This is a genomic window from Bifidobacterium sp. M0353 (assembly GCF_016100645.1).
Taxonomy (GTDB): Bacteria; Actinomycetota; Actinomycetes; order Actinomycetales; family Bifidobacteriaceae; genus Bombiscardovia; species Bombiscardovia choladohabitans.
Map to the genome: position 1 here is coordinate 391,534 of NZ_JACFSB010000001.1, position 57,671 is coordinate 449,204.

The window sequence follows — 57,671 nt, forward strand, 5'->3', positions numbered from 1 at the left end:
CTGGGTGGGGGGGGTTGTGTTGTTGGGGGGTGGCCGGGGTGTTGCCCATCCCCCGGCGGGCGCCGCCCCCCCCCCCCCCCCCCCGCTAAATACCGGCGTGCCCGCCGGATGGGCGGACACGACATCGACCGCGTTGGCGGACGCGACACCCAGGCCTGCCAGCAGGCCCAGCAGGACGATCACCGTCGCCGATGCGCGACGCAGACGGGTACCCAGATGCATGAAATCAATCCCCTTCACCAATGCCAAGCGGTATCAAGGCCTCCTGCCTATCAGCATTAACGTCTTTCAAAGTCGATGAACCGTCGCTACTGTGGACGTTAACCGCCCATAAAGCAAAAGCCAGCTATCTCCCAACATCCCCACTTTTCACTTTACCACCAAGCCAACAGAGAACGCACGAAATGCAGAAGCGCGACGGTAGGCCTTAAACAAGAGCTGATCCCATCTTGCCTGGCAGATAGAATGAACACACAACACGTCACGGCCGTTGATCGGCCGATAAGGAGCATGACTATATGACAGGAAACGTCACCGACACCGTCATCACCCTCAACAATGGGGTCAGCATTCCCCAGCTGGGTCTCGGGGTCTTCCAAACACCTGATGGCGAGGCCACCAGCCAGGCCGTCACCTGGGCCCTGCAGGCGGGCTATCGCCATATCGACACCGCCATGATCTACGGCAACGAGCAGTCCGTGGGGGAGGGTCTGCGCCGCTCCGGGGTTGACCGGCGGGATGTTTTCCTGACCACCAAGCTCTGGAATGACGACATCCGTGCGGGGCGGACCAAGGAGGCCTTCAAGGAGAGCCTGGACCGGCTGGGCGTGGACTACCTGGACCTCTACCTGATCCACTGGCCCGCCCAGGGCTGGCAGCAGGCCTGGGAGGACATGGAGGAGCTCTACACCCAGCGACGGGTGCGCGCCATCGGGGTCTGCAACTTCCAGAAGCACCACCTGGACGAGCTGCACACCATCAGCGGCACCAAGCCGGCGGTCGACCAGATCGAGTCCTCGCCCCAGTTCGTCAACGACGACCTGATCGACTACTGCCACGGCACCCTGCGCGTGGATGTGGAGGCCTACAGCCCCCTGGGCGGCACCGGCGGCAGCCTGCTGGCCGACCCCAGGCTCAAGGCCATGGCCGAGCGTTACGACCGCTCCCCGGCGCAGATCGTGCTGCGCTGGCACCTGCAGCGCGGGGTCATCGTCATCCCCAAGTCCACCCACAAGGAGCGGATCGAGCAGAACGCGCAGGTCTTCGACTTCGAGCTGAGCGATGAGGATATGAAGGCCATCACCGCCATGAACAGGGACGAGCGCACCGGCGCGGATCCCGACAACTTCGACTTCTAAGGGATGGTGGTACAGGAGGAGACCCGACCTTGCAGGCGGGGCCTCCTCCTGGGACCCGGCGGAAGCCCCAACCCTTCCACCTGGCCTGGTCTCTATGGTAAAGGATTTGTGACGATTCAGCTAATCGGCATTGCCGCTGATGGCTTCGTCGTCGGCCTCCTGCTCCTGGGGCGAACCTGAGATGTCGCGGTGGATGGACTGCATCTGCACCTCGATGTTCTGCAGGGAGCGGGCGCAGTCCAGCAGGGTCTGCGAATGCTCGGCCAGGCGGGCGTCGGGCAGGTCGGACTTGTAGCGCAGCTGGTGCTCCAGGGAGGCCCAGTAGTCCATGGCAATGGTGCGGAACTGCACCTCGACCGGCGTGTAGTGGGGGCCCGAGGTCAGGAAGACCGGCACGGCGTAGATGACGTGCAGGCTGCGGTAGCCGTTCATCTTGGGGTTGCGGATGTAGTCCTTGACCCTCAGCACCTGGATGTCCGACTGGTCTGAGAGGTAGCGGGAGACCGAATAGACGTCGTCCCGGTAGTTGCAGATGACGCGCACGCCGGCCACGTCGAAGATGTGATCGCGCACCGAGGGAATAGTGACGGGCAGGTTCTTGCGGTGCAGCTTGCCGATCAGGGAGTCCACGCTCTTGAGCCGGCGCTCCATGTGGTGGATGGGGTTGTGGCTGAACCGGACCTGGAATTCCGTGTCCAGCACGTCCAGCTTGGTCGAAATCTCGTACATGGCCCCCTCGTAGGTCTGCATGAGATTGACGAATTCCGTTATCTCGTCGATGTCCAGCTTGGGACGGTCCTTTTCGTCCAAGTCCGACAGTCGCTGCTTCATTTCGGATGCGCTCATGGCACTGTTACGGTCGAGTATCACATGAACCTCCCATGCCGCCGTTCGTAACCATGACTCATGGTACGCACAGGCCCCGATGGCCGCGGGACCCGACCTGCGCATACAATCAGGGCTTATGGAAGCAGGCGAGGGCATGAGCGTGACCGCTCAGCGTAAGGACAGCAGGGGCGTCTACTATGTGCGGACCCTGGGCTGCCAGATGAACGAGCACGATTCCGAGCGGATCGCCGGGGTGCTCCGGGCCCAGGGCTACCAGCAGGCCACGCCCGAGCAGGTCCGCGCGCGCGAGGTGGACGTGATGGTGCTCAACACCTGCGCCGTGCGCGACAACGCCACCCAGCGCATGTACGGGACCATCGGGCGCTGGCACAGGTTCAAGCAGCACAAGCCCGACACGCGCATCGCCGTGGGCGGCTGCATGGCCCAGAAGGACCGGGAGTGGATCGTGAAGGCGGCACCCTGGGTGGATGCGGTCTTCGGCACCAGGGACATCGGCTCGCTGCCCGGGCTTTTGGACAAGGCCCGCAAGGACGGGCGGCCCCAGGTGGGGGTTACGCAGGAGCTGCGGGATCTGCCCGGGCGGTTGCCGGCGGTCAGGGCCTCGCGCTCGCAGGCCTGGGTGTCCATATCGGTCGGCTGCAACAACACCTGCACCTTCTGCATCGTGCCCTCGGTGCGCGGGCGGGAGCGGGACCGTTCCATGGACGACATCCTGCAGGAGGTTGAGGAATGCGTGCGCTCCGGTGCCCGCCAGGTGACCCTGCTGGGGCAGAACGTCAACTCCTACGGCTGGTCCACGGGGGACCGCTACGCCTTCGCCCGGCTCCTGCGCGCCTGCGGCCGGGTGCCTGGATTGGAGCGGATCCGCTTCACCTCGCCCCACCCGGCGGCCTTCACCGACGATGTGATCGCCGCCATGGCCGAGACGCCCACGGTCATGCACCAGCTGCACATGCCCCTGCAGTCGGGCTCCGACCGGATTCTGCGGGCCATGCGGCGCTCCTACCGGTCCCAGCGCTTTTTGGACATACTTGACAAGGTTCGGGCCGCCATGCCCGATGCCCTCATTACCACCGACATCATCGTGGGCTTCCCCGGGGAGACCGAGGAGGACTTCCAGGCCACCATGGACGTGGTGCGTCGGGCGCGCTTCTCGTCGGCCTTTATCTTTGAGTATTCGCCCCGTCCGGGTACGCCGGCCGCACGCATGCCCCAGCTGCCCAAGGCCGTGGTCCAGGACCGGTTCGAGCGGCTGCAGGCCCTGCAGGAGTCCATCACCATGGAGCACATGCAGGACTTTCTGGGCAAAGAGGTGGAGGTGCTGATTGGCGACGGGCACGGTCGGCACGACGGCAGTACCCATCGGGTGACCGGGCATGAGCGCACCGGTGTACTGGTCCACGTCGGTGTGCCCCGGGGGATGCCTGCGCCTAAGCCCGGGGACCTGGTCACCTGCACCGTCACCCAGGCCGGACCCCACTATCTGATCGCTGACCCGGATCCCCGGGCGGGGCAGGTCTATGACATCCGCTGAACCCCGCATCGTTTCCATCGTGGGTCCCACAGCCTCGGGCAAAACCGCCCTGGGCGTGGCCCTGGCACAGGCGCTCCAGGCGCGCGGGCAGGAGGCTCATATCGTTAATGCCGATGCCTACCAGATGTACCGGGGGATGGACGTGGGCACGGCCAAGCCTTCGGCAGGGGAGCGGCAGGCGGTGGTCCACCACCTGATCGACATAATCGAGCCGGAGGAGGCCATGAGCGTGGCCCGCTTCCAGGCCATGGCCCGGTCCCTGATAGCCGACCTGCGGGCGCAGGGAATCCGGCCCATTCTCGTCGGCGGCTCCGGGCTCTATACCCGGGCGGTCATCGACGATCTGTCCTTCCCCGGCACCGACCCGGCGGTCAGGGCCAGGCTGGAGGAGCGGGCACAGCAGGAGGGCCCCGGGCTGCTCTTTCGCCAGCTGCAGGAGCGGGACCCGGAGGCTGCGGCCCGGATGGACCCTCGGAATGTGCGGCGGACCGTGCGGGCTCTGGAGGTCATGGAGATCACCGGACGGCCCTATTCTGCCAGTCTGCCCCGGTACCGCTACCTGCTGCCCGCCCTGCAGCTGGGGTTGGACCTGCCCCGGGAGGAGCTGGATCGCAGAATCGACCAGCGCACCCAGTCCATGCGCGACCAGGGGCTGGTCGATGAGGTGAGCGGGTTGCGCAACCGCCTGGGGACCACGGCCTCACGCGCCCTGGGCTATCAGCAGATTCTGGACTATTTGGACGGCCGCACCGACCTGGATGCCGCCTTCGAGCTGATAGCGCAGAAGACCAAGCGCCTGGCCCGCAAGCAGATGGGCTGGTTCGGCCGGGATCCGCGCATCCACTGGCTGAATGCCCTGGCCCCGGACCTGGCCCAGCAGGCCCTGGACCTGGTGGACCAGGCCGACCAAGGCTGCTTCGACCAGGCGGATGCCCAGGCCGACCAGTCGGACCAGGGGAGGGTGACCAGACACCATCTGGGCGCGCTTTGACTTCAAGTACTTGAAGTTCCTAGGCTGGACGGGTATGACCACCATCACGCAGCCCCAGTCTGAAACCCAGACCGCCCAAACCCAGCCCGACCAGGAATCAGGGCCCTGGTACACCATCCGCCAGGCCTCGCTCATGTCGGGGATGCCGGAGACCACCCTGCGCTATTACGAGACCATCGGCATCATTCCGCCCATCGCCAGGGACCCCTCGAGCGGCCACCGCTGCTACAGCCAGGAGGATCTGGACCTGCTGGAGACCATCTCCTGCCTGAGCGCCACGGGCATGTCCCTGGAGCACATGCGGGAGTATCTGGGCAACCGCGCTGGGGGAGCCCAGGCCGCCGGACGGCAGATCGAACTCCTGGACGAGCAGGGACGGCGGCTGGACCAGCGGATGGCCGACCTGCGGGCGAGGAAGCGCTATGTGCAGCTCAAAATACAATACTGGGGGCACGTCCGCGACCACGACCAGGCCGGGGCGACAGAACTGATCAACCAGAGTGCCCGGATCATCGAGGCCGCCAAACGCAGCGGCAACGAGCGGCTGGCAGGCTGAGGCTGTCGGGCTGAGGCTGTCGGCTCAGTGGGCTGGGCCCTGGTCCCAACCGGCGATCAAAAATATTCTGGTTGGGTTGACCGGGCGGACCATGCCCGCGATCAGGGCCTGCAGGTCGTCGGTGTCGCCCCGGAGCGCCCGCTGGAGGGCCCGGCGGTGGGCGGTCGGATCAGCCCGTCCCCAGTCCAGGTCCCATCCTGCATCGTGGGAGAGGCGTGAGAGGAAGATGCGCAGGGTCATGCCGTCGCAGTCGGCAAAGGGATGCAGGTAGGAGAGCTCGTCATAGTAATGGGCCAGGTGCTCCACGAAGACCGGACGGTCCAGGCTGGCCAGGTTGCGTTCGGCCGCCAGCTCCTGGCCGATGGCTGCCGCTCCCTGCTCCAGCATGGCCGCCGGGTACAGGTTGGTGTTGTCGTTTGGTTGAGGTCGGCGGAGCGCTCGCTCTTCCGGCAGGGCGGGCAGCAGCCGGCGGTGGATGGCCTGCAGCTCTGCAAGATCTCCTTCGGTCGCCCAAGGCCGCTGACAGACCAGGATGGTCCGCAGAAAGAGTGCATCCGTCAGGGTTTCCACCTTGGCCTCAAAATGTCGGCCCTGGTCGGCCAGTGCCTCGGCCTGCCTTCTGCCCGCCATAAAGTCGTTGGCTGCCTGAATACCCGAAGGACCGGGCCGACGGTCATCCAGAAGCAGGTTGCGCAGGGCGAAGGCTACGGCGCTCTGACGTTCGGCTGGTGTCATGCCAACGATGCTAGCCCTGGCGGCCCCCGTCTGAAAGAGTTGTGCACACTGACCCGTCGGGCCTGATGCAGACCGGGGTTCTGGGTAGGCTGAAAGGGTTATGACACGTAAGCAGCAAGCAGACGCACGCGGTCGCGGCCGGACCGCATCCAAGGAAAGCCAAGACCCGGAACCCTTCTGGCACAAGGCCTTGCTGGCCCTGCCCCGGAGCTTTGGATCCCTGGTGCGTGCCGTGGCCGGCAAAAACGGTGACAACTCCGCCTACCGCAAGGACGGGCTCTGCTTCGTACTGGTCATTCTGGCCGTGCTCTTCTGCGCCAGTGAATGGTTCCGCGTGAACGGCTTCCTGGGACGGGGGCTGCACGCCCTGGCTGCGGGCGTTCTGGGGCTGTGCAGCATCATCCTGCCGGTGGTCCTGCTCTTCGCGGCCTTCCGGCTGGTCTGCTACACCGGGCGTGAGGCCGGTAATCTGCCCGTGGTGGGTGGTCTTATGGTGGTGCTCTGGTCGGTCTGCTCCATTCTTGACGTGCTCATGGCCTCGGATTATCGCGGCTTCGACATGAGGGCCATCAGCGACTCAGGCGGCCTTCTGGGGTTCTTCCTGGGTTCGCCCCTGGCTTGGGGGCTATCCAAGGTCTTCGCCGTCATCATCTTCGTCCTCGTGGCCATTTTCGGTCTCTCCATCACCTTCAGATTCCATATGAGCGACCTGGTTGCCTTGCTGCGCGGCAGGAGGACCCGTGCCTCCGGCTCGGCTCCGGCACAGACCTCCCCCAACGAGGTCAGGCTGGGGGATGAAACCCTGCCTCTGGCGCCTGGCGTGCCCACCCACCAGGAGACGGATCAGGAGGATGCCAAGGACTCTGGAAGAGGCGGCGTGGCCGGCTGGTTCAGTCGCTTGCTGCATGGCCGCATCGGCAAGGACACGGACACCCATCTTGAGCGTTACGAGGCTGACGAGCCCTTCTCCCAGGCGGCCTCGCTGGAGAGGGCTAACCAAGCTGACCAGGGTGATCAGGTGCCCACGCAGAACATGCCCGCGGTGGAGGCCCCGGCCACGGCCGCCCTCCTGGATGCCAGGGAGCAGGCGCACCCCAAGGTGGATCCGGCCGCCCTGTCCGGCGTGGGGGCCTCGGATCCCTGGGCCGCTGCCGCCGCTGCGGCCGACACCGTGCAGATGGATGCCCAGCCCGCTCAGGCCTCAGGGAACCAGGCGGCCGGAGCCCAGGGTGCGGGAGCTCAGGCTGCAGAAGCGTCAGGTTCCTCCGATGACCGCCAGGTGGACGAGAGCCGGCCCTATGTGCTGCCCAGCACGGACCTGCTGGTCAAGGGCAAGCCCCACGCGGTCAGGACCTCGGCCAACGACGCGGTCATCAAGGCCCTGCAATCGACCTTCCAGCAGTTCGACGTGGATGCCAAGGTGGTCGGCTTCCTGCGCGGCCCCTCCGTCACCCAATACGAGGTGGAGCTGGGACCGGGCGTCAAGGTGGAGAAGGTCACCAACCTTCAGCGCAACATCGCCTACGCGGTGGCCAGCTCGGACGTGCGCATCCTGTCGCCCATTCCCGGCAAGTCGGCCATCGGCATCGAGATTCCCAACGTGGACCGCGAGATCGTCCACCTGGGCGACGTGCTGCGCTCCGACAAGGCCCAGCAGGACGACAACCCCATGATGACCGCCGTGGGCAAGGACGTGGAAGGCCACTATGTGACCGCCGACCTGACCAAGATGCCCCACCTGCTGGTGGCCGGCGCCACAGGTTCGGGCAAGTCCAGCTTCATCAACTCCATGCTGGTTTCGCTGATCATGCGGGCCACGCCGGAACAGGTCCGCCTGATCATGGTGGACCCCAAGCGTGTGGAGCTGAGCGCCTACGCCGGCATTCCCCACCTGCTCACGCCCATCATCACCGAACCCAAGAAGGCCGCCCAGGCCCTGGAATGGGTGGTCAAGGAGATGGACTCCCGCTACGACGACCTGCAGTTCTTCGGATTCCGGCACATCAAAGACTTCAACAAGGCTGTCCGCGAGGGCAAGGTCCACGCCCCCGCCGGCTCCAACCGCAAGGTGGCCCCGTACCCCTACCTGGTCGTGGTGGTCGACGAGATGGCCGACCTGATGATGGTGGCCAAGAACGACGTGGAGAGCTCCATTCAGCGGATCACCCAGCTGGCGCGTGCCGCCGGCGTCCACCTGGTCCTGGCCACCCAGCGACCCTCGGTGGATGTGGTCACCGGCCTGATCAAGGCCAATATTCCCTCCAGGCTGGCCTTCGCCACATCCTCCTCAACGGATTCCCGGGTCATTCTGGATGCCACCGGCGCCGAGACCCTGATCGGCCAGGGCGACGCCCTCTTCCTGCCCATGGGCCAGGCCAAACCCACCCGCGTCCAGGGCGCCTGGGTCTCCGAGTCCGAGATCCGCAAGGCGGTGGATTATGTGCGCACCCAGCGCAAGCCCCACTACCGTGAGGACATCGAGCAGATGGCCGACAAGGCCGACCACAAGAACGAGATCCAGGAGGAGATCGGCGACGACATGGACGAGCTGCTCCAGGCGGCCGAGCTGGTGGTGACCACCCAGTTCGGATCCACCTCCATGCTCCAGCGCAAGCTGCGTGTGGGCTTCGCCAGGGCAGGGAGGCTGATGGACCTGCTGGAGTCGAGGGGAATTGTGGGGCCGTCGGAGGGTTCCAAGGCCCGCGAGGTGCTCATCCAGCCGCCGCAGCTGCAGCAGGCCCTGGCCTTCATCCGAGGCGACGCCACCTCCATGGATCCCGCCCCGGATGAGCAAGCGCAGGGCTGAACATCGGCCCAAAAAGCTGGGCCTGGTCTACCGTTATGATGAAACTGCCGCCCGGCATCTCTTGTTGGACGGCCCGAGCGCACGAGTATCGCGTATAAGGAGTGGCAATGCAGGAGCATGCCGAGTCAGAGACCGGTCGTGAGAGGCGCAGACTTCTCGAAGGATGGAATTCACCCCCAAACCTGGTCACCTACACCCGTATCCTCCTGGTCCTGGTCTTCATCGCCCTGGATCTGATGGCCGGTCCCTGGGGCGAACGCAGGCCTGGCATGCGTTGGACCGCCGCCGTGCTCTTCGTCCTCGCCGCCTCGACCGATAAGCTGGACGGGTGGCTGGCCCGCCGGTACAACCAGGTGACCGAGCTGGGCAAACTCATGGACCCCATCGCCGACAAGCTGTTGATCTGTTCGGCGCTGATTGTGGCCTCCGTCTTCGGCGAGCTCTGGTGGTGGGTCACTGTGCTCTTCCTGGTGCGGGAACTTGGCATCACCCTGCTGCGGGTCCTGGTCATCAACAAGCAGGGCCGGGTCATCGCCGCCTCCCAGGCTGGCAAGTACAAGACCTTGTTTGAGTGCATCGGCCTGGGCATGCTCATGGTGCCCCTGTCGACGGTCTGGCCCTGGTACCTGGTGGCCACCCGCGTGGTCATCCTGGTGGCCCTGGCCCTCTGCCTCTACTCGGGAGCGGAATACGTGATGGGGATGCGGCGATGATCGGCAAGAGCGTGCAGGGCCGTTGCGACGACTTGGCTGGACGGATCATCGACACCTGCCGTGATTCGGGCCTGTCCCTGGCCGCCGCCGAATCGCTGACCGGGGGGCTGTTGGCCGATGCCTTCGTCAGGATCCCCGGGGCCTCAGACGTCTTTCTTGGATCGGCCGTCACCTACGACATCGCTGCCAAGGCCGCCATCCTCAAGGTGGATCAGGACCTGCTGGCCACCCAGGGCGCGGTCCATCCACGGGTCGCCCAGGAGATGGCCGAGGGCACGGCCAGGCTCTACACCAGGCCGGGGCACGAGGACACGGTCATCGGCATGGCCACTACCGGTGTGGCCGGTCCGGGCCCTGACGGGGACGATCCTGCCGGGCTGGTCTACATCGGTCTGGCCCTGCCTGTTCGTGTGCTGGGTCGACGTATAGAGACCGGCCTTCAGTCCCATGCCTACCGCACCTATGCCTATGAGCTGCATCTGGACGGCGATCGCGAACAGGTGCGCCGGGGTACGGTCATGCGGATTCTGGACCAGCTGGATCGGGCCCTGCACTCGCTCGGCTGACGGCCTGATGCGGTGAGTCGCTTCTACTAACCGCTGTCGGCCTTGCGCATACGTGACCTTGGTCACAAAGCAGGCCTTTCGGGTTCCTCCCCTGGAATAATCCAGCGGCCTGTCTGTTGGTCACTGTGTAAGAAGTTGAACACGATAATGGCGAAAGGGGCTGCTATGGCCAGCACCGAGACCGTGATGACTCGAACCAACGATACCTATGATGTCAAGCCGGCCGCACCCGGAGTGGAGCGCAACGCGCGGGTTCGTGATCTGACTCCCGCCCAGCGTCGTGCCGTCGTCTTCGCCCAGCAGCAGGTGATCCGTGCCAAGGCCGCCAAGAAGGCCAAGGAGGAGCGCCAGGCCAACCTGAACAAGATGTGGATGGAGGAGGACGGCATGGAAGCCAGCCGTCAGCGGGCAGCCTCCAACAACGACGGCCGGGCCGTCACCCATACCGTCTCCCTGCGCGAGGCCCTGGGCCACGTGCTGCGCGAGCTGAGGACCAACGATCACAAGACCCTGCGTGAGGTCAGCGAGAAGGCCGGTGTGTCCCTGGGCTACCTGTCCGAGGTGGAACGCGGCCAGAAGGAGGCCAGCTCCGAACTGCTGAGCTCCATCGCCGACGCGCTGGGCCTGGGTGTGCCGCAGACCCTGCGGATGGTGGCGGACTACCTGGAGTCCACTCAGGAGTAAGTATGTCAGGTTCCGCCGGTTGAATCGGCGGACCGTTCTTGAGGGCGTCCGGTTCTAAGGAACCAGGCGCCCTCTTCTGCTGACTGTCGGTTGCTACCGTAGAAGGGGTGTGACAGGGTGGGTCTTGGACGAAAGGTGATGTCGGGTGCGTGAACGGGAATTCTGGCAGCTGCTGGAGGAGGTCTTCGGCCGGGTCTACGGACGCAGTCTGGCCCGTGACCAGAGGCTGACCGCCCTGGATGCCATGACCGTAATAGAGGCCCTGGATGCGGGTGTGGAGCCGCGCGTGGTCTGGAATGTGCTCTGCGATCAGATGGAGATTCCCGACTCCCGGCGCTGGGGGAAGGACCACAATGCGCCGCCCCTGCCGGCAGCCTGATCGGCGGGTTTTATTCTCCGCGAATTTATTGCCCATTCCAGGTGATTTTCGAACATTTGTTCGCATAGTCGGGTATACTGATACCTATGGTCCGGTGACCATCGGCACGTTCGACCACATCGGGCGCCGAGACCGTAGACGGGTTCCGACGGCGGATAGGCTGTCAATCGTGAGGTCGTCAATCAGGATGTCGTCATCGTGAGGTCGGTTACTAAGAAGGAGAGCCATATGGCACGTCAGAGCAACAGTGGCAAGGCAAAGAAGGAAGAGGAGGGCGGGATCGACCCCCGTCGCCAGGCAGCCTTGAACACGGCCCTCGCGCAGGTGGAGAAGAGCTTCGGCAAGGGTTCGGCCATGCGTCTGGGTGACAAGCCCGCCCAGGACGTGGAGGTCATTCCCACCGGTTCCCTGGCCTTGGACATGGCCCTGGGCATCGGCGGACTGCCCCGCGGCCGCATCGTCGAGATCTACGGTCCCGAATCCTCGGGCAAGACCACCCTGGCCCTGCATGCGGTGGCCAATGCACAGGCCGGTGGTGGAGTGGCTGCCTTCATCGATGCTGAGCACGCTCTGGATCCCGAGTACGCCAAGAAACTGGGCGTGGACACGGACTCCCTGATCGTCTCCCAGCCGGACAACGGCGAGCAGGCGCTGGAGATCGCCGATATGCTGATCAGGTCGGGTGCCCTGGATGTCATCGTCATCGACTCGGTGGCCGCCCTGGTGCCCAAGGCCGAGATCGAGGGTGACATGGGCGACAGCCACGTGGGTCTGCAGGCCCGTCTGATGAGCCAGGCCCTGCGCAAGATGACCGGTGCCCTGTCCCAGGCCAACACTACGGCCATCTTCATCAACCAGCTCAGGGAGAAGATCGGCGTCTTCTTCGGCAGCCCGGAGACCACCACCGGCGGCAAGGCCCTGAAATTCTACGCCTCGGTCCGCTTGGACATCCGCCGTATCCAGACCCTGAAGAACGGCGACGAGGCGGTGGGCAATCGCACCAAGGTCAAGGTGGTCAAGAACAAGATGGCTCCGCCCTTTAAGGTGGCCGAATTCGACATTCTCTACGGGGAGGGCATCTCCAAGGAGGGTTCGGTTCTGGACATGGCTCTGCAGACCAACATCGTCAAGAAGTCGGGCTCCTGGTTCACCTACGAGGGCGATCAGCTGGGTCAGGGCAGGGAGAACGTCCGTCAGTTCCTCAAGGACAACCCCGGCCTGACCAAGGAGATCGAGGACAAGGTCAAGGTTGCCTTCGGCCTTATTCCTGCTCCCTCCGAGGACGACAAGGCCGATCAGGCTGAAGCTGGCCAAGACAGCAAGGAAGACGACTCGGCTCCTGTAGATATCGACAGCACTGTGCCCACGGCCCAGGCTGCATGACCCGATGATCTCGGCCGAGGACTTCCTCAAGGAAAATCCGGTCCGACTGGCGCAGACCGAGGATCCTGCCGACTCCATCACAGAATCGGTCGATTCCCGGTCGGACCGGTTCCAGGCAGAACCTGCTGGTGCGTCTGCTCCAGCCAACTCGAGAGGGTCAGTGAGTATTGGAACGGCTTTTGATTCCGCTACTGATTCGCGGTCTGCCTCAGACTCTCCGCATACCTTAACCTCTCTGCCAACTACGGATGTTCGCCCAGCTGCTATCCAGAAGGATGGCAGCTACAAGGAAGACAGCCGCCCGGTGCAGGCCGCTGCCCTGGGTCTGGGACATGGCGCTCGGTTCGGAGGCAGTCTGGAAGATATTGACAGTCATGCCAATGCTGATATGGGTGAGGATTCCCTGGCAGGTTGCCATTCCCATGGTCGCCGTTCTGCCCGGGGTTCCGACAGAAGGACCCGCCGCCGTGGCCGTCGTCCACGTGCTGGCGGCTTTGGCGGAGGTTCCGCGCCTGCAGCCCCTCGAGCGGATGCGGATGATGCGGATGCTTGCCGGGAGGCTGCCCTGACCTTGCTGGATGCAGCGGCCCGTTCGAGTGGAGCCCTGGCCCGTCGTCTGGTCGACAAGGGGTTTGACACGAACGTGGTCGATCAGGTGATCGATCGGTTGTCCAAGCTGGGCCTGGTAGATGACCAGGCCTATGCCCAGGATCTGCTGCGTTCCTGCCTGCATCGCACCATGGGGGAGCGCGGCGTGCTCTCAGAGATGACCCGTAAGGGACTGGATCCGGGACTGGCTGCACAGGTAGTGGCCCAAGCCTCTCGTGAGGGACTCTTTGTCGACTCCGCCTACGAGCTCGGTCGCAAGGTGGCCCGGAAGACAGCCGGACTTGATCTCAAGGTGCGCAAACGGCGATTCTGGAGTGCTGGATCCCGCAAAGGCCATAGTCCAGGCCTCCTCAACCAGGTGGCAGCAGACCTTTTCGTCTCTGACGACCCTCTCGATTGAGGTATCTCGTGGATGTATTGGTTTTCACGATGAAAAAAGCACGGCAATATGCGGCTATGGCCATGTTACCGAACTGCTCTAGCTGGAGGTACGCACTATTCGGAGCACTCCAGTCGGCATAGGCGAACCATGAATCAAGACCTTTGGTCCCGCTTTCACATAGAGCGGCTAGTCTGGATGTAACGGGCTGCCGCGGTTGTTTAAGTCTGTCAGAAGGTGGAGGTGTCGGATGCTCGATAAGAGTGAACTTCTGCAGGAGAATGCAGCACTTGTCGCCCTGCTGAGAACCGTCGACAAATCGCATGACACCTGGAGCTCCATCGCTGAAAAGGTTGTACGCCAGGGTAGCGCTATTCAAGTCTTTGAACATGAGCTTGACCCGCAGCATCATCGGCTGGATGACCCCGATGAGGATGATGAGTATGATGACCGCACTCAGATGATGTTGTTGGGAGAGGATGACGTACCGGTTACCACGCAACGTCGTGTGCAGCTCTTGCAGGCCCACGAAGAGGCTGAAACTCTGGTTCGGAACTGGGAAAAGCAGGGTTTGGATATGGTGTCGGTCCTTGACGAACGGTATCCGTTGAGTCTGCGCGAGGTTGTCGATATGCCTCCGTTCCTGTTTTCCAAGGGTCGTTTCCTCAGCCCCGATCAACAGGATATGGGTGTCAGCGTGGTGGGTTCGCGCAATGCAGGACCGGAGGCTTTGCATTTCGCTTCTGATGTGGCAACGATGCTGGTGAGCAAAGGCCTGACCGTTATCGCCGGCTTGGCTTTGGGAGTAGATGCTGAAGCCCATCATCGTGCCCTGCAGGAGCATGGCCGTACGGTAGCTTTCATCGGTACGGGCATAGGGAAGTACTACCCCGCAAAAAATCGTCATCTTCAGGAGCTCATCGAACATAACGGCCAAGTGTTTTCGCAGTTCTGGCCCTGGCAGGGGCCCACGAAGTGGACCTTTCCTGCACGTAATGCCACTATGAGCGGCTACGGTATCGCTACCGTCATCGTTGAAGCGCATGAATATTCCGGCACCCGTGTTCAGGCTCGGCAGGCCCAGCATCATGGCCGGCCGATCATAATTCGTGACGCCGTGGTTGACCATACTGAATGGGGCAAGCGTCTGGTCGACAAGCCCAACGTCTACGTCGTATCCAATGTGGATGAGGTGGCTAGCGCCATCAACTCGATACAAGAGGTCAATAGTGACCTGCAAGACGCGATAAACAGCATAGTTGCCCAAGCCAGCGCTTATGCCAATAGTGGCGGTGTGGGGTGATTAACATGGATAACCAGAAAATCAGACTTGATCAATTGCTGCGGGGGAAAGCTGGCAGCTATTTAAAGCCTGTCGTTTACCATTCAAAACATGATAACGTATGTGCAACCTGCGGTGGTTTCAAACAAAGTCAATACGATAAGTGCTGGTCCTGCAATCAGACCTTGCATGAAGCACAAAGGCGAGGATGTCAGACTCAGTTAGCCGACTGCATAGCCTGTGGTTTTTATGCTGTTGAAGAATGGGGACAGACTTACAAAGTCATCCACGATTACAAAGAGCAATTGCCCTCTGCCGAGGAGCACCGAACAATCGTCGCGTCCATACTTGCTCTGCATATCCTTGGGCACTTTTCTTGCATAGGTGAGCAGGTGAACTCGCCGGTAACAGCGTGGGCTGTGATTCCATCGACGAAGAATTCAAAACGATATGGCCAGGAGCACCCCCTCCATCAGTTGGTGGCAGGGTTGATTCCTTTCATGCCTGAAGTGACGTTGCGGGCCAACAAGGCCAAGACCCGTAGTCTGGATGGAAAAGCCTTCTCGATTGCCAGCTTTGTAGAAGCAAGCTGCTTACGCCACGTGCTTCTGATTGATGACTCATGGGTGACGGGAAGCACAGCGCAATCAGCCAGTATTTGCCTCAAAGAGGCAGGCGCTTCTCGCATATCAATCTACTGCGTGACTCGCATTGCCAAAGCATCCTTCATCAATTCGCTTGATCCTGGTTTGCTTAGAGACTTCAGTAATGGCGATCACTATACAAAGGGATGGTGTCCGTGGAAGAGATGCGTTGAGTATCGACTTTCAAGTGATGCTTGATTGAAGATACCGCCTGAATTTTAGCTTCAAAACGGAATACTCGATAGCCGCTTTCCAATGATTGCAAGCATCAAAGCAGCTGAGGGGAAGAAAATGAGACCTCTCATATACCCCGGGTTCTGTCATCGACCGGATGAAAATCCGGAAGACGGATGGCCATCCATCTCGACCTGACGTCGCCGCCAGGCTCTAGCGGCCTACCCGAAGGCGGGACGAGCAGCCCCTGAATGCCTTCTGCTTGGCCTTGCTCCCGATGAGGCTTGCCATGCGGTCGGCGTTACCGTCGACCCGGTGGTCTCTTACACCGCCGTTTCACCCTTGCCCGCCTTTACCAGGCGAGCGGTCTGTTCTCTGTTGCGCTATCTCTCAGGTCGCCCTGGGCGGACGTTATCCGCCATCGTGCTCTGTGGAGCCCGGAAGTTCCTCAGCCCTTCCCAGGAGGAGGGACCGCGGCCATCCGAGAGGTCTCGGGGATACAGCATAGCGGAACTGAACGACCGAACCAGCGGTCATGATCCCGCTCTGGCCGCAAGCTCAATCAGTGAGTCAGCCCTGCTCTTCGGATACAATCGGAAGCACAGTCGATGGTGACCAAGTCCGCCATCGCACAAGCGGTTCATCCGCTCACGAGTGCAAGGAGATTCCCATGGAGATCGTCATTACCGGTCGACATACCCAAATCAAGCAGCGGTTCCGCGACGTTGTGGACAGCAAGATGAACAGGGTGACGGCCATCGCCCCCGATGCCCAGCGCATCCAGGTCGTTCTGACACATGAAGGCAATCCCCGCCAGGCTGACAGTGCCAAGAGGGTGGAGCTCACGGTCCAGGCCGGCAAGACCGTAATCCGCGCCGAGGCTTCCAGCGCCGACGAGTTCAGTGCACTGGATATGGCCTTGGACAAGTTGACCCAGCGTCTGCGCCGGGTCCGCGACCGCCGCAAGGACCACCGCCGTGGACTGGAGCATCCGCCCCTGCCCGCCGATTTGCCCGTGGATGAGCAGGCAGGCGATGAGGGCGATCAGGGCCAGGAGTCCAACCCGGACAACAGCGCCCAGAGCGCCGTGGCTTCGGACCTGGCACCGGGTCAGTCGGTCGAAGTGCAGGTGGGAGACACCCCCATCGTCATCCGCCGCAAGCTGCACATCGCAGAGCCCATGAGCATCGACGAGGCACTCTACGAGATGGAGCTGATCGGCCACGACTTCTTCCTCTTCGTCAACAAGGAGACCCAGCGGCCGTCGGTGGTCTACCGTCGGCACGGTTGGAGCTACGGCGTCTTCGAGATCGATACGCCTGAGCATGTGGGCCAGAAGAAGTAACAGTAAAACGGATATTGAACTGCGGGGCGATTCCCCGGCGGCAGGTTGGCCTGGCCTCCGGAGGATTGCCCTCTTCAATGCCCGGTCCGGCTGCCAAGGCCGCAGCCGGGTTTGCGGAACCATCGGTTTCGAGAAAATCGGTGCATTCGCGTAAGATAATCAAGGTCTGGGCCTACGTCAGCTGAGGGCGTGCTAGGGCCATAAAAGAACGGTAGGGAGCGCAACGTGGTAGCAGTCTTGGACAAGGTCCTCCGTATGGGCGAGGGTCGTCAGATTCGCAAGCTTCAGGGGGTGGCCAAGGCGACCAACGCCTTCGAGGATCAGATCTCGGCCATGAGCGACGAGGAACTCAAGGGTCAGACGCCTAAGTTCAAGCAGCGACTTGAGAACGGCGAATCTCTCGATTCCCTGATGCCAGAGGCCTTTGCCACGGTTCGCGAGGTTTCCAAGCGCACCCTGGGCCAGCGGCACTTTGACGTCCAGCTGATGGGCGGCGCGGCCCTGCACTGGGGCAACATCGCCGAGATGAAGACCGGCGAGGGCAAGACCCTGGTGGCCACCCTGCCCAGCTATCTGAATGCCCTGGAGGGCAAGGGCGTGCATGTGGTCACGGTCAACGACTACCTGGCCTCCTACCAGAGCGAGCTCATGGGGCGCATCTTCCGCTTCCTGGGCATGAGCGTGGGCTGCATCATTACCGACCAGCGCCCCGCCGAGCGCCGCAAGCAGTACCAGGCGGACATCACCTACGGCACCAACAACGAATTCGGCTTCGACTACCTGCGCGACAACATGGCCTGGGACAAGGACGAGCTGGTCCAGCGTGGCCACCACTTCGCCATCGTGGACGAGGTGGACTCCATCCTGATCGACGAGGCACGAACTCCTCTGATCATCTCCGGACCCGCCGAGGGCGACGTGACCCGATGGTACCGGCAGTTCGCCAAGCTGGTCCCCAGGCTCACCAGGGATGAGGACTATGAGGTCGACGAGAAGAAGAAGGTCGTTGGCATCCTGGACCCCGGCATCACCAAGGTGGAGGACTACCTGGGCATCGACAACCTCTACGAGCCCGCCAACACCGCCCTGATCGGATATCTGAACAACGCCATCAAGGCCAAGGAGCTCTTCCTGCGCGACCGCGACTATGTGGTCCAGAACGGTGAGGTCCTGATCGTGGACGAGCATACCGGCCGTCTGCTCAAGGGCCGCCGCTACAACGAGGGCCTTCACCAGGCCATCGAGGCCAAGGAGGGCGTGGAGGTCAAGGCCGAGAACCAGACCTTCGCCACCATCACCCTGCAGAATTACTTCCGCATGTATGACAAGCTGGCGGGAATGACCGGAACGGCCGAGACCGAGGCCGCCGAGTTCATGAACACCTACAAGTTGGGCGTGCTGCCCATTCCCACCAACAAGCCCATGATCCGCAAGGATCAGCCGGATCTGATCTACCGCACCAAGAAGGAGAAGCTGACCGCCATCGTCCGTGATGTGGCCAAGCGGCATGCCAAGGGCCAGCCCATCCTGCTGGGCACCGCCTCGGTGGAGTCCTCCGAGGTGGTCTCCTCCCTGCTGGACGTGGCCGGCATCGACCACCAGGTCCTCAACGCCAAGCAGCATGCGCGCGAGGCAGCGGTCGTGGCCGTGGCAGGGCGCAAGGGGGCCGTGACCGTGGCCACCAACATGGCAGGGCGTGGCACCGACATCATGCTGGGCGGGAACGTGGAGTTCCTTGCCGATCAGAAGCTCAAGGAGCAGGGTTACTCCTCCGACGACACCCCTGAGGAGTATGAGAAGCGCTGGCCCGAGATGCTGGACTCAGTCAAGGAGCAGGTCAAGGACGAGCACGAGGAGGTCGTCAAGCTGGGAGGCCTGTACGTACTGGGCACCGAGCGGCACGAATCCCGCCGTATCGACAACCAGTTGCGCGGCCGTTCAGGCCGTCAGGGCGATCCCGGCGAGTCCAGGTTCTACCTGAGCCTGGAGGACGACCTGATGCGTCTGTTCAATTCTCAGCTGGTGGCTCGGATGATGTCCTCCAAGAGCATGCCGGAGGGGGAGCCCATCGAGTCCAAGACCGTCACCAAGGGCGTGCGCAACGCACAGAAGTCCGTCGAATCCCGCAACTATGAGATTCGCAAGAACGTGTTGAAGTACGACGACGTGATGAACAAGCAGCGTCAGGTCATCTACGGTGAGCGTCAGGCGGTGCTCAAGGGCGAGGACATCCACAAGGACATCCTCCGCTTCATCAGCGAGACCATCACCTCATACATCCGTGGTGCGCAGAAGGGCTCGGACAAGCCCGAGGACTGGGATGCCGACGAACTCTGGAAGGCGCTGGCCTCCGTCTACCCGGTCAGTCTCGACCAGGATGAGACCATGGACTCCCTGGAGGGCTTGAAGGGCGACAAGGCCGTCAAGGCTCTGGCGGACAAGTTGGTGGAGGATGCCGATTCCATCTACCAGCAGCGTGAGGACGAGCTGGGCGAGAAGGGCTCCAGGCAGCTGGAGCGCCAGGTGGTCCTCTCCGTCCTGGACAGCAAGTGGCGTGAGCACCTCTACGAGATGGACTACCTGAAGGACGGCATCGGCCTGCGCGGCATGGGTCAGCGTGACCCCCTGGTCGAGTACCAGCGCGAGGGCTACCAGATGTACAACTCCATGATCGACGCCATCAAGGAGCAGACCGTGCAGCTGCTCTTCAACGTGGACCTCAAGCAGATCGCGGCCAGCCAGGAGAACGAGCGGCGCGCTCGCGAGGAGCGTAAGGAGAACGAGGAGAGCCAGTCCGAGCCGGTCAACTACCAGGCGCCTGAAGAGCCTGATGCCGAGGACGAGACCACCGACATCGACGAGACTGCCGAGGAGCATGACGAGGGTGCTCCGGCTGGCAGCATCCAGGAGGATTCAGAGGAGGATGCCTCTGAGGATGCCGCTGACGAGGGTGCTCCGGCCCCGGTCGGGCCTGCCCCTATCAGCCATGCCGAGGGCAAGGTCCCTGCCAACAAGAGGCCCAAGGCCGTAGAGGATCACTCGCCTTGGTCTGATGGCCGCACCTTCCCGGGCACGCCCCGCAACGCCCCCTGCCCCTGTGGTTCCGGACGCAAGTACAAGATGTGCCACGGCCAGAACGAGAAGAAATGACAGGTTCGCATAATCACTAGCGGCTTCTGCAGATAAGGTTGCCGATACATTTAGGGTTGCCGATCTGACTGACGGCCATCGCTCACAAGGGCGGTGGCCGTTTCCATATATTGGATTGCCTACTTTCATATATTGGTAGCAAAGTGACCAGAATATGGGATTGTCTTGTGCAAGGGAGGGGCAGGGCAGTAAACCTAGAGCAAACAGCGGGGCATCCAGCCCCGCTTCTTCAAAGGAAAAGAGTCATCATGCGGCCACTTAGCTGGAAATCCGTCCTGAACTCCTTGGTGTCCGGTCGGCACCTGAGCGCGGATGAGGCCGAGTGGTGCATGAATGATTTGATGGACGGGCATGCCGACCCTGTCCAGGTGGGAGCCGCCCTGTCCATGCAGTCCGCCCTGGGACTGACCAGCCCGGAGGTCGAGGGGGCTGCCAAGGCCATGGTGGGCCATGCGGTGCCGCTGAAGGTCAGCGGCGACGTGACCGACATCGTCGGCACCGGCGGCGATGGGGCAGCGACGGTCAACCTGTCTACCATGGGTGCCATCGTGGCTGCGGCTGCGGGGGTCAGGATCGTCAAGCACGGCAACCGGGCCGCATCCAGCAAGAGCGGCACTGCCGACTGTCTGGAACAGCTGGGTCTTCCCCTGGATCTGCCGCCCAAGGAGGTGGCTGCCATGGAGGATCGCTACGGCATCACCTTCGTCTTCGCCAAGACCTTCCACCCCGCCATGCGGTTTGCAGGTCCTGTCCGCTCGTCGCTGGGCATTCCGACCGTCTTCAACCTGCTGGGACCTCTGACCAACCCGGTCAACCCGCGCTATGTGGCCATAGGATGCGCCCAGCGCCAACTGAGCCCCATGATGGCCCAGGTCTATGCCTCTCGCGGTCAGGAGGGCATGGTCTACACCTCGGTCGAAGGCCTTGACGAGATGGCCCCGACCGGCCCGGTCTCCATCTGGGAGATCCACCAGGGCAAGGTGGAGGAGCGAACCTTCGACCCGACTAGCGAACTGGGGCTCGACCCGGTCAATCCGGAAGACCTACGCGGTGGCGATCCCGCCTTCAACGCCAGCGTCGTCAGGGACTTCCTGGCCGGCAAGTCGGTTCCTTCGCGTTCCACGGCCCTGCTCAATGCGGCCTCGGCCATCGTGGCCGACGGCACACAGATCGATGCCGGTCCCGAGGCCGACCTGAGCGTGCGGTTTGCCCAGGCCTACCAACTGGCTACCCAGGTTGTGGACCAGGGGAGGGCGGCCGACCTGCTGGCAGCCTGGATCCACGGAGCCCAGGAAGCGCAGTCCCGCTGCCGGCAAGAGGAACGGACACGCCGTCCTGTCCTGGTCTAGGTTCGCGGCTGCACAACCTGTTCGGACCCCGCTGGCTGATGTTTCTGCCAGTGGGGTCCGAACGTATTGGCGGCCTGGATATGGCGGCACTCGGCATTATCGCCGGTAGTGCCGTTCGTCGTCATCGAAGAGCCCGCTTGAATCGTCGCGGAAGTTCTTCCGGTCGATGATCAGTCCTGCGATGCCTATCAGCAGGAGCAGTCCCGCCAGCAGGCCGGTCAAGCCGGACCAGCGGGGGATCAATATGGTCAGGAAGAAGCAGATCAGGCCCAGCACCGTCATGATCATGAAGGCCGCATGCCTTCTGCCCAGGTTGCTCAGATCGGGGTTGGGTGGCACAAAGTTCGACGACTGGTCCATGACCTCGTCGGTGTCCAGCCAGCTGCTGCCTTGGAAATCGCGTGGTCCGGAGCCGCCGACGAAGGAGTCGCGCTTCAGGTCCTCGGCCCTCAGCGCCGCCTTCTTCTCGGACTTTCGGGCCTTCTTTTCGAACTCCTTGGCCGTCCTGGACGATTCCAGGGAACCCAGCTCGTCAGCGTGCGAATTCAGGAAGTCCGCCCACTCCTCGTCCCCCTGTGAGGGCCCGGTTCCCGCCTCGCTGTTATACTGATTCCCGGCGTCGTTATGCTTGTGCTCGGTCATAGAACCATCGTAACCTCGGCCGCACGCATTCGCTACCAAGGAGTCTCTGTGCTGTACTGGTTCTTCGTCAAACTGCTCGGTCCGTTGGCGCGTACCTGGTTCAAACCGACCGTTGAAGGCACGGGGAACATTCCCAAGCAGGGGGCTGCCATCATCGCCTCCAACCATCTGGCCGTCATCGACGACGCCCTCCTGCCCATCACCTGCCCCAGGATGATCCACTTCATGGGCAAGGCCGAATACTTCAACGGCAAGGGGATAAAGGGCAAGTTCAAGAAGTGGTGGTTCAGCTCGGTCGGAGTCTTCCCCGTCGACAGGTCGGGCGGCTCCAAGTCGCTGGGAGCCATGGAAACGGCACGTTCCATCCTTGAACACGGGCATATCTTCGGCATCCATCCGGAGGGTACGCGCAGCCCGGACGGCAGACTTTACCGTGGACACACCGGGGCGGCGCGGCTGGCCTTCGAGACCGGAACGACAGTGGTGCCCACCGCCATCATCGGCACCCGGCAGCTTCAGGAGCCCGGCCATGTGCTTCCGCATAAGGGCAGGACCAAGGTCATCTTCGGCAAGCCCATCAACGTGCCCTACGTGCCGGTCAACAGCCTCACCCACGAGGAGATCCGCAACCTGACCGACCGCATCATGCAGGAGATTCAGGAGATGAGCGGACAGCGCTACGTGGATGTGTATGCCCAGGTCATCAAGGCGCACGAGAACAAGGAAGAACTGGGCTGACGACTTCAGACCACAGTCAGGGTCACGACGGCCGGTGAACCGTCATCATTGACCACCTTGACCTGGGTGCCGGGGTTGGGGTCCTGGATTCGCACCGTGTGGGTCAGATTGCCCAGTGGCGCGGAGATGTTGACCTTGAGCCCGTATCCCTGCAGGATCTGTGTGGCCTCATCCTGGCTCTTGCCTTTCACGTCGGGCATGCTGATGAATTGCGGCCCCTTGGAGACCACCACGTTGACCGCATCGCCCCAGTGCAGCTGTTCCTGGGCCTGGTGGGAGGCGGAGATCACCTGGTTGCGGGGCACCGTGTCTGACCAGTCCTCGCTGTAGTTGACCTTGAGCCGGAGGGCTTCCAAGGCCGCCTTGGCATCATCCCTGGCCTTGCCGATGATGTCGGGCATGGCCACCGGCATCCGCCCCTTGGACAGGACCAGACTGACCTTGGTATCATGCCGGGTCCTGGTTCCCGGGGCCGGTTCCACCGAAATCGCCGCTCCCTCGGGAATATCCATGGAGTACTGGTCCTTGGAGGAGTCATGGTCGATCTTGTCGAACCCGGCCGCCTTCAGGGCTTGCAGGGGGTCCTTGCCGTTGGAGGTGTCCGGCATGAGGATGTCCTTGGGCACCGTGGCCTGGCGAATCCCCTTGGAGACGGTCAGGTTGAGACTGCCGCCCCGCTTGCTGATATGGGCTCCGACGGTATCGGGATCCGCGGCCATGATGGCCCCTTTGGGCACCTGGTCGCTGAAGTCGTAGTCGGTGTCGACATCGATGCCTGCGACCTTGAGTGTGCTGGCGTACCTGGCGTAGTCGGCGCCGATGACCTTGCACTCCTGATTCTCGGGGCAGGAGATGTCGTCCGGCTTGGGAAGGGCGACATAGCTGCCCGGACCCAGGTAGTACCACCAGGCGCCACCGCCGCCTCCTGCCAGGGCCAGCACCAGCAGAACCACCAGCGCGATGATCAGGCCCCTATGCCGGTGCTTGGGTTTGGCCGTTTCGGCACCTTGCTGCATGGTCTGGACGGAAGCCGGAACGAGGCCTGTATCGGCGGGGGATGCTGTCGGGTCCTGAGGCTGCAGGACGGTTGTGGTTTCTGCCCGTGAGGGGGTGTCCACGTCGTTGAGCCGATAGCGCCTGGTCGCTGCGTCCGCATCATCGGTTTCGGGCGGGGCGGGCACATTCAGGACCGTGTCCGAATCCTCCGGTTCGGTTGCTGCAGCGATGGTCTGTGTGGCTGCGTCTTCGGCATCGTCGCTGGGTGCCGTGGCTGCCTGCCTTGGCGGTTCGGTCATCTCAGGGTTGGCGGACCCGGGCTGTCCGCTGGCTGCGGCTGCCGCGGTCGCTGTGGCTGTTGCAGGCAGCACGTAGTCCATGGCCTGCCGGTCCAGTCCCCTGACCACCTTCCTCAGGCTCTCCAGGGCCTTGCCTGCGTCGTCCGGGCGGTTTTCCGGTGAGCGGTCGGTCAGCCCGGTGACCAATGCGGCCACGGATGGGTCGATTCCCGGGCAGGCCTGGGCCAGGGAGGGGACGTCCTCGTGGACGTGCTTGAAGACGATGGTCACCGGGTTGTCGCTGGCGAAGGGGACCGTGCCGGTCAGCATCTCGTAGGCGATGATGCCCACGGCATAGAGGTCGCTCTGGGGTGAGGCCTCATTGTTCTCGATGGTTTCGGGGGCCAGGTAGGCGGCCGTGCCCATAAGCATGCCCGTGGAGGACAGGGTGGCCTGGGCGGCGGCGCGGGCCAGGCCGAAGTCGGTTATCTCCACATGGCCGCGGTCGTTGATGAGGATGTTTTCCGGCTTGATGTCGCGGTGGATGACGCCGGCTCGGTGGGCGGAGGCCAGGCCGTCCAGTATTTCGCCCACGATCCGCAGGGTCTCCTTCAGGGGATAGACGCCCTGCCGGGCCATGTCCCGCCGCAGGCTGATGCCGTGGACATACTCCATGACCAGGTAGTCCAGCCCCTGATCGACGCCGGTGTCGTAGACCTGGACGATGTGGGGGTTGGCGATGGCGGCCGCCGACCTGGCCTCCCGGCGGAAACGCTCCTCGAACTGGGCCCTGTGCGGGCCCTGGGCCAGCATGGTGTGCATGATCTTGACCGCCACATGCCTGGACAGCCGCAGATCCAGAGCCTCGTAGACCGTGGCCATGCCACCTTGCGCAATCTCGCGCAGAATGCGGTAGCGCCCGTCTATGATCCGGTCGCTGGTCCTCTCGTCCGCTTCACTCATGCTCGTCTTGTCCGGCCCTCTGCACCTCGGAGGCCTGACCGGCCTCGGCATCAATGGAAGATACACGTTCATGATACCCGGCGGTGGTGGCAAGCGGCAGGAAGCGTCTGCAGGCCTTGAGGAAGATGGCTCGGCCCTCTGTCGACAGCTGCAGACCATCGGCCAGGGCCTGGGCTCGGGCCTGGGCTCGGGAGGACAGACCGGCAATGCGTCGACGACTGGCTTCCACGGCCCCGCAGGAGCGCATCAGGTCACGGACCATATCCACCTGGGCATCCTTGCGGCGTTCGGTCGGGGAACCGTAGAGTCGGCGGACCTCCTTGGCCTGACTAGGGCCGGCCATGGCCAGGGTGTCGGCCAGGAGGACGGTCCGCTTGCCCTCACGGATGTCGCCTCCCACAGGTTTGCCGGTGTGGCGGTCGTCGCCTGCCACATCCAGCAGATCGTCCTCCAGCTGGAAGGCCAGACCCAGATCCAGGCCCAGGGCGCGTACCGAATCTTTGTGCCCTTCCAGGTCCGTTCCGGCAGCCAGCAGGCCCAGGGCCAGGGGGGCCATGGTGGTGTAGGAGGCGGTCTTCCAGGCCATGGTGTGCAGGGCCTGACTGCGCAGGCGTTTCGGATCGTCCAGTGGAGCCTCTTCCATACCCATGTCCAGGATCTGGCCGGTGACCACGGCCGTCTGCATGGCTTGAAAGGCTCTGCCGATGGCCGATTCCTGAGGCAGGCCGGCAGCCGCCTGGAGGGCCATGGTTGTGCTCAGTGATGCCAGCAGGTCGCCAAGGAGGATGCCCAGGCCGGTGCCACGGGCATCGGGGCCTGCGGGGAGACGGTCGCTTGGATCGTTTCCGGCGGCCGACCGGCTCAGGGCCAGATGGGCGGCAGGACGGCCCCGACGACGGGGGGAGCCGTCGATGATGTCGTCGTGGACCAGGGCGCTGGTCTGATAGACCTCCAAGGCGCAGGCAAGGTCCACTGCCGCCTGTTCACGGTCCGGATTCTGCTCGGATTCCAGAGCCCGCCAGACATCGCAGAGCAGGAGGGCGCGCAGTCGTTTGCCGCCACGGCCTGCCTCGATTGCCTGGTGGATGACCTCCTGCAAAGCCCCCTGTGAGGGGTTCTGATCCAGGGGATGGTCAGGTCCGGGCTCTGGAGCAGTCAGGTGGTCGCATTGACTCCGGAGCAGTTCCTCCATGCGTTGTTCGACCCGTGCTGCAGTCACGCTCTTCATGTCTTAGAGCCTATCCGCATATCTGCCCAGCAGGCAGGCTGCAAGGCCCCTGGTGGATGGGTGACCCCACTTGACCACATGATCGGCTGTGGCCTTCCTAACGGTTCCAGCTGGTTCAGGATGGTGCCCAGGCTCCCCGGACCACAGACCGGGAGCGGATGGGAGGCGATGACGGCATGAACGATTCATATGAACACGGCATGACAAAACTGGTGGAGAACTATCGAGAGGGTCGACGACGATGGGGCGTGGAAGATGCTGACAGGCGATGGCTCCAGCAACCCTTGACAGACTGGACTGTCGGCTTGAGGGGTCGGCAGCAGGCTCACCCGCCTCTGGACTCCGACTCGGCGGACCGTCTGGCTGTGGCCATCAAGGAAACCCTGGCCATACGCGACGGGCTGATTCTGTCAATCCTGGCGCCTGAGCCTGGTCTGCACGCTGACCGGCTGCTGGACCTGTGTGTGCGTCCCAACGATGCGTCCAATGTGACGGTGCTCTGCAACATTCTGGATGCGGTCTTCAAGGACCCTGCCACGCGGCCGGACCATCCGCGTTGCCGGGCCGGGCTGGCCATGCTTGAAGCCATAGCTGATCAGGTTCCGCCGGGGTTTCGGTCCCAGCCCCTGGCGGTCGCGGCCTACGTCGACTGGTGGAGTGGGGGATCCCGGGCATCCGGGTTCGCCGAGGAAGCTCTTTCCGACGACCGCTCATGCAGTCTGGCCGCCATCGTCCTGGCTTTGATCGGCCGCGGCATCGAACCGGCCTGGAGGCAATCGGGCTGAATCGGGAATAATCGTCCCCCTGGGGTGGTTCACTTAGTGAGTCTAAGATTTGACCTTGCCATAGCTGTGCCTTGAAAGCAGTGTCGGCGGGTGGGATGATCCAGGAGGAGAATTTGGCCACGAAGGACACCAAGTCAGCCAAGACAGCCGCAGTGGATACCGGGAAGGGCCGGACCAGTTCAACCGCCGGCAAGACCAAGACCGCCACCAGGTCCAAGACCAGCAGCAGCAAGGCGTCCCGCAAGACCGCAGCCCGCAAGACCGCCACTGCCAGCACTTCGACGGCCAAGACCAACCGTCGCCCGGCCTCCAAGACCAAGAAGAAGGTCGAAGAGGAGCCCATCCTGCAGCCGGAGGAGCAGGAGCCCGACGAGGACCTGCTCAAGGACCAGGAGGACGACGACCAGCTGGACAAGAGCGAGGATCAGCTGGAGGACGAGCCCGACGAGGATGATCAGGAGGAGGACGAGGCCCACCAGGTCGAGGATGAGGCCGAGGAGGACCGCAAGGCCGCCCATGCCCTCGCCGCCAAGGTCAAGGGCGCCTTCGTCGTCGACGATTCCGATGACGATGAGAATGTCACTCCCTCAGGCAACCCCAAGCGTCGTGTGGTCACCGCCGGCGCCACTGCCGATCCCGTCAAGGACTACCTCAAGCAGATCGGCCGCGTCAGCCTGCTGAACGCCGAACAGGAGGTGGACCTCTCAGAGCGTATCGAGGCCGGCCTCTATGCCCAGCATCTGCTGGACACCGAAGGCGAGGGCATGGACTTCAAGCGCCGCCGCGAGCTCAAGTGGGCCGCCAACGACGGGAAGAAGGCCAAGGACCATCTGCTGGAGGCCAACCTGCGACTGGTGGTCTCCCTGGCCAAGCGATACACCGGCAGAGGCATGCTCTTCCTGGACCTGATCCAGGAAGGTAACCTGGGTCTGATCCGTGCGGTGGAGAAGTTCGACTACACCAAGGGCTACAAGTTCTCCACCTACGCCACCTGGTGGATTCGTCAGGCCATCACCCGTGCCATGGCCGACCAGGCCCGCACCATCCGTGTGCCCGTTCACATGGTCGAGGTCATCAACAAGCTCTCCCGCGTCCAGCGTCAGATGCTGCAGGACCTGGGTCGCGAGCCCACCCCCGACGAGCTGGCCCGTGAGCTGGACATGCCCGTCGAGAAGGTCCAGGAGGTCCAGAAGTACGGGCGCGAGCCCATTTCCCTGCATACCCCTCTGGGCGAGGACGGTGACTCGGAGTTCGGCGATCTGATCGAGGACACCGACGCCATCGCCCCCTCGGATGCTGTGGCCTTCTCCCTGCTGCAGGAGCAGTTCCAGCAGGTGCTTGAGACCCTGAGCCCCCGCGAGGCCGGCGTCATCAAGATGCGTTACGGCCTGGAGGATGGGCAGCCCAAGACCCTGGACGACATCGGCCGCGTATACGGGGTCACCCGTGAGCGCATCCGCCAGATCGAGTCCAAGACCATGTCCAAGCTGCGGCATCCTTCGCGCTCGCAGACCCTGCGTGACTTCCTGGATCAGTGACCTCTGCGCCCGGCGGGGAGGTCCGGATGCTGTCGAGGCCTCCTTGCTAGAAATGGTCATCGGTGCGTAAGCGACCGCCCATGCGAGGACCCGTGTCCCCTGGGCGCCAAGAGGTGAACGGCGAGGAAAATGGTGGCGAAAAAGCCTGAAAAGGGAAAGTCCTATGGTGCCGGCAGTCTGACGGTCCTGGATGGCCTGGACGCAGTGCGCAAACGTCCAGGCATGTACATCGGGACCACGGACAGCCAGGGGCTCATGCACTGCCTTTGGGAGATCATCGACAACGCCGTGGACGAGGCCCTAGCCGGCCAGTGCGACCACATCAAGGTCATTCTGCACAAGGACGGCTCCATCGAGGTGGACGACAACGGCCGAGGCATCCCCGTCGATATTGAGCCTCGAACCGGGCTGACCGGCGTGGAGGTGGTCCTGACCAAGCTTCACGCGGGCGCCAAGTTCGGCAACTCCTCCTACACGGCCGTGGGCGGCCTGCACGGCGTGGGCTCTTCGGTGGTCAACGCCTTGAGCTCCCGACTGGACGTGGAGGTGGACAGGGATGGCAAGACCCACCGGATGCGCTTCCACCAGGGTCATCCCGGCACCTACCAGGACCCAGATCCGGAGCGGCCCTCGCCTGACTCGCCCTTCAAGCGCACCAGGAAAAACCGGCCTACACCCCTGGAAGTAGTGGGCAGCGTGCCCAAGTCCCGGACCGGGACCAGGGTGCGCTACTGGGCCGACCCAGAAATCTTCAACCCCACGGCCCGGTTCAGCTACGCCCAGCTGATCGACCGGGTGCGCCAGACCAGTTTCCTGGTGCCCGGCCTCAAGATCACCGTGATTGACGACCGCATCCCCGCCACAGGAAGCGCCGAACAGGACCTGCGCCTGGAGGTTGACGGCGAATCCGCTGCGGAGCCGGACAATCAGAACGTTCAGGACGATCAGGAAAACCTTCATGGATCTTCCAACAGCGACGATCTCTCTGAAGAAGGCACCGAAGGCGAACGTGCCGAGGACGCGCAGCCGGATGATGCCGACCTTTCGGCCACCGAGCGGGCCGACCGGGCCATGCTGCAGCCGGAGGACGAGTCCGGCCATCAGCGCGTGGAGGAGTTCCTGCACACCGGCGGGGTGACGGACTTCGTGGACTTCCTGTCCAAGGGCGAGCCGGTCAGCGACATCTGGCGGATCAGCGGCCAGGACACCTACCAGGAGGAGACCCAGCGGGTGGGCTCGGACGGTGAGTTGCACGCCGAGCAGGTGGAACGCGTCTGCGGGGTGGATATCGCCCTGCGCTGGGTCAACGATTACGATTCAGTCGTTCGCAGCTTTGTCAATGTGGTGGAGACGCCCGGCGGAGGCATGCATGTGGACGGGTTCATGAACGCCATGACCCGCCAGGTGCGCAAGGCCGTGGAGGCCAACGCCCGCCGCCTCAAGGTCAACCTCAAGGATTCCCACACCAAGGTGGAGCGAGACGATGTCCTGGCCGGGCTGGTGGCCGTGGTCACCGTGCGTATCGCCGAGCCGCAGTTCCAGGGCCAGACCAAGGACGTGTTGGGTACGGCCCAGGTCAAGCCCATCGTCACCCGGATGACCGACGACCAGTTCGGCCAGATGATCAGCGGCTCCAAGCGTGGCTTCAAGGAGCAGTCCGGTCAGGTGCTGGAGAAGATTGTCGGCGAGATGCACGCCCGCGTCCAGGCACGCAAGACCAAGGAGGTCACCAGGCGCAAGAACGCCCTGGAGTCGGCCTCCATGCCCTCCAAGCTCTCGGATTCCATGCCCGGCAACGACGACATCGCCGAGCTGTTCATCGTCGAGGGCGACTCCGCCCTGGGTACGGCCAAGGCAGCCCGAAACTCCATGTTCCAGGCCCTGCTGCCCATCCGTGGCAAGATCCTCAACGTGCAGAAGGCTTCCCTGTCCCAGATGCTGACCAACAAGGAGTGCGCCTCCATCATCCAGGTGGTCGGCGCCGGCTCGGGGGCCAGCTTCGACATCGACCAGGCCCGCTACAACAAGGTCATCATGATGACCGATGCCGACGTGGACGGTGCCCACATCCGCATCCTGCTGCTGACCCTCTTCTACCGCTACATGCGGCCCTTGATCGAGAATGGGCGGGTCTACGCTGCCGTGCCGCCCCTGCATCGAATCGCGCTTGCAGGCAAGAACAAGGGGAAGTTCATCTACACCTATTCGGACGATGAGCTGGAGGGCAAGCTGGCCGACCTGCGGGCCAAGCACATCGACTACAATCCCGATGTGCAGCGCTACAAGGGTCTGGGCGAGATGGACGCCGACCAGCTGGCCGACACCACCATGGATCCCCGGACCCGCATGTTGCGCCGCATCCGCATGGAGGATGCCGCTCAGGCGGCCGGCATCTTCCCCCTGCTCATGGGCGACGACGTGCCGCCCCGCAAGCAGTTCATCGTGGACAATGCCGACGACTTCGACCGGAGCAAGATCGACACCTGATCGACCTTCAGCAAGGCCCAAAGGGACGGGGAGAGGAGTGTGACGCATATGGACGATCCCTTGGATAATTTCTCCCCGCAGACGGCCGGCTGGTTCCGCCGGACCTTTCCCGAAGGGCCCACGCCGACCCAGGTGCAGGCCTGGCCGGCCATCCGCTCAGGCGGCGATGCGCTGATCATTTCGCCCACAGGGTCGGGCAAGACCCTGGCCGCCTTTCTTTGGGCCATCGACGAGCTCATGACCAGGCCCCAGCGATTTCGGAAACCTGGGGTCGCCGTGCTTTACATCTCGCCCATGAAGGCCCTGGGGACGGATGTGGCCCGCAACCTGCAGGCTCCGCTGGACGGCATCGCCGAGCGATTTGAACAACAGGGACGAAAAGCACCCAAGGTCCGGACGGGCGTCCGCACCGGAGACACCGACGCCCGCGGCCGCAGGGCCCTGGCCGCCCATCCCCCGGATATTCTGGTCACCACCCCCGAATCCCTCTATCTGATGCTGACATCCAAGACGGCCAGCACGCTGAAGAATGTGCAGACCGTTATTGTGGACGAAATCCACGTTTTGGCGGGCAACAAGCGCGGTGCCCATCTGGCCCTGAGCCTGGAGCGGCTGGACGACCTGGTCGGAGGGCCCGTGCAGCGGATCGGCCTGTCGGCTACGGTCCGGCCTCCCGAACAGGTGGCACGTTTCCTGGGTGGCAGCCGTCCGGTCAGCCTGATCCAGCCCAAGTCGGCCACAGCCATGGACTTACGGCTGATCGAGCCCCTGGAGGACATGGGCGATCTGGCAGCGCCACCCGGCGAATCCGGCGAAGAGGGTCAGGGGGGCGACCAAAGAAGCGGATCCATCTGGCCGGCCGTCGAGCGGGCCATACTGGACCAGGTCCTGTCCCACCGCACCACCCTGGTCTTCGTCAACTCACGAGGTCTTGCCGAGCGTCTGACCGCCCGGTTGAACGACCTGCACCAGTCCGATCTGCAAGCGTCCAACCACCCTAGCCGAGGCAGCAGTGGGCAGGACCAGCCAGGGTCACGTCCTGAAACAGACCAGTCCACGGGCAGGGTTGCGCAGGCCAGGGAGCCCGCTCACTACGATTCGGCCACCGGGTCCACCTCCGAGAGAACTTCCGGCCTGATTCTCGACCGACCCATTGCCATGGCCCACCATGGTTCGGTGTCCAAGGAGCGCCGCCGCCAGGTGGAGGACGACCTCAAGGCCGGCAGGCTGCGCTGCGTGGTCGCCACCTCCAGCCTGGAGCTGGGCATCGATATGGGCTCGGTCGATCTGGTCATCCAGGTCAATGCTCCGCTGTCGACAGCCTCGGGACTACAGCGGGTGGGCCGGGCCGACCACCAAGTGGGCCGGGTATCGCAGGCCAGGCTTTTTCCCCTGACCCGCGAGCAGATCCTGGAATGCACCGCCAGCATGGAAAGCATGGTCCAGGGTGATATCGAACCCACCGTCATGCCCAGCAGTCCCTTGGATGTTCTGGCCCAGCAGACTGTGGCCGCGGCCGCCATGGGACCGCTCAAGGAGCAGGATTGGCTGGCCACGGTCAGACGGGCCGCGCCCTTCGCCCACCTGGACCAGCAGGTCTACCGGGCGGTGCTGGGCATGCTCAGCGGCGCCTACACCTCGCAGGACTTCACCGCCTTCCGCCCCATCCTGGTCTGGGACCAACAGACAGGCACGCTGACGGCCCGCCCCGGCGCGCAGCGACTTGCGGTGACCTCCGGAGGCACCATTCCCGACCGCGGCTCCTATAGTGTGGTCATGCCCTCCGAGGCCGCCGGCGGCAAGCCCCGCCGAGTGGGGGAGCTGGACGAGGAGATGGTCTACGAGTCCCGCAAGGGGGATGTGATCACCCTGGGCACCACCTCCTGGAGGATCCAGCAGATCACCCGCGACCGTGTGGTGGTGGTGCCCGCTCCGGGACGCTCAGCCAGACTGCCCTTCTGGCACGGGGAGGGCACCGGTCGTGACCCCGCCTTCGGCCGTCGTCTGGGCAGGCTTGCCAGGGAGTTGTCGCAGGGCCTGATACCGGCGGTCCAGACTGCCTCCGGTCGGCCGGGCTTCACTCAATCCGTCTGTTCTCGTCTGTTGGAGGACGGCCTGGACCGTCCTGCCATCAACAATCTGGCTGCCTTTCTGGCCGAGCAGCAGGCCTCCACCGGCCGGGTGCCCGACGATCGACACCTGGTGGTCGAGCGTTGTCCCAACGAGGAGGGCGACCTGAGGCTGATACTCCATTCGCCATACGGCCGCAGGGTCAACGAGCCCTGGGCCCTGGCCATCGCCGCCCGGCTCTCCCGCGAGCGCGGCTATGACGGTTCCGTCTGGGCGGGGGAGGATGGCATCGTCGTGCAGATCCCGGGCACCGACGCCTTCCTGGATGATCAGCGAATATTCGGATTCACCCCCGATCAGGTGGAGCGCGAGGTCCGACGGCATCTGGTTGGCTCTGCGCTCTTCCAGGCCCGCTTCCGCCAGTGCGCAGCCCGCTCGCTCTATATGCCCAGGATGGAGCCGGGCCGCAGGGTTCCACTTTGGCAGCAGCGTCTGCGGGCTTCCCGTCTGCTGGACGCGGCCCTGAAGGAGAATGACTTCCCCCTGGTTCTGGAGACCATGCGTGAGTGCCTGCAGGACGTCTACGACATGCCTGCCCTGTGCGAGCTCATGGCCGACCTGGAGCAGGGGAGCGTCCGTCTGGTCCCGGCCTCCACCAAGACTCCCTCGCCCATGGCCTCAGGGATGCTCTTCGGCTACCTGGGGACCTTCATGTACCAGTACGACATGCCCAAGGCCGAGCGCGACGCCGCCATGCTGGCCATCGATTCCGACCTGCTGGAGCAGATGGTCGGGCAGGTGGACATGGCTGACCTCCTGGACCAGGAGACCGTCGATCAGGTGACTGCTGACCTGCAGCGGCTTTCGCCCAAGACCCGGGCCAGGGGTGCCGAAGGGCTGGCCGACCTCTTGCGGACCCTGGGCCCCATGGATCCGGCCGGGATTCGTCGGCGCATGCGTGGTCAGGAGGACGAGCCGGTGACGCAGGCACAGGTTCAGGCCATGCTCAAGCAGCTGCAGGACCAGTCCAGGGTGGTCCAGGTCAGACTGGGCACCCGCGACTGCTGGGTATGGGCCGGTCAGGTAGGAAGGTTGACGGCGGTCCTGGGCCCAGGCATCAACCATCCATCCTCCCGGCCGACAAAGCAATCGGAATCGGACAGCGAGGCCTTCGACCAGCTGGTCAGGCAATACGCCGCAGTCCATGGGCCCTTCACCACCGAGGACCTGGCCGGTCACCTGGGCCTGGGCAGTGCTCTCTTGGAGGACAGGCTGCGTTCCCTGGTCGCACGCGAGCTGCTCATGACCGGGGTCTTCCCCCGTCCCGACCTGACAGTCTATGACGAGCCCGGATGGGAGGGAGGCGAACCCCGCCGAGGATGGCTGGATCCCGAGGTCTTCCGTCGGCTGCGCTCGCGGTCCCTGGCCAAGGCCAGCAAGGCCGCCAGGCCGGTCCCCGGTCATGTCTACAGTGACTTTCTTCTTCACCGGCAGGGTCTGGCACCCCTGGGCCAGGAGCCTTTGATGGGCACCGAGGGACTGCTGGAGGTCGTTGCGCAGCTGGAAGGGCTGGCTCTGCCGTCCGAACTCTGGGAGTCGGCTATCTTCCCGGCCAGGGTGCGTGATTACGGTCCGGCATTGATGGACGATCTGCTGGCCTCGGGTCAGGTGGTCTGGGTGGGGTCCGACCAGGGGGAGGGCCCGCTGGGCGCCATGACTTTTTATCTGGCAGAGGATTTGGATCAGGAGCTTCCAGCACGGTCCGCCGATTCCCCGTCGGCCACGGATGAGATCGGCAAGTCGGGCAACCTGGACAACCCGGGCGATAGGGAAGAGGCCCTGCTGGATGTTTTGGCCGATGGGGGAGCCTACCGCTTCGATCGGCTTCTGCGCGCCTGTGCCGGCCGGAGTGGGGATGACCTTGAGCCCCCTGTTTCTGAGGCCCCCGTCCAGGAGGCCATGGCCCGGTCGCTCTGGAACCTGGTCAGGCGTGGACTGGTCACCAACGCCTCCCTGGCTCCGGTTCGGCGCCTGGTCCGAGGATCAGGCTCACAGACCTCGGGTAGGACGCGCCGTTTGCCCCATGGTCTGCGTGGACGCGGCAGGCCCTTGGGTCGCGCGGCCTTGACGCGGACGGCCGGCTCATCAGCGCTGTCAGCGGCGACGGAGGGATTCTGGACCCTGGTTGCGGATGAGCGCGGAGCATCGGGGATTGGCATGGCCGATTCAAGCGACAAGCTCAGAAGCAGCCAGGACGATGACCGGCAGCGGACCGTCCGCCTGGTCCACCAGGGGCAGGCCATCCTGGACCGTTATGGGCTTCTGGCCCCGGTCCTGCCCGAAGTGCGATCCCTGCCCGGCGGATTCTCGGCCCTCTATCAGGTTTGCAGACGCATGGAGGAGGCCGGCCAGTTGACGCGTGGGGTCATCGTGGACGGTTTCGGCGGTGCCCAGTTCGCCCCCCGGGAGGTGATCGACCAGCTCAGGGACTTCCAAGAAGGTGAGCGCAATGATGATGGTGAAGGCGGATCGAAGCAGCGGCCGCCCGAACCCGTGGTCATGGATGTGACCGATCCCGCCAACCTCTATGGCACGGCCCTTGCCTGGCCGACCACATCAGGGGATGCCGGCGGTCGTCCCACTCGGCGGATGGGGAACCTCCTGGTGCAGAATCGAGGCCGCGCCCTGGTTTATGCGGCGCCCAAGGGGCATCATCTGCTGGTCTTCGGTGAGCCCGAGCGTGGATTGCTGGAGGCCGCCTTCGCCCAGCTGGCCTCATGGCTGAGGCGGGGCGGGCAGGGGCGCATCCTCTTCAGTAATGCCAATGGCCGGCCCCTGACCATGCGCGAACCGGTGGGCATGGCCCTGGCCGCCGCCGGATTCACGGCCGGGCCGGGCGGCATGGCCCTCTACTGAGTCTTTTTGCTGAGCGCCCTCAGGCCACGAAGGCGATGGGCGCTGCCAGCTCCTGGCCGGAGGCATCCCGACGCATGTCCACATCGGGCAGTTCGACCGGGGAACCGGCAGCGGTGCTGGCGCGCAGGGGCCAGGCACCCACCCGGGCCAGCAGCAGGGTGTCCTGTCCCTTCAGGAAGCGTTGGGAGCGCACGCCTTTCGTTCCGCGGCCCTTGACCGGATACATCTCCAGCGGGGTCAGCTTGGCCGAGCCGTTCTCGGTGCCTGGAAGGGCCTCGGAGTCGCCGGCCACGGTCAGGACCACGGCCCCGGCCTGGGTGCTCATCCCATCCTCGCCGGTCTCCTGGTAGGTCCAACCGATCTCCCCGGCCGGCACGACCGCGAAGGTGGCGACCTGGCAGCCCTGGGCCAGACGGATACCCGCCATGCCGGCGGCATTGCGGCCCTGAGGGCGAACCTTGTCCCCGGTGAAGGTTAATAGGCTGGAATCCGAGGAGATGAGCACTATGCGGTCCCCGTCCTGGCAGGGGGCCGCGAAGACCACCTGGTCGCCGTCCTTCAGGTCGATGACCGACCAGGAGTCCATGGTGGTCGGCGACTCGCGGTTCCAGCGCTTGACCGTGCCCAGGCGTGTGCCCAGGGCCAGAGGTCGGGAGTCGGCCATGTCGATGACGGTGACGGCGTGCTCGTCGGCCTGGGGTTCGGTGCTGGCGGTTCCGCCAAGGAGCTCGTCAGCCACGATGCCCCCGCCCAGGTTGGGGTTGGCGGTGGCCGGGATCAGCGGCAGGTCGGCCACAGGTGCGGTGATCAGCCGTCCAGCCGTGGTGACCAGGCCGTAGGTGGCCAGGGTGGTGGTGGCGAATATGGCGATGATCTGGTCATCGTGCCCACGGTCCTGGTTGCGCGGGCGGGACCGCCAGGCATCCAGGGCGCCCGGGGTGCTGCGTGCCAGCAGGCCGGTGGCGCTCATCATGACCGTGCAGGGCTTGTCCTCCATGTGCAGGTCGCCGCCGTCGCCACCGCTGCCGCTTCCTCCGCCGGCCAGCAGCGCAGCCTGGGAGCCAGCACCCACTTTGCCTGAGGTTTGCTGAGTGGTCTGTTGATCGCCGGCCGCCGACTGCACGGGGGCCAGGTCACCGGAGGGCTCCTGGTCCAGGATGACCGTGCGCCTGGGCGTGCCCCACTGGGCCACCGCCTGATCCATCTCCTGGATGACCACCCGGTCCAGCTCGGACGAGGAGCCCAGAATCCGCTCCAGTTCCTCCAGCTGCTTGTTCAGGTCGTCGCGCTCGCCCTCCAGCTCGATCCGGCTCATCTTGGTCAGCCGCCGCAGCCGCAGGTCAAGAATGTACTGGGCCTGGATCTGATCCAAGTCGAAGACCGCCATCAGCCTGGTCTTGGCCGCATCCGCATCGTCCGAGCTGCGGATGACCTGGATGACCTCGTCGATGTCGACCAGGGCCAGCAGGAGCCCCTCGACCAGGTGCAGGCGCTCCAGGGCCTTTTTGCGGCGGAACTCGCTGCGCCGATGGATGACCGTGCGCCGGTGCTCCACCCAGACCTCCAACAGCTCCTTGAGCCCCATGGTTCTGGGCCGTCCATGGACCAGGGCCACGTTGTTGATGGTGAAGGAGTCCTCCAGGGGCGTGTACTTGTAGAGCTTGCCCAGGACCTTAGCTGGGTCGAATCCCGTCTTGATCTCGATGACCAGGCGGGTCCCGTTGTGCCGATCGGTCAGGTCGATGGCGCTGGAGATGCCCTCCAGCTTGTGGTTGCGCACCCCATCCGAGATGCGTTCCAGAACCCGCTCTGGGCCCACCATGAAGGGCAGTTCGGTGACCACGATGGCCTTCTTGCGGGCGGTCACGTTCTCCAGGTGGGTGACGGACCTGGTCACGAAGGCACCCCGGCCGTGCTCGTAGGCCTTGCGGATGCCGTCCCGTCCCACGATGATTCCGCCGCCTGGCAGATCCGGACCGGGTACGTAGCGCATGAGCTCGTCCAGGCTTGCGTCCGGGTGGGCCATCAGATACTTGGCGGCGGCCACCACTTCGCCCAGGTTGTGGGTGATCATGTTGGTGGCCATGCCAACGGCGATGCCCGAGGCCCCGTTGACCAGCAGGTTGGGGATGGCCGAGGGCAGGACCTGGGGCTCCTTGAGCTTGTTGTCGTAGTTGGGGGAGAAGTCCACCGTGTCCTGGTCGATGTCGGCGTTCATGCCCAGGGCCGCCGGGGCCAGCCTGGCCTCGGTGTAGCGGGAGGCCGCCGGTCCGTCGTCCAGGGATCCGAAGTTGCCGTGGCCGTCGACCAGGGGAAGGCGCATGGCGAAGGGCTGGGCCAGGCGGACCATGGCCTCGTAGATGGATGAGTCGCCATGGGGGTGCAGCTTGCCCATGACCTCGCCCACGGCCCTGGCCGACTTCATGTAGGGGCGGTCGGGATTGAGGTTCATCTGGCCCATCTGGTAGATGATCCGCCGCTGGACCGGTTTGAGTCCGTCGCGGGCGTCGGGCAGGGCCCTGGCGTAGATGACCGAGTAGGCGTATTCCAGGAAGGACTTGCTCATCTCCTCGTTCAGGGGGGTTTCGACGATGTGCTCCTTGACCTGCCGGGGGTCGTACCCCGCCGCCTTGCTCCTGCGATGAGTTGCCATGCTCCAGCTCCTGCTCCTTCACGTTCCGCCTTATGATAACCGGACGGTCCGCCAAAGCATTCACAGCAGGGATGCAGTGTCGGCCTGGGGTCTGACCGTGCTTGAATGGAAGGCATGGGTCTGGATACACCTGACATGAAGGAACTGCTGCGGCCGAGTCCGCCTATCCGATACGGGGACCGGGCGGGGGACAGGCAGGTTGGCGGGGCCAGGCATCTGTCCGCCGTCCTGCCCGCCCTGAGCGCCTGTCTGGGAACGCCCGTGTCCACTGACGTCCATCCGTCTGCCAAGACCCTCCAGGAGGCCCTGGGACTGCCGGAAGCCCGGTCGGTGGTCGTCGTCCTGGTGGACGGCTTGGGATTCTGGAACCTGGTCAGCCGCCAGGGCCATGTGCCCTACCTGCGCTCGCTGCTGTCCGAACCCATCAACCAGCGTCCCCTCTACACCAGCCTGCCCTCGACGACCGTGGCGGCCATGGGGGTCTTCGGCACCGGAACCAGCCCTGGACTGACCGGCATGACCGGCTACACCCAGCTGAATCCGGACACCGGCCAGCTGGGCCAGATGATCCAGTTCAGGGGGGCCCAGGATCCCGAGCGTCTGCAGCGCCGCCCCACGGTCTTCGAGACCCTCCAGGCGCAGGGTGTCCGGGTGACCTCGTCGGGTATGCCGCGTTTTCGTAACTCCGCCCTGACACGGGCTGCTCTGCGTGGCGGGGACTACCTGGCCCACAACCACTCCCGTCAGCGTCTCCTGGCCGCCTGCCAGGCCGCCCGCCGGCCGGGGCTGACCTACCTCTATATCCGCGATGTGGACAAGGTGGGCCACCACAGCGGTTGGGAGGGCGAGGAGTGGGTGGCCGCCCTCGAAGCGACCGATGCCCAGCTGGCCGAGCTTCATCGCCGCCTGCCCGCCGGGACGTTGACGGTGATCGTGGCCGATCATGGCATGGTCGAGGCTGATCCGGACCAGCGCATTGACATCGCCCAGGACCCGGAGCTGAACCGGGATGTGCGACTGGTGGGCGGTGAGCCCAGGGCGGTCATGCTCTACCTGGACCAGGGGGCGGATCCCCAGGTGGTGGCTGCACGCTGGCACCAGCGTCTGGGGGAGCGGGCCTGGGTGCTGACCCGGGATCAGGCCATACAACGGGGCATCTTCGGCCCTGTGGACACCCGGGTTCGACCCATGATTGGCGACCTTCTGGTTCTGGCCGGCGACCGGGTCACCCTGGTGAATTCTGCAGATCAGACTGATGCCGCAACCAGACTGCCTGGTGTGCATGGCTCATGGACCCGTCTGGAGACGCAGATCCCCTGTCTGATCGATCTGGTCTGACTACTTGCCTCTGACTACTTGCCGAAGAGGATCTCGTCCCAGCTGGGTACGGCCGACCGCCCGGAGTGCTTTTTGGCCCGCTTGCCGCGGCGGCCCTCCCTGGTCTCGTCCTCCTGCTCATCCTGACCGGCATCATCGCCTTGTTCCGGCTCCTGGCTCTGCCCATGGTTCTGTACGGGCAGGACCATGGTGGATTCATTGTCTCGGATGGGAGGATGCTCGGCCGTGTCGGGGTCCTCGGTCAGTTCCGCACTGGGGTGGCTGGGCTTTCGCTCGGCTGTCCGCTCCTGGCCTTCCTTGGGCTTGCCATAGAGCCAGGCTGTGAGTGCCGCCTGGCGCTCGCCGTCCTCCTGGTCGTCCGAACCACGGTCCTCTTCCCCGATTCGGGCAAGGGCATCCTCCTGGTTTGGAGGTCGCCTGTCGGTCTGGTCGTCGATCTCTTCGGCGGGACCCTGGTCCCAGCCGGGACGCTCCTGGCCATGGTCGTCTGCGGAATCGTCCAGCAGCATCCTGGCCGCCCCGTTCATGCAGGTCACGGTGTTGTCATGCATGTTCCAGGCCCAGCGGGCGTTGAAGATCCGCTTGTCCAGCGTAAACACGCCGTTGATGTTCCAGGGTTCGTACCCTCGTCTGGTGGCCTGCCAGGAAACCTGTGACAGGCTGACCCCGGCACGGGCCAGCACCTTGCCGATCAGTTCCTGGTAGTTTCGCCCGCCCGACCCCTTGGGCGCCGGCATGGTCAGGAACTGCTCGATGGCGTACTTCTTTTCGGTCTCCACAGGGGCCGCGAAACGCCGTACCAGCGCTTCGTTGACAGCGTATTGCTGAGCCACCTGCTCTGGGCGGGCGCCGGCGCGCACAGCAGCCTGAATGGCTGATACAGGCAGTGGCTTGGACTTGCCGGTCTGGGGGTCCACGTCCTCTTCCTCCTTGACCTGCTTGGCCTCAAGAATGGCGCGATCAAGCGCATCGTCGACCCTTACGGCGAAGTGCCGGTGGTCACAGACGAAGACCAGATCGCCCCTGTCGTCGACATGGTCAAAGCTGGCCACCCTGGTCCCATTCTCAGACATGCACGCCCCTATCCTCTTACGGTTCCTTTACACGGCCTTAGGTATTTCCATTGTGCCCTACGGTTGGTATTTTACGTGCTTTTGAAATCGTGTATCCTATGCGCAGTACATATCGTGTGAAATGACCGGCATACGAGGTGGCTGGTCGAACAAGGAAAGGGTACACGATGGCACAGGATTACGATACCCCGCGCGACAAGGACGAAGACGAGGAATCCCTGCAGGAGCTTGGCAAAAACGGCCAGGATGCCGGGGCTGACCTTGACGACGACGAGAACGCCATCGCCGAGGACTACGAGCTGCCTGGCGCCGACCTGAGCAATGAGGACTCTTCGGTGACCGTCATCCCCATGCAGGGCGATGAATTCATCTGCTCCAACTGCTTCCTGGTCAAGCACCGGAGCCAGCTGGCCTACACCACCCCCGACGGCAAGCCCGTCTGCAAGGAGTGCGCCGCCTGATGGCCTATGACGAGTCCTACAACGAGCCTGAAACGGTCGAGGTCCTGTTCCAGTCCCTGGATGGGGCCGAGGTGCCGGAATACGCCATGCCCGGCGATGCGGGGGCCGATCTGCGAGCCAGTGTGGCTGTGGATCTGGCCCCCTTCCAGCGGGCCTTGGTGCCCACGGGAGTGGCACTGGCCCTGCCCAACGGCTACGTCGGCCTGGTTCATCCACGCTCGGGGCTGGCGGTCAAAATGGGGGTGACCGTGCTCAACGCGCCCGGGACCATCGATGCCGGCTACCGGGGCGAAATCAAGGTGCCGCTGATCAACCTGGATCCGCATGAGTCGGTCCACTTCGAACCCGGGGAGCGCATCGCACAGCTGGTCATCCAGCGCTACGTGCAGGCCCGTTTCGTGCCCGCCGAACGCCTGCCCGGCTCGGTGCGTTCGGATGGCGGATTCGGCTCGACCGGCCGCTGAGGCACCCTTCGGACACGGGCGGCCTGAATGGGCCAGACGCAAGTGTAGGATTGGTGCATTATATCAGGACATTGGAGGCTTGAATGGTCACTCAGGAGGGCAGCGTCTGTAGCAATGATGTCGGCGATCAGGCCCCTTCCGGCCTGTCCTCCAGAGCCTTGGGCTGCGAGGTCAGCGACGACCCGCTCAACCCCCTGATGCCCATCTGGGAGATTTGCTCCGCTCATCATCCCGATGAAGATCTGTCCATGCTTCAGCGCGCCTATGACCGGGCCGCGGTTCAGCATGCCGACCAGAGGCGCAAGTCCGGCGAGCCCTACATCATCCATCCACTGGCTGTGGCCCAGATTCTGGCAGACCTGGGCATGGGGCCCACAGTGGTTTCGGCCGGCCTGTTGCACGACACCGTGGAGGACACCGACTACACCCTGGAGCAGTGCAGGGACGAGTTCGGCGACACGGTGGCCGGTCTGGTGGACGGGGTCACCAAAATATCCAAGATGGACTACGGCGATTCGGCTCAGGCCGAGACCATCCGCAAGATGATCGTGGCCATGAGCCGGGATGTGCGCGTTCTGGTGGTCAAGCTGGCCGACCGGGTCCACAACGCACGCACCTGGCGCTATGTCAAGGCTTCATCGGCACAGCGCAAGGCCCGCGAGACCCTGGATGTCTATGCGCCCCTTGCCAACCGGCTGGGTATGAACGCCATCAAGACCGAGCTGGAAGAGCTCAGCTTCAAGACCCTCTATCCCAAGATCTACAACGAGATCGTGGTCCTGGTCTCCCGCAGGGCCGGCCAGCGCGAGGTCTACCTGAAGCAGATCCTGGACGAGATTCACGAGGATCTGGACGCCCAGGGCATCAAGGCCCAGGTGACGGGTCGGCCCAAAGACTACTTCAGCATCTACCAGAAGATGATTGTGCGCGGGCACGATTTCGCCAACATCTACGACCTGGTCGGCGTGCGCATCATCGTGGACACCATCCGCGACTGCTATGCGGCCCTGGGCGCCGTCCATGCCCGCTGGAGCCCGGTGCCGGGGCGGTTCAAGGACTACATAGCCATGCCCAAGACCAACCGCTACCAGTCCCTGCACACCACGGTGGTGGGTCCGGGCGGCAAGCCGGTCGAGATTCAGATCCGCACCTGGCAGATGCACCGTCGCGCCGAGTTCGGCATCGCCGCCCACTGGAAGTACAAGGAGAATGGTTCCGCCGGCCGTGAGCTCTCCCAGCCTGACAAGTCCGATGTCAAGCGTGAGCGCCAGGAGGGGGAGCTGAGCCAGGAGGACAACCTGACCTGGATCCAGCAGCTGGCCGACTGGACCAGCGAGACCCCGGACTCCAATGAATTTCTGGGCTCCTTGAAGGACGATCTGGGTTCGGCCGAGGTCTACGTGTTCACGCCCAAGGGCAAGATCATCTCCCTGCCCGCCGATTCCACGCCGGTGGACTTCGCCTATGCCGTCCACACCGAGGTCGGCCACAGAACCATGGGTGCGCGTGTCAATGGCCGTCTGGTCCCCCTGGATACCAAGCTGCGCAATGGGGACACGGTTGAGATTCTGACCAGCAAGTCGGATACCGATGGGCCCTCGCGCGACTGGCTCAGCTTTGCCAAGAGCCCCCGCGCCCGCAGCAAGATCCGTCAGTGGTTCAGCAAGGAGCGCCGTTCGGAGACCATCGAGGAGGGCAAGGACGAGCTGATCCGCGCCATGCGCAAGCGGAACCTGCCCGTGGCCACCCTGCTGACTCCCGAAGCCATGGTGGGGGCCGCCGACGAGCTCAACTATCCCAATGAGAATGCCGTCTACGCCGCCATCGGCGACGGACAGGTCTCCACCCAGAACGTGATCTCCCGGCTGGTCCATGACGCAGGCCGGTCAGCCCTTGAGGACGAGGTGGAGCAGGAGGCCATTCCCCTGCAACGGGTCGCCAAGTCCAGCCGGCCGGAGACTTCCCAGGGGATCTCGGTCAAAGGTGTGGACGATGTCTGGGTCAAGCTGGCACGCTGCTGCACCCCAGTGCCGGGAGACCCCATCACCGGGTTCATCACCCGCAATCAGGGTGTTTCGGTCCACCGGTCCGACTGCCAGAACCTCTTGGACCTGCGCAAGAAGCAGCCCGAGCGGATCATCGAGGTCTCCTGGACGGGCAAGCAGGGCACCTTCATGGTCCAGATTCAGGTGGAGGCCCTGGACCGGCCCCATCTGCTCTCGGACATCACCCAGGTGCTGTCCGACCATGGCGTCAATATCCTTTCGGGCAGCCAGTCCACAGGCCGGGACCGGGTGGCGGTCAGCCAGTTCGTCTTCGAAATGGGCGACCCCCAGCATCTGAACACCCTCCTGTCGGCTGTCAGGAAGATTGACGGGGTCTTCGATGCCTACCGGCTGACCGGAGCCAAGGGTTCGGCCAGCCCCCATATGCGGGCCATCTGACCTTCCCCTGCAGCCAACCACAGCTATGTCCTGCTTTCCTCTACTCTCTTGCGACAGCATCCTTGGTACCTCGGAAATTTGTCTGGCCAAAGTCTCAAAGATGGTTATCAACGGAGGTTACAGAAGGACCCCCGGTGGTCAATGACCAGGCCGGGGGTCCTAGCGGAAACGGCTGCAGTCAGCGCACGGCGTTCATCCACTGCTCCTTGGTGGCCTTCTCGGCCTCCAGCTCCTGCTTCTTGGCCGGATCCTGCTCGGCGGCGATACGACGATCCAGATCCTCAAGCTGGGCGGCCAGCTGCTGCTCGAAGCTGGAGACTCGGGCATCGGCCTCTGGGTCGGACTGGTTCCAAGCCGCATCCTCCACGGCCTTGATCTGCCGGTCGACGGCATCCATCCTGCCCTCGATCCTGCGCACGTCGTCACGGGGGACGAAACCGATGGCGTCCCATTCCTCCTGGATCCTGGCCAGTTCCTGCCGGGCCTGCTTGGCTGTCTTGGTGTCCTTGACGGGTAGCAGGGCCTCGGCCTTGGCCACCAGGGCCTCCTTCTTGGTCAGGTTCTCGCGCTCGTTGACGGAGGTCTTGTCACGGTCGGCCTGACGGGCGTTGAAGAAGACATCCGCGGCCTGACGGAACCGGGCCCAGAGGGCATCGTCATCCTGACGGCCCGCCCGTCCGGCCTGCTTCCAACGGTCCATGAGCTCGTTGAACTGGCGGGAGGTGGGTCCCCAGTCGGTGGAGTCCTTGATCTGGTCGGCCTCAGCGATGATCTCCTCCTTGATCCGCTTGGTCTCGGACCGCTGGGCGTCACGCTGCTGGGCCCACTTGCGGCGGGCCTGGTTGAAGGTGGTGCGGGCGGAGGAGAAGCGCTTCCAGAGCGCGTCCGCGTCGGCCTTGTCGATGCGGATGGTGGTGCGCTGGTGGTGCTGCCACTGTTCGAAAAGTGAACCGAACTTGTCCGCTGTGGAACGCCAGTTGGTGGAGTCGCCCAGGGAGGCGGCCAGGGCCTCGGCCTTCTCCACGATGGCGGTCCGCTCCTTGATGGCCTTGGCCATGGCGTCCTTGCGGGCCTGCGCCAGCTCGGCCTTACGGGCCTGGCCCTGTTCGGCCAGCTGGTCCAGCTGCGTGCGCAGGGCGGCCAAGTCGCCGACGGCCTCGGGCTGGCTGGTCTCCTCCTTGAGCGAGGCTATGGACTCGTCGATCTCGTGGGCCTTGATCTTGGGGCTGCGCAGCCGGGATGCGAAGAGGTTGAGCTTCTCCTTGAGGTCCAGGTATCGGCGGGCGTAGAGGTTCAGGGCCTCCTTGGCATCGGCGTTGGGGAACTGACCCACCTGGCGCTCCTGGTCGCCCTCGCGGACGAAGACGTTGCCCTGCTCGTCCACCCGGCCGAAGGATTCAGCCTTGTCGATCTCCTCCTGGCTGTAGGTGGGGGCGGCTGGAGCGGCTTTGACGTGAGGGGCCTTGTGGGCCAGAGCAGCAGGGGAGGGAACCGCCTTGGGCTTGGGTGCAGCAGGCGCTTCGGCAGTTGCAGGCTTCGTCTCAGCCGGAACCGGTGCGCTCTGGGTCGCCGCATCCTCAGTAGAAGCGGTCTGTCCGGCTTCGGGCGTCGTCGCAGCGGCGACCTGGCCCTCCGCGTCCGCGGTGTGCTCCTCCTGCGGTGTCGAGGTGTTCTCGGGTGTGATGGCGGTGTTGTCGGCCATGGCCAGCTCCTTAGGCTTGTGTGTTGGAGAGATCGCAAAATATGGCAATACCATTTTCCTTGACCTCCTATAGTATAGGTTCTTATGGCAAAAGGCACATCTCTATCCGGTTTCCCTGAATGGCTTCCTTCACAAAGAGTGGTGGAGCAGCGCATCATCGACACGCTTCGCAAGGTCTTTGAATTGAACGGCTACATCGGCATTGAGACCAGGGCCGTGGAAGAGGGCTCCAGCCTGCTCAAGAAGGGGGAGACCAGCAAGGAGATCTACCTGCTCTCCCGACTGCAGGACCTGGGTCAGGAGAAGGATGTACCGGTGGAGCGCAGGCTGGGCCTGCATTTTGATCTGACCGTGCCGCTGAGCCGCTATGTGGTGGAGAATAGCAACGACTTGACCTTCCCCTTCAAGCGCTGGCAGATTCAGAAGGTCTGGCGGGGGGAGCGCCCCCAGGAGGGACGGTTCAGGGAGTTCGTCCAGGCCGATATTGATGTGATCGGCAACGGGGAGCTGCCCGACCACTACGAGGTCGAGGTGCCCCTGGTCATGCTGAGCGCCCTGGAGGAGCTGCGGGCCTTCGGACTGCCCAAGCCCACCGTGCACGCCAACAACCGCAAGCTCTCCGAGGGATTCTACCGGGGTTTGGGTTTGGAGGATGTCGAGGGCGTTCTGCGCGAGATCGACAAGCTGGACAAGATCGGCCCTGACGAAGTGGCCAACCTGCTGGTCAGTGAGTGCGGCGCCAACCAGGACCAGGCCAGGGCCTGCCTGGATCTGGCCGAGCTGACCGCCGATGATGGCAAGCAGCTGCGCCAGCGGTTCGATGCCCTGGTCGACAAGGTCGGCATCGACAAGCAGTCCCCTTCTTATTCTCTGGCCATTGAGGGGCTGGAGACGCTGGCTATGATCATCGACGAGGCAGCCCGCATCCGGCCGGGCTCGGTCATCGCCGATCTGAAGATCGCCCGTGGTCTGGACTACTACACCGGTTCGGTCTACGAGACCTTCCTGGAGGGGGCGCAGTCCCTGGGTTCGATCTGCTCCGGCGGTCGTTACGACAACCTGGCCAGCCAGGGCAACCGCACCTACCCGGGTGTGGGGCTGTCCATCGGGCTTTCACGCCTGCTCTCCTACCTGCTGGCCCAGGGGGTCCAGGCCTCCCGTGTCTCCCCGGCTGCGGTCATGGTCGCTGTCTGGGACGAGGAGGATCGCACCGCCAGCAACCACATCGCCCAGGACCTGAGGGCCAGGGGGATCGCTGCCGATGTGGCTCCCACCGCAGCCAAGATCGGCAAGCAGATTCGCTATGCCGACCACCTGGGCATCCCCTATGTCTGGTTCCCGGCCAAGGAGGGCCAGCAGGAGGGCGACCAGGTCAAGAACATCATTACCGGCGAACAGGTTCCGGCTGACCTGGTGTCGTGGACGCCGGATAGCCTGTATGCCCGGCAGAGTGTGGAATACCAGGTCTGACGCAGGGGCAGGCCGAGCATTATGGAGGTACAGGAAAGCATGGGCCAGTCGGCTTACAGAACGAGCTACGCCACGGATGTCACGCAGGATATGGTCGGTCGCCAGGTGACGGTGGCCGGATGGGTGGATCGCCGCCGGGATCACGGAGGCGTGGCCTTCATTGATCTGCGTGACCGCTCCGGTCTGGTCCAGATCGTTATCTACGACGAGGAAGAGGCCCGCCCCCTGCGCAGCGAGTACGTGATCCAGGTCACCGGCAAGGTTCGCGAACGGCCCGAGGGCAATGACAACGAGCATCTGTCCACCGGGCACATCGAGATCGTGGCCGACAAGATCGAGGTGCTGGCCAAGTCGGCAGCCCTGCCCTTCCAGGTGTCCACTGCCCTGGAGAACGAAGCCGAGAACAAGCTGCCCGGCGAGGATGTGCGGCTGCGCTACCGTTATCTGGACCTGCGCCGCCCCTCCATGCAGCACAACATCCGTCTGAGGGCCGCCATGAATCGGGCCGCCCGTGCCGCCCTGGACAAGATGGACTTCTGCGAGATCGAGACACCGACGCTGATCAAGTCCACCCCCGAGGGTGCCCGCGACTTCCTAGTGCCGGCCCGCCTGGTGCCCGGGTCCTGGTACGCCCTGCCTCAGTCCCCCCAGCTGCTCAAGCAGCTGCTGATGGTGGGCGGCTTCGAGCGTTACTACCAGATCGCCCGCTGCTACCGCGACGAGGACTTCCGTGCCGACAGGCAGCCCGAGTTCACCCAGCTGGACATCGAGATGAGCTTCGCCTCCCAGGAGGATGTCATGGCCATGGCCGAGCAGGTCATCGCCGAGGTCTGGAAGGCTGCGGGATTCGAGGTCAGCCTGCCCATCCCCAGGATCAGCTGGCAGGAGGCCATGGACAAGTACGGCTCCGACAAGCCCGACCTGCGCTTCGGCAACCCCATCGTCGAGCTGACCGAGTACTTCAAGGACACCCCCTTCCGGGTCTTCCAGGCCCCCTACGTGGGTGCCGTGGTCTACCAGGGCGCGGCCAACCTGCCCCGCCGGCAGTTCGATGCCTGGCAGGAGTGGGCCCGCCAGCGGGGTGCCAAGGGTCTGGCATACGTCCAGTTCACCGGCGACGGCACCCTCAAGGGACCCGTGGCCAAGAACCTGTCAGATGCCGAGCGCCAGGGCCTCAAGGAGGCCGTGGGTGCCTCGGACGGGGATGCCGTCTTCTTCGCAGCCGGACCCCGCGAGGCCTCGCAGACCCTGCTGGGTGCGGCCCGTGTGGAGATAGCCCGCCGCCAGGGGCTGCTCAAACCCGACGAATTCGCCCTGACCTGGGTGGTGGACTTCCCCCTCTTCAAGCCCACCGACGACCCGGATGACGACGATGTGGCCGTGGGCCATTCCAAGTGGACCTCCATGCACCACCCCTTCACCATGCCCTCGGCCGACTGGATCGACCGCTTCGACAAGGATCCCGAGCACGCCATGAGCGACTCCTACGACATCGTCTGCAACGGCGAGGAGATGGGCGGCGGCTCGGTGCGTATCCACCGTGACGACATCCAGGACCGGATCTTCAAGGTGCTGGGCATCGGCCCCGAGGAGGCCCAGGAGAAGTTCGGCTTCCTGCTGGATGCCTTCAAGTACGGCGCTCCGCCCCACGCGGGCATCGCCTTCGGCTGGGACAGGACCGCACAGATTTTGACGGGGGCGGACTCCATCCGCGATGTCATCGCCTTCCCCAAGTCCGGCGGCGGCCAGGATCCCATGACCGGAGCCCCGGCTCCCATCTCCGACCAGCAACGCGCCGAGACCGGTGTGGATTGGGAGCCGGATCAGGAGGATGCCGACTGAGCGCATTCCGTCACTGAGGGACGAGAGACCACAAGGGCTGGAATCCTGCGGGGTTCCGGCCTTTATTGTTTGTACCCTCTGATGTGCTGCAGACCGGCCGGCCGGGGGGTTGGCCATTGCATCCGCTTTCCAGGAGAACCGTTTCTATGGCCGTTCCGCAACAAAGGATGAGTAAACTGCCCAATATGAGCGAAACAACCAAACATCCGTCGGAGCGGATTCTGCCGGAGAAACCGGCCTCGGATCGCCCCGTCAAGGACAAGTCCGGGCCGCTGGTCGAACTGGCCCACGTCGAGAAGCATTTTGGCAGCCTGCACGTCCTCAAGGACATCAACCTGCAGGTCGACACCGGTGAGGTGCTGGTGGTGGTCGGACCCTCCGGCTCGGGCAAGTCCACCATGTGCCGGACCATCAATCGTTTGGAGTCCATCGACTCGGGTGTCATCAGGATCGAGGGGGAGCCCCTGCCCCAGGAGGGACGCGACCTTGCTCGACTCAGGGCCGAGGTGGGCATGGTCTTCCAGTCCTTCAACCTGTTCGCCAACAAGACCATCCTGGAGAACATGACCCTGGCGCCCATCAAGGTGCGCCACATGCCCAAGAAGGATGCCGAGGACCTGGCCATGGACCTCCTGGCCCGGGTGGGCGTGGAATCCCAGGCCTCCAAGATGCCGTCCCAGCTCTCAGGCGGCCAGCAGCAGCGTGTGGCCATCGCCCGAGCCTTGGCCATGCAGCCCAAGGTCATGCTCTTCGACGAGCCCACATCAGCCCTGGACCCGGAGATGGTCAACGAGGTGCTGGATGTCATGATCGAGCTGGCCCAGGAGGGCATGACCATGATCTGCGTGACCCATGAGATGGGCTTTGCCCGTCAGGCCGCCGATCATATCGTCTTCATGGCCGATGGGCGCATCCTGGAGAAGGACAACCCCGACGACTTCTTCGACCACCCCCAGACCCAGCGGGCCGCCGACTTCCTGTCCAAGATTCTGACACACTGAAGCAGGAGGGAAGCATATCCGCATGAATGCAAGCATGCATGGCATGGGCCGGCCGCTGAAACGGCTGGTCAGGAATCTGACCGCAATCCTGTGCGCTCTGGGTTGCCTGGTCTCCCTGGCGGCCTGCGGCTCCGACAAGGAGGCAGGCAAGATCCGGGTGGGCATCAAGTTCGACCAGCCCGGCCTGGGCTTCAAGAAGGCCGGGACCTATGTGGGCTTCGACGTGGACGTGGCCACATACATCGCCGGCAAGCTGGGCTACAGCGCCGACGACATCGTCTGGAAGGAGGCTCCATCCAAACAGCGTGAGGCCATGCTCCAGAACGGCGACGTGGACATGATCCTGGCCTCATACTCAATAACTGACGAGCGCAAGCGGGCAGTCTCCTTCGCCGGACCCTACATCGTCGCCGGCCAGGACCTGCTGGTGCGCAAGGAGGACCATCATATCCGAGGCCCCGAGGACCTCAACGGCAAGCGGCTGTGCTCGGTGACCGGATCCACCTCTGCCGTCACGGTCAAGAAACGGTTCGCCAAGGAGGTCCAGTTGATGGAGCAGCCGGGCTACGCCGAATGCGCCACCGCCCTTTTCTCCGGCATCGTCGATGCGGTCACCACTGACGACATCATCCTGGCAGGTCTGGCCTCCGCCTCCCGTGGAAGGTTGCGGCTGGTGGGCAAGCCCTTCACCCAGGAGTATTACGGCGTGGGCATCAAGAAGGGCAATACCGAGCTGGCCCACAAGATCAACGCGGCCCTGACCGACATGGAGGCCAACGGCTCCTGGCAGCGGGCACTGGAGAACAACACCCGGGGCACCCACTACAAACCCGACCCGCGCTACAACCCGCCCAAGCCCGTGGAAGGGGAGTGAGATGTCAACCATCATCGAACTGTTTTCCGACTACGACATCCCGGCGGCCTTCTGGGTCAACATCCAGCTGACCCTCTGGTCGGCTCTCTTCTCGCTGATCCTGGGAATCATCCTGGTCATCATGCGCATCTCGCCCATCTCCTCCCTGCGGGCCGTCGGTCGAGGGTACGTGGAGTTCTTCCAGAACATGCCTTTGACCATCATCATGGTCTTCATGGTCCTGGGTGCCTTCGCCCAGCTCAAGATCAGCTTCTCGCCGGAATTCTCCGTCAACTTCTTCTGGCTGGCGGTGACGGGCCTGTCCCTGTATACGGCGGCCTTCGTCTGCGAGTCCCTGCGCTCGGGCATCAACACGGTGCCTCTGGGCCAGGCCGAGGCGGCCCGTGCCCTGGGGCTGAGCTTCTTCCAGTCGGCCTCACAGATCATTCTGCCCCAGGCCTTCCGCGGTTCGGTGGCGCCCCTGGGCAACACCTTCATCGCACTGTTGAAGAACTCAACCGTTGCCGCAGCGGCCTCCGTGGCCTCCGAGAGCTCCTCCCTGATGAGTGAGATGATCGAGTTCCACGCCAACGCCATCGTGGCCATCTTCCTGATTTTCGCCTTGGGATACGTGATTCTGGTTCTGCCCATCGGGGCTTTGACCACGTACCTGTCCAACAAGCTGGCAGTGAGGAGGTGAGCGGCCATGGCACAGGACAATGAGAGCTCGCTGCTCTTCGATCAGCCCGGTCCCAAGGGCCGGCGCACCATACGAATCGCCAACTGGATAGCCGCCATCATCTTCGCCGTAGTGGTCATCCTGGTGCTGATGCGGCTGCACAACCCCCCGGACGGGGAGAACCAGTTGAGCTGGGAGCTCTGGCGCCCGGCCCTGGACTATGAAGCCTGGTCGGACTTCTACCTGCCCGGGCTCTGGCTGACCATCAAAGCCTCGGTTGTCGCAGTGATCGGCTCGGTCGTCTTCGGGTTCATCTTCGGCATCGGCCGTCTGTTGCCCAACGGACTGGTAAGGGCGGTCTCAGGCATCATAGTGGAGTTCTGCCGGGCCGTTCCGGTGTTGATGATGATGATCTTCTTCTGGCGCTGGTTCGCCTTTGCCGGAGTCAGCCAGGCCTCCTACTGGGCCGTCGTGCTGGGGCTGATCCTCTACAACGGCTCCGTGGTGGCCGAGCTGATCCGTTCGGGCGTGGGCAACCTGCCCAACGGTCAACGCGAGGCCTCCCTGGCCCTGGGGCTGACCAGGACCCAGTCGCTGATGCAGATCGAGGTTCCGCAGGCCGTCTACGCCATGCTGCCGGCGGCCGTGACCCAGCTGGTCGTGGTCCTCAAGGATACGGCTCTGGGTTCCATCATCATGTATACGGATCTGCTGCAGGAATCTCGTCGTCTGGGTTCCATGTACTTCAACATCCTGCAGACCCTGGTGGTGGCCTCGGTGGTCTACTTCTTCGTCTGCTTCCTGCTCTCCCACTTCGCCCGCTGGCTGCCCAAGAAGATGCAGGAGCGCACCGCCGCCCCCGCCGACTTCGTGGAGCCTGCCGCGCCTGTGGCCATCATGGATCCCTCCAATGTCAACCAGATAGCTGTGGCCAAGGAGGTGGACGAGGACCGGTACGGCGGCGCGCCGCTGAAGTACCATGCACATCACCGTGGATCTAACGCCTCCATCCAGCACTGGAGGAAGACCCGCTACATCCAGGGCTATGACAGGACCCAGCCCGACACGCTGGTCGATCCGCACAAGGCGAGTCTGGAGATTCCGGACTTCCTCAAGCCTGGACGTGGCGGCCGCTCCGGTGGCGAGCAGAAAGCCGAGGGCAAGACCGGGAAGGACGGGAAAGGCGGCAGCGACAAAGACGGCAGAAACAGGAGCTGACGAAGAGCTCCCGGCCGCTTTGCTGCCTGGACGGAGCCGGCCTCCGGCCGGACTTGTGTGCCTGGCCGGATAGACTGGTGGACATGGTCCAAGAACATGCTGATTCCTCAACCGCCTCAACCGACCAACCAGTCTCCTTGGGCGACCTGGTCCCCGAGGCGGGAGGCCCCCGCAACCTGACCGAGGATCAGATTTACGACCGCTTCTTCTCCTGGGTGGCTTCACGGGGCATCACCCCCTGGCCGCACCAGGAGGAGGCCGTCCTCTCCCTGGTTTCTGGCGACCATGTGATCCTGTCGACCCCGACCGGCTCGGGCAAGTCCATGGTGGCCCTGGCCATGCATTTCATCGCCCTGTGCACCGGGCGGCGCTCCTATTACACGGCTCCCATCAAGGCCCTGGTCTCCGAGAAGTTCTTCGACCTGGTTTCGGTTCTGGGTCGCGACCGTGTTGGCATGATCACCGGCGACACTCATATCAACACGGATGCCCCGGTCATCTGCTGCACTGCCGAGATCCTGGCCAACCAGGCGCTCAGGGAGGGTCGCCATGCCGATATCGGCTGCGTGGCCATGGATGAGTTCCACTATTACGGGGACCCGGACCGAGGCTGGGCCTGGCAGGTGCCCCTGCTGACCCTGCCCGATGTGCAGTTCCTGCTCATGTCGGCCACCCTGGGCGACGTGGATCAGATCGCCGTGGACCTGGAGCGCAAAACCGGGGTGGGTGTGGACATCGTCGCCGATGCCCCACGACCGGTGCCTCTGGACTACCGCTATGTGGACACCCCCTTGCCCAACACCGTGGAGTCCTTGCTGGCCGATGGGGATTCGCCGGTCTACATTGTTCACTTCTCCCAGGATGCCGCCCTGGAGACGGCCCAGGCCCTGTCCAGCACGGGGGTCTCCGACCGGGGCCAGCGGGACCGGATCAAGGAGGCCATGGCCGGCACCCGCTTCACCACGGCCTTCGGGAGGATTCTGCAGCGGCTGTTGCGCACCGGGGTCGGGGTCCACCATGCGGGCATGCTGCCCCGGTACCGGCGTCTGGTGGAGCAGCTGGCCCAGGACGGCCTTCTGCCGGTCATCTGTGGCACGGACACCCTGGGGGTCGGCATCAATGTGCCCATCCACACGGTCCTGCTGACCGGGCTGACCAAGTTCGACGGCTACAGGATGCGTCGCCTGAGGGCTCGGGAATTCCACCAGATTGCTGGCAGGGCCGGGCGCATGGGCTTCGATACCAGCGGGCTGGTCGTGGCCGAGGCCCCCGAATACGAGATTGAGAACGCCAGGGCCGTGGCCAAGGCTGGCAACGACCCCAAGAAGCTCAAGCGGATCAAACGCAAGAAGCCCCAGGAGGGGTTCGTCACCTGGGGCAAGGGCACCTTCGACAAGCTGATCGAGGCCCGTCCCGAGACCCTGACGCCGCACCTGAAGATCTCCCATGCCATGGTGCTCAACGAGGTCGACCAGGGCGGGGATGCCAGGAGACGGGTGGAGGACCTGATCGAGGACTCCCGTCAGACACCGCAGCAGAAGGAGCATCTGCAGGACCGGGCCGACGAGATCTTCCAGACCCTCACCGACACCGGGGTCATCGAGACCGAACGAAACCCCGACGGCGGCCTGGACTACTTCACGACCGTGGACCTGCCCGAGGATTTCGCCCTGGACCAGCCCCTCTCGCCCTTCCTGCTGGCCGCCCTGGAGCTGCTGGATCCCGAGGACCCTGACTACGACATGAATCTGCTCTCCATGGTCGAGGCCACCCTGGAGGATCCCCGGCAGATTCTCAAGGCCCAGCAGCGGCAGGCCCGTGACGCGGCCATCCAGCAGATGAAGGAGGACGGCCTGGAGTACGAGGAACGGATGGAGCGTCTGCAGGAGGTGACCTGGCCCAAGCCCCTGGAGGAGCTGCTGGGGGAGGCCTTCGACCGCTACCGTCGGGATGTTCCCTGGGCCAACGACTATGAGATCCACCCCAAGTCCGTTCTGCGGGACATGATCGAGACGGCCTCGGACTTCAACGGCTACATCGCCCGCTACGGAATATCCCGGTCGGAGGGGACCCTGCTGCGCTATCTGTCTGATGCCTATCGGGCGCTCAGCAGGACGGTCCCCGAAGAGTTCATGGATGAGCGGCTGGAGGACATCCTGGCCTGGCTGGGACTTATTGTGCGCTCGGTGGATTCCAGCCTGGTGGATGAGTGGGAGGCCGCGGGCAGAGCTGAAAATGGCGAAGCCGCAAGCGGCCTGGATGCCGCTCCGCCCAAGGTGGAAAACCAGGTGGTGGCGGACCGGCGTGGGTTGACCCTGTTGGTGCGCAATGCCATGTTCCAGCGGGTGGAGCTGGTTGCCGCCGACCGGCCGGAGGCCCTGGCCGAGCTGGATGCGGACTGGGGCTACGGCCTGCGGGCCTGGAGCGACGCACTGGACGACCTCTACGAGGACCATGAGCGGATCCTGACCGATGCCCAGGCCCGGTCCTCGGACTTCTTCAGCCTGGATGACCGGGACGAGCACCAGGGGCACACCTGGCGGGTCCAACAGATCTTCGACGACGTCGAGGGGGAGCACGACTGGGGCATCGCCGGCATCGTGGACCTGGATGCCACCCAGGAGAGCGGCCAGGTGGTCTTCAAGGAATACCGGGTGGGTCCCATCGAGGAACTGATGGACCTCTAGCCCCGAGGCGTTACAGGACCTTGGAGAGGAAGGACTGCAGCCGAGGGCTCTGCGGGTGGCCGAAGATCTGTTCGGGCGTGCCCTCCTCCTCGATGATCCCGGCGTCGGTGAAGATCACCCTGGAGGAGACCTCCCGGGCGAAGGCCATCTCGTGGGTGACCAGAATCATGGTCATGCCGCCCTCAGCCAGGGAGCGGATGACTTCAAGCACGTCGCCCACCATCTCCGGATCCAGGGCCGAGGTGGCCTCGTCGAAGAGCATGATGTCCGGGTGCATGGCCAGGGCGCGGGCGATGGCCACACGCTGCTGCTGCCCGCCTGACAGATCCGTGGGCCGCGCGTCCGCCTTCTCCTGAAGTCCTACGGTCTCCAGCAGGTCCAGGGCCTGCTGCCGGGCATCCTCCTTGGGCGTCTTGTGTAGCATATGAGGGGCCAGCATGATGTTGTCGGCCACACTCATGTTGGGGAAGAGGTTGAAGTGCTGGAAGACCATGCCCACGTGCTCGCGCAGCTTGTCGATGTTGGTCTTTGGATCGGAAATGTCGATCCCGTAGACGCTGATGGTGCCCGAGGTCGGCATCTCCAGGGCGTTGATGCAGCGCAGCAGGGTGGACTTGCCCGCGCCGGAGGGTCCGATGATGGAGATGACCTCGCCCGGCTTGACTTCCATGTCGATCCCCTTGAGGACCTCGGTGTCGCCGTAGCGCTTGTGCAGGTCGCGGATGGATACGGCCATCTGGGACTCTCCCTGGTTGCGGCGACTTTGGTTCTGGCGGATGCGACGGGTCAGTCGTCCGGTGTCCATGTCCGGGTCCTCGAAGTTCATCGATGCAGCCTCCTATCGAGCATATTGGCCATCCAGGTCAGGGCGCTGATGGCGACGAAGTAGATGACGCCCACCATGAACAGGGTTTCGGTCACGCGGAAGTTGGCCGCGTAGATCTGCTGTGCCTGGTAGAGCAGTTCGCCGAAGCCGATGGCCAGCAGCAGGGAGGAATCCTTGAGCATGATGACCAGCTGGTTGATGATGGAGGGCGTGGCGAACCTTACGGCCTGGGGCAGGATGACCCGGCGCAGGGCCATGCGTCGTGTCAGTCCCAGGCTGCGGGCCCCCTCCATCTGTCCGACGTCCACCGAGTCGATGGCCCCGCGCACGATCTCCACCAGGTAGGCTCCGGAGTTGAGGGACAGTGTCAGCGCGCCGGCCAGCCAGATGCTGATGCGGTGGCCGATCAGCTGGGGGACACCCAGGTAGAAGAAGAAGGCCCAGACCAGGACGGGTGTGCCCCTGAAGACCGCCACGTAGATGCGGGCAATCCAGGACAGGATCCGGTTGGGGCTGATTCGCCACAGTCCCAGGATGATGCCGATGGCCAGGGCGATGACAAATGATATGGCTGTGATGGCCAGGGTGTTGCGCAGGCCCAGCATCAGGGAGGGGAAGGCCTGGCGGACCAGCTCGAAGAATCCTGGCCGGGAGGCGGGGGCACCCTTGCTGGAGTGGCCCACATAGGAATCGACCAGCTTCTTATAACTGCCATCGGCCTTCATCTTGGCCAGGCCCTCGTTGAAGGCGGCCACGAACTCCTTGTTCTCGCCCTTGCGGACGGCCGCCCCGTAGGAGGCGCCAGGCTCCTTCTTGGTCACGGTCTTCAGTCC

Annotated in this window: 41 protein-coding genes, 1 other RNA gene and 2 pseudogenes (1 of these 44 running past the window's edge); 33 read left to right on the forward strand and 11 right to left on the reverse strand. The window is 64.0% G+C overall.

The annotated features are described in order from the left end of the window. Window positions 1–518 precede the first annotated feature (518 nt). Complete coding sequence (locus H3V04_RS01430; protein WP_198186981.1) at window positions 519–1,358, forward strand: aldo/keto reductase; 840 nt, start codon at window positions 519–521, stop codon at window positions 1,356–1,358. 120 nt (window positions 1,359–1,478) lie between these two features. Here the strand turns inward: H3V04_RS01430 and H3V04_RS01435 are convergent, their stop codons facing one another. Continuing rightward, window positions 1,479–2,189, reverse strand: a complete 711-nt coding sequence (locus H3V04_RS01435) for a GTP pyrophosphokinase family protein (protein WP_045924161.1) — start codon at window positions 2,187–2,189, stop codon at window positions 1,479–1,481. Between the two features lie 133 nt (window positions 2,190–2,322). Here H3V04_RS01435 and miaB point away from each other — a divergent pair, with 133 nt between their 5' ends. The 3 genes from miaB to H3V04_RS01450 are packed head-to-tail and all read left to right on the forward strand — an operon-like array spanning window position 2,323 to window position 5,288. Continuing rightward, window positions 2,323–3,741: a tRNA (N6-isopentenyl adenosine(37)-C2)-methylthiotransferase MiaB gene (gene miaB, locus H3V04_RS01440; RefSeq protein ID WP_232342407.1), complete on the forward strand. Its 1,419-nt coding sequence runs from the start codon at window positions 2,323–2,325 to the stop codon at window positions 3,739–3,741. Continuing rightward, window positions 3,728–4,732, forward strand: coding sequence for a tRNA (adenosine(37)-N6)-dimethylallyltransferase MiaA (gene miaA / locus H3V04_RS01445; protein ID WP_198186983.1), 1,005 nt, complete (start codon window positions 3,728–3,730; stop codon window positions 4,730–4,732). The genes miaB and miaA overlap by 14 nt, the downstream gene beginning before the upstream one ends. 34 nt (window positions 4,733–4,766) lie before the next feature. Continuing rightward, complete coding sequence (locus tag H3V04_RS01450) at window positions 4,767–5,288, forward strand: MerR family transcriptional regulator (protein ID WP_198186984.1); 522 nt, start codon at window positions 4,767–4,769, stop codon at window positions 5,286–5,288. A gap of 24 nt (window positions 5,289–5,312) precedes the next feature. On the opposite strand, the gene H3V04_RS01455 is transcribed toward H3V04_RS01450, so the two are convergent. After that, the gene (locus H3V04_RS01455) at window positions 5,313–6,023 is read right to left on the reverse strand and encodes a Fic family protein (RefSeq protein WP_198186985.1); all 711 of its coding nucleotides are present in this window, start codon (window positions 6,021–6,023) and stop codon (window positions 5,313–5,315) included. A gap of 100 nt (window positions 6,024–6,123) precedes the next feature. Between H3V04_RS01455 and H3V04_RS01460 the strand changes: the two genes are divergently transcribed. The 9 genes from H3V04_RS01460 (at window position 6,124) to H3V04_RS01500 (ending at window position 15,666) form a co-directional block, all read left to right on the forward strand. After that, window positions 6,124–8,829, forward strand: a complete 2,706-nt coding sequence (locus tag H3V04_RS01460) for a DNA translocase FtsK (protein ID WP_198186986.1) — start codon at window positions 6,124–6,126, stop codon at window positions 8,827–8,829. A gap of 107 nt (window positions 8,830–8,936) precedes the next feature. After that, complete coding sequence (gene pgsA / locus H3V04_RS01465; RefSeq protein ID WP_198176588.1) at window positions 8,937–9,542, forward strand: CDP-diacylglycerol--glycerol-3-phosphate 3-phosphatidyltransferase; 606 nt, start codon at window positions 8,937–8,939, stop codon at window positions 9,540–9,542. Continuing rightward, window positions 9,539–10,108, forward strand: coding sequence for a CinA family protein (locus tag H3V04_RS01470; protein ID WP_198186987.1), 570 nt, complete (start codon window positions 9,539–9,541; stop codon window positions 10,106–10,108). The genes pgsA and H3V04_RS01470 overlap by 4 nt, the downstream gene beginning before the upstream one ends. A gap of 165 nt (window positions 10,109–10,273) precedes the next feature. Then, window positions 10,274–10,792, forward strand: coding sequence for a helix-turn-helix domain-containing protein (locus H3V04_RS01475; RefSeq protein WP_372338668.1), 519 nt, complete (start codon window positions 10,274–10,276; stop codon window positions 10,790–10,792). Between the two features lie 145 nt (window positions 10,793–10,937). Further along, the gene (locus H3V04_RS01480) at window positions 10,938–11,171 is read left to right on the forward strand and encodes a DUF3046 domain-containing protein (protein WP_024627845.1); all 234 of its coding nucleotides are present in this window, start codon (window positions 10,938–10,940) and stop codon (window positions 11,169–11,171) included. A gap of 228 nt (window positions 11,172–11,399) precedes the next feature. Continuing rightward, window positions 11,400–12,554, forward strand: a complete 1,155-nt coding sequence (gene recA, locus H3V04_RS01485) for a recombinase RecA (RefSeq protein ID WP_198179180.1) — start codon at window positions 11,400–11,402, stop codon at window positions 12,552–12,554. Window positions 12,555–12,558: 4 nt separating this feature from the next. Next, entirely contained in the window at window positions 12,559–13,563 is a 1,005-nt protein-coding gene (locus tag H3V04_RS01490) for a regulatory protein RecX (protein ID WP_232342409.1), read from the forward strand. A gap of 229 nt (window positions 13,564–13,792) precedes the next feature. Then, the gene (locus H3V04_RS01495) at window positions 13,793–14,845 is read left to right on the forward strand and encodes a DNA-processing protein DprA (RefSeq protein WP_198179184.1); all 1,053 of its coding nucleotides are present in this window, start codon (window positions 13,793–13,795) and stop codon (window positions 14,843–14,845) included. Window positions 14,846–14,850: 5 nt separating this feature from the next. Continuing rightward, window positions 14,851–15,666 (forward strand): hypothetical protein, encoded by an 816-nt coding sequence (locus H3V04_RS01500; protein WP_198179186.1) that lies wholly within the window; start codon window positions 14,851–14,853, stop codon window positions 15,664–15,666. Between the two features lie 91 nt (window positions 15,667–15,757). On the opposite strand, the gene rnpB is transcribed toward H3V04_RS01500, so the two are convergent. Further along, an RNA gene (gene rnpB / locus H3V04_RS01505) (RNase P RNA component class A) lies at window positions 15,758–16,135 on the reverse strand. Between the two features lie 177 nt (window positions 16,136–16,312). Here rnpB and hpf point away from each other — a divergent pair. The 4 genes and pseudogenes from hpf (at window position 16,313) to trpD (ending at window position 21,486) form a co-directional block, all read left to right on the forward strand. Then, complete coding sequence (gene hpf, locus H3V04_RS01510; RefSeq protein ID WP_198179188.1) at window positions 16,313–16,987, forward strand: ribosome hibernation-promoting factor, HPF/YfiA family; 675 nt, start codon at window positions 16,313–16,315, stop codon at window positions 16,985–16,987. A gap of 225 nt (window positions 16,988–17,212) precedes the next feature. After that, a pseudogene (gene secA, locus H3V04_RS01515) lies at window positions 17,213–19,721 on the forward strand (preprotein translocase subunit SecA); the annotation flags it as partial. Between the two features lie 230 nt (window positions 19,722–19,951). Continuing rightward, window positions 19,952–20,137 (forward strand): annotated as a pseudogene (locus H3V04_RS10495) (SEC-C metal-binding domain-containing protein); the annotation flags it as partial. A 248-nt stretch (window positions 20,138–20,385) separates the two neighbouring features. Beyond that, entirely contained in the window at window positions 20,386–21,486 is a 1,101-nt protein-coding gene (trpD, locus tag H3V04_RS01520; protein WP_198179197.1) for an anthranilate phosphoribosyltransferase, read from the forward strand. 96 nt (window positions 21,487–21,582) lie between these two features. On the opposite strand, the gene H3V04_RS01525 is transcribed toward trpD, so the two are convergent. After that, entirely contained in the window at window positions 21,583–22,128 is a 546-nt protein-coding gene (locus tag H3V04_RS01525; protein ID WP_198179199.1) for a hypothetical protein, read from the reverse strand. Between the two features lie 48 nt (window positions 22,129–22,176). On the opposite strand from H3V04_RS01525, the gene H3V04_RS01530 reads away from it, so the two are divergent. Continuing rightward, on the forward strand, window positions 22,177–22,866 hold the full coding sequence (locus H3V04_RS01530) for a lysophospholipid acyltransferase family protein (protein ID WP_198186988.1): 690 nt from the start codon (window positions 22,177–22,179) through the stop codon (window positions 22,864–22,866). 5 nt (window positions 22,867–22,871) lie between these two features. On the opposite strand, the gene H3V04_RS01535 is transcribed toward H3V04_RS01530, so the two are convergent. Together H3V04_RS01535 and H3V04_RS01540 are read right to left on the reverse strand one after the other, a co-directional pair. Further along, window positions 22,872–25,103, reverse strand: a complete 2,232-nt coding sequence (locus H3V04_RS01535; RefSeq protein WP_198179203.1) for a Stk1 family PASTA domain-containing Ser/Thr kinase — start codon at window positions 25,101–25,103, stop codon at window positions 22,872–22,874. Next, window positions 25,096–26,331, reverse strand: a complete 1,236-nt coding sequence (locus tag H3V04_RS01540) for a polyprenyl synthetase family protein (protein ID WP_198179205.1) — start codon at window positions 26,329–26,331, stop codon at window positions 25,096–25,098. The genes H3V04_RS01535 and H3V04_RS01540 overlap by 8 nt, the downstream gene beginning before the upstream one ends. Before the next feature lie 176 nt (window positions 26,332–26,507). Between H3V04_RS01540 and H3V04_RS01545 the strand changes: the two genes are divergently transcribed. The 4 genes from H3V04_RS01545 to H3V04_RS01560 all read left to right on the forward strand — a co-directional run bounded on the left by H3V04_RS01545 (window position 26,508) and on the right by H3V04_RS01560 (window position 36,127). Then, window positions 26,508–27,116 (forward strand): DUF4192 family protein, encoded by a 609-nt coding sequence (locus H3V04_RS01545; protein ID WP_198179212.1) that lies wholly within the window; start codon window positions 26,508–26,510, stop codon window positions 27,114–27,116. A gap of 113 nt (window positions 27,117–27,229) precedes the next feature. Beyond that, window positions 27,230–28,654: an RNA polymerase sigma factor gene (locus H3V04_RS01550; RefSeq protein ID WP_373564640.1), complete on the forward strand. Its 1,425-nt coding sequence runs from the start codon at window positions 27,230–27,232 to the stop codon at window positions 28,652–28,654. Window positions 28,655–28,783: 129 nt separating this feature from the next. After that, window positions 28,784–31,141: a type IIA DNA topoisomerase subunit B gene (locus H3V04_RS01555; protein ID WP_198179229.1), complete on the forward strand. Its 2,358-nt coding sequence runs from the start codon at window positions 28,784–28,786 to the stop codon at window positions 31,139–31,141. A 48-nt stretch (window positions 31,142–31,189) separates the two neighbouring features. Beyond that, complete coding sequence (locus H3V04_RS01560) at window positions 31,190–36,127, forward strand: ATP-dependent helicase (protein WP_198186989.1); 4,938 nt, start codon at window positions 31,190–31,192, stop codon at window positions 36,125–36,127. A 19-nt stretch (window positions 36,128–36,146) separates the two neighbouring features. On the opposite strand, the gene H3V04_RS01565 is transcribed toward H3V04_RS01560, so the two are convergent. Beyond that, entirely contained in the window at window positions 36,147–38,780 is a 2,634-nt protein-coding gene (locus H3V04_RS01565) for a DNA topoisomerase (ATP-hydrolyzing) subunit A (protein WP_198186990.1), read from the reverse strand. A gap of 114 nt (window positions 38,781–38,894) precedes the next feature. Between H3V04_RS01565 and H3V04_RS01570 the strand changes: the two genes are divergently transcribed. Further along, a complete protein-coding gene (locus tag H3V04_RS01570) occupies window positions 38,895–40,118 on the forward strand; it encodes an alkaline phosphatase family protein (RefSeq protein WP_198186991.1) in 1,224 nt (407 codons plus the stop codon). A 14-nt stretch (window positions 40,119–40,132) separates the two neighbouring features. Here the strand turns inward: H3V04_RS01570 and sepH are convergent, their stop codons facing one another. Next, the gene (gene sepH / locus H3V04_RS01575; protein ID WP_154313600.1) at window positions 40,133–41,191 is read right to left on the reverse strand and encodes a septation protein SepH; all 1,059 of its coding nucleotides are present in this window, start codon (window positions 41,189–41,191) and stop codon (window positions 40,133–40,135) included. Window positions 41,192–41,358: 167 nt separating this feature from the next. Here sepH and H3V04_RS01580 point away from each other — a divergent pair, with 167 nt between their 5' ends. The 3 genes from H3V04_RS01580 (at window position 41,359) to H3V04_RS01590 (ending at window position 44,560) form a co-directional block, all read left to right on the forward strand. Further along, the gene (locus H3V04_RS01580) at window positions 41,359–41,652 is read left to right on the forward strand and encodes a DUF4193 domain-containing protein (RefSeq protein WP_154313601.1); all 294 of its coding nucleotides are present in this window, start codon (window positions 41,359–41,361) and stop codon (window positions 41,650–41,652) included. Then, window positions 41,652–42,116, forward strand: coding sequence for a dUTP diphosphatase (dut, locus tag H3V04_RS01585; RefSeq protein ID WP_154313602.1), 465 nt, complete (start codon window positions 41,652–41,654; stop codon window positions 42,114–42,116). Before H3V04_RS01580 ends, dut begins: the two co-directional genes overlap by 1 nt. Before the next feature lie 83 nt (window positions 42,117–42,199). Next, window positions 42,200–44,560 (forward strand): bifunctional (p)ppGpp synthetase/guanosine-3',5'-bis(diphosphate) 3'-pyrophosphohydrolase, encoded by a 2,361-nt coding sequence (locus H3V04_RS01590; protein ID WP_232342413.1) that lies wholly within the window; start codon window positions 42,200–42,202, stop codon window positions 44,558–44,560. 178 nt (window positions 44,561–44,738) lie between these two features. Here H3V04_RS01590 and H3V04_RS01595 read toward each other — a convergent pair whose 3' ends face one another. Then, window positions 44,739–46,262 (reverse strand): DUF349 domain-containing protein, encoded by a 1,524-nt coding sequence (locus tag H3V04_RS01595; RefSeq protein WP_198186992.1) that lies wholly within the window; start codon window positions 46,260–46,262, stop codon window positions 44,739–44,741. Window positions 46,263–46,346: 84 nt separating this feature from the next. Between H3V04_RS01595 and hisS the strand changes: the two genes are divergently transcribed. From hisS to H3V04_RS01630, 7 genes are all read left to right on the forward strand, one after another. Then, the gene (gene hisS / locus H3V04_RS01600) at window positions 46,347–47,732 is read left to right on the forward strand and encodes a histidine--tRNA ligase (protein WP_198179245.1); all 1,386 of its coding nucleotides are present in this window, start codon (window positions 46,347–46,349) and stop codon (window positions 47,730–47,732) included. Between the two features lie 39 nt (window positions 47,733–47,771). Further along, window positions 47,772–49,574 (forward strand): aspartate--tRNA ligase, encoded by a 1,803-nt coding sequence (gene aspS, locus H3V04_RS01605; protein ID WP_198179519.1) that lies wholly within the window; start codon window positions 47,772–47,774, stop codon window positions 49,572–49,574. A gap of 185 nt (window positions 49,575–49,759) precedes the next feature. Next, window positions 49,760–50,575, forward strand: a complete 816-nt coding sequence (locus tag H3V04_RS01610) for an amino acid ABC transporter ATP-binding protein (protein WP_269748679.1) — start codon at window positions 49,760–49,762, stop codon at window positions 50,573–50,575. Between the two features lie 43 nt (window positions 50,576–50,618). Beyond that, window positions 50,619–51,449 (forward strand): glutamate ABC transporter substrate-binding protein, encoded by an 831-nt coding sequence (locus H3V04_RS01615; protein WP_198187486.1) that lies wholly within the window; start codon window positions 50,619–50,621, stop codon window positions 51,447–51,449. Between the two features lies 1 nt (window position 51,450). Next, a complete protein-coding gene (locus H3V04_RS01620; protein WP_024627819.1) occupies window positions 51,451–52,128 on the forward strand; it encodes an amino acid ABC transporter permease in 678 nt (225 codons plus the stop codon). Window positions 52,129–52,134: 6 nt separating this feature from the next. Continuing rightward, window positions 52,135–53,325 (forward strand): amino acid ABC transporter permease, encoded by a 1,191-nt coding sequence (locus tag H3V04_RS01625; protein WP_198186993.1) that lies wholly within the window; start codon window positions 52,135–52,137, stop codon window positions 53,323–53,325. 83 nt (window positions 53,326–53,408) lie between these two features. Then, on the forward strand, window positions 53,409–56,012 hold the full coding sequence (locus H3V04_RS01630; RefSeq protein ID WP_232342415.1) for an RNA helicase: 2,604 nt from the start codon (window positions 53,409–53,411) through the stop codon (window positions 56,010–56,012). Between the two features lie 10 nt (window positions 56,013–56,022). Here H3V04_RS01630 and H3V04_RS01635 read toward each other — a convergent pair whose 3' ends face one another. Together H3V04_RS01635 and H3V04_RS01640 are read right to left on the reverse strand one after the other, a co-directional pair. Continuing rightward, window positions 56,023–56,748 carry an amino acid ABC transporter ATP-binding protein gene (locus tag H3V04_RS01635; protein WP_045936082.1) on the reverse strand — a complete coding sequence of 242 codons (726 nt, stop codon included), beginning with the start codon at window positions 56,746–56,748 and terminating at the stop codon, window positions 56,023–56,025. Window positions 56,749–56,834: 86 nt separating this feature from the next. Beyond that, window positions 56,835–57,671, reverse strand: the 3' portion of a protein-coding gene (locus H3V04_RS01640) for an amino acid ABC transporter substrate-binding protein/permease (RefSeq protein WP_198186994.1). The gene runs 672 nt beyond the window's last position; 837 of the gene's 1,509 nt are visible here — the last part of the coding sequence; the start codon falls outside the window, past its right edge; the stop codon is at window positions 56,835–56,837.

Coding starts and splice junctions, on each gene's coding strand:
- H3V04_RS01630 (WP_232342415.1), top strand. CDS start 53,409: ATGGTCCAAGAACATGCTGATTCCTCAACCGCCTCAACCGACCAACCA.
- dut (WP_154313602.1), top strand. CDS start 41,652: ATGGCCTATGACGAGTCCTACAACGAGCCTGAAACGGTCGAGGTCCTG.
- H3V04_RS01470 (WP_198186987.1), top strand. CDS start 9,539: ATGATCGGCAAGAGCGTGCAGGGCCGTTGCGACGACTTGGCTGGACGG.
- hisS (WP_198179245.1), top strand. CDS start 46,347: ATGGCAAAAGGCACATCTCTATCCGGTTTCCCTGAATGGCTTCCTTCA.
- H3V04_RS01570 (WP_198186991.1), top strand. CDS start 38,895: ATGGGTCTGGATACACCTGACATGAAGGAACTGCTGCGGCCGAGTCCG.
- H3V04_RS01620 (WP_024627819.1), top strand. CDS start 51,451: ATGTCAACCATCATCGAACTGTTTTCCGACTACGACATCCCGGCGGCC.
- H3V04_RS01430 (WP_198186981.1), top strand. CDS start 519: ATGACAGGAAACGTCACCGACACCGTCATCACCCTCAACAATGGGGTC.
- sepH (WP_154313600.1), bottom strand. CDS start 41,191: ATGTCTGAGAATGGGACCAGGGTGGCCAGCTTTGACCATGTCGACGAC.
- pgsA (WP_198176588.1), top strand. CDS start 8,937: ATGCAGGAGCATGCCGAGTCAGAGACCGGTCGTGAGAGGCGCAGACTT.
- H3V04_RS01500 (WP_198179186.1), top strand. CDS start 14,851: ATGGATAACCAGAAAATCAGACTTGATCAATTGCTGCGGGGGAAAGCT.
- trpD (WP_198179197.1), top strand. CDS start 20,386: ATGCGGCCACTTAGCTGGAAATCCGTCCTGAACTCCTTGGTGTCCGGT.
- miaA (WP_198186983.1), top strand. CDS start 3,728: ATGACATCCGCTGAACCCCGCATCGTTTCCATCGTGGGTCCCACAGCC.
- H3V04_RS01615 (WP_198187486.1), top strand. CDS start 50,619: ATGGGCCGGCCGCTGAAACGGCTGGTCAGGAATCTGACCGCAATCCTG.
- H3V04_RS01525 (WP_198179199.1), bottom strand. CDS start 22,128: ATGACCGAGCACAAGCATAACGACGCCGGGAATCAGTATAACAGCGAG.
- H3V04_RS01590 (WP_232342413.1), top strand. CDS start 42,200: ATGGTCACTCAGGAGGGCAGCGTCTGTAGCAATGATGTCGGCGATCAG.
- H3V04_RS01460 (WP_198186986.1), top strand. CDS start 6,124: ATGACACGTAAGCAGCAAGCAGACGCACGCGGTCGCGGCCGGACCGCA.
- H3V04_RS01560 (WP_198186989.1), top strand. CDS start 31,190: ATGGACGATCCCTTGGATAATTTCTCCCCGCAGACGGCCGGCTGGTTC.
- aspS (WP_198179519.1), top strand. CDS start 47,772: ATGGGCCAGTCGGCTTACAGAACGAGCTACGCCACGGATGTCACGCAG.
- H3V04_RS01565 (WP_198186990.1), bottom strand. CDS start 38,780: ATGGCAACTCATCGCAGGAGCAAGGCGGCGGGGTACGACCCCCGGCAG.
- recA (WP_198179180.1), top strand. CDS start 11,400: ATGGCACGTCAGAGCAACAGTGGCAAGGCAAAGAAGGAAGAGGAGGGC.
- H3V04_RS01595 (WP_198186992.1), bottom strand. CDS start 46,262: ATGGCCGACAACACCGCCATCACACCCGAGAACACCTCGACACCGCAG.
- H3V04_RS01495 (WP_198179184.1), top strand. CDS start 13,793: ATGCTCGATAAGAGTGAACTTCTGCAGGAGAATGCAGCACTTGTCGCC.
- H3V04_RS01580 (WP_154313601.1), top strand. CDS start 41,359: ATGGCACAGGATTACGATACCCCGCGCGACAAGGACGAAGACGAGGAA.
- H3V04_RS01545 (WP_198179212.1), top strand. CDS start 26,508: ATGAACGATTCATATGAACACGGCATGACAAAACTGGTGGAGAACTAT.
- H3V04_RS01455 (WP_198186985.1), bottom strand. CDS start 6,023: ATGACACCAGCCGAACGTCAGAGCGCCGTAGCCTTCGCCCTGCGCAAC.
- H3V04_RS01475 (WP_372338668.1), top strand. CDS start 10,274: ATGGCCAGCACCGAGACCGTGATGACTCGAACCAACGATACCTATGAT.
- H3V04_RS01635 (WP_045936082.1), bottom strand. CDS start 56,748: ATGGCCGTATCCATCCGCGACCTGCACAAGCGCTACGGCGACACCGAG.
- H3V04_RS01540 (WP_198179205.1), bottom strand. CDS start 26,331: ATGAAGAGCGTGACTGCAGCACGGGTCGAACAACGCATGGAGGAACTG.
- H3V04_RS01435 (WP_045924161.1), bottom strand. CDS start 2,189: ATGAAGCAGCGACTGTCGGACTTGGACGAAAAGGACCGTCCCAAGCTG.
- H3V04_RS01490 (WP_232342409.1), top strand. CDS start 12,559: ATGATCTCGGCCGAGGACTTCCTCAAGGAAAATCCGGTCCGACTGGCG.
- H3V04_RS01610 (WP_269748679.1), top strand. CDS start 49,760: ATGAGCGAAACAACCAAACATCCGTCGGAGCGGATTCTGCCGGAGAAA.
- miaB (WP_232342407.1), top strand. CDS start 2,323: ATGGAAGCAGGCGAGGGCATGAGCGTGACCGCTCAGCGTAAGGACAGC.
- H3V04_RS01625 (WP_198186993.1), top strand. CDS start 52,135: ATGGCACAGGACAATGAGAGCTCGCTGCTCTTCGATCAGCCCGGTCCC.
- hpf (WP_198179188.1), top strand. CDS start 16,313: ATGGAGATCGTCATTACCGGTCGACATACCCAAATCAAGCAGCGGTTC.
- H3V04_RS01450 (WP_198186984.1), top strand. CDS start 4,767: ATGACCACCATCACGCAGCCCCAGTCTGAAACCCAGACCGCCCAAACC.
- H3V04_RS01535 (WP_198179203.1), bottom strand. CDS start 25,103: ATGAGTGAAGCGGACGAGAGGACCAGCGACCGGATCATAGACGGGCGC.
- H3V04_RS01555 (WP_198179229.1), top strand. CDS start 28,784: ATGGTGGCGAAAAAGCCTGAAAAGGGAAAGTCCTATGGTGCCGGCAGT.